Here is a 54636-nt window from a genome sequence, read left to right on the forward strand (position 1 = left end):
GGGACGCCGCGACTCCGTTGAGCTTCGATGTGCCGCTGCACGGCGCGCATGGCCATGCACGCGAGGCGACGCGCTGGCCGATGCCGGAACGCCTGCTGGCCGTCTCCGACCTTGAAGGCGAGTTCGAAGCGTTTACCCGCCTGCTGCGTGGCAATGGCGTCATCGACCCGCAACTGCACTGGCAGTGGGGCAGCGGCCACCTCGTGCTTGTCGGCGACATGGTCGACCGCGGCGACAACGTGGTGCCGTTGCTGTGGCTGGTCTATCGCCTCGAAGCGGAGGCGCGCGCTGCCGGTGGCGCCGTGCACTACCTGCTGGGGAACCACGAGCAGTACCTGCTGCAGGGCCGGCCGAAGTACCTGCACCCGAAATACCACGGCACGATCGAAGCCACCGGGCTGGACCACGGCGCGTTATGGTCGGCCGACTCCGAGCTCGGCCGCTGGCTGCGCACCCGGCCGGTCATGGTGCAGGTCGGCGACAACCTGTTCGTGCATGGCGGCATCGGCCCGCTCGCGCTCGACACCGGTTACTCGATCGAGGCCATCGATGCGCTGGCGGCACGCTACATGGATGTGAAACGCGGCGACACCGGTGCGCGCGATGCGGTGGTCCTGCTGCACAAGTCCGGCGGATTGCTCAAGTACCGCGGACTGGCGGTTGTCGGAAGCAAGCATCCGCGGGCCGACGCGGCCGATGTCCAGCGCGCGCTTACGCACTTCGGCGTGCATCGGATCGTGATCGGACACACCCCGACCGAGCATGTCGGCCAGGATTACGACGGGCGCGTCATCCGCACCGATGTGCATCATGCGGGCGGCACCAGCGAGGGCGTGCTGTTCGAATCGGGCAAGCCCTGGCGGGTCGACACCTCGGGCCGCCGCAGCCCCCTGGTGCAGGCGGTGACCCCGTCGCGTTAGTGCCGTCGCGGCAACGCATTTCCACGACGCCATTGAGCCCGGTCCGTTGTTCCGGGAACCGTGCGCGGGCCGCATTCCGGCCCGCGCACGGTGACCATCACGCCGTCAGCGCCTCGCCCGGTGCAGCCACCACATCGTCGTCGCAGACATCACGCCACAGGTGGTACATCGCGCCGAGCATGACCACGTACATGGCCAGCACGCCCAGCAGGTACAGCGGCACGCCGAGCACGATCGCCAGCCATGCCCCCGCGATCTTGGCCAGCACGCCGACCAGCATCGCCAGCAACAGCACGACCACGCCGACCACCACCATCGCCACCACCACGGCAATCGTGAAGACCAGCAGCGGCAGCAGGTTCTTGAAGGCACCGGCAAAGCCGTCGCCCAGTGCCGGCAGGATGCCGCGGTCGCGCAGCGCGATCTGGCACAGGCCGATCGCCTGCACGCCGTACATGACCACGCCGATGACCACCGCCAGCAACGTGGCGATGCCCAGCCCCTCGGGCAGCGCGGCCATCGGCGGCGGTGCGCCGGCCATCGATGCCTGCATCACCTGCGCGTACCAGCCGACCACGCCACTCGCAAACACCGCGAGCAGGCCCACCAGGAGCACGTTCTGGACGATCGCCAGCACCACCACCAGGCCGATCGTGCGCAACGAGGTGGCAAGGTCGCCGAAGCCCCCGAACACATCCAGCGCACGCGCCGGGGAATTGTTTTCCACCGCGTGGATCAGCCGCAGGAAGCCGACGATCAACATCGAGATCAACACCAGCATCACCAGCGTGAGCAACACCATGCTCACGGCCATGATGGTCATGCCCGGGCCGAGCATCGCAACCGCGGTGGCCTGGAGCAGGCCGGCGCCGAACGCCACCACCAGCACGGTGATCGCCAGCAATGCCGCACCACCGAAGACCGCCTTCGGATTGCTGCGGCCCAGGTTCACCGCATTCTTCAACCAGCCGAGGCCGGCCATGGGTCCTACCGCTCGTGTCGTCATTGCATTCCTCCCCAGGAAATCATTCCTTGAATACGCCGGCCGTCGACCGGCGCGCTTGATTACCGCACGATGATCCGTGCGGCTCCGCCCTCCCCGAGGGCCAATCCTCTCGGCCTCAGGCCTCGAATCCGTGCGCCGACGACGCAACCACCGGCGCGTCGCCGACAAGCTGCCGCCAGGCCAGGTAGACCGCGCCGGCCATCACCGGCAGCAGCATCGCCATCAGCAGCAGTTGCACCACGAACATCGACGCCTGCGCGCCGATCGCGAACGCCAGCAGCGCGCCCAGCAGCTGCAGCGCCAGGCTCAGCGCGAACGTCGCGATCAGCAGCAGCACTATCATCACCAGCAGCGCGCCGACATTGCGCAGGCAGGCGCGGAAGCTCAGCGCCATCGCCGCGAACGCGCCGCGGTCGGTGAACATCACTTCCGGGATCGCGACGAAGGTGAAGAAGCCGGTCACCACGCCGACCACGACCACGGCGAGCAGCCACAGCATCAGGCGCCCGGCCGGCAGCGACTCCACCAGCGCCGGGTCGGGATTGGTCTGCATCTGCAGCAACGCCTGGTTGAGGTGCTGCAGCTCGTCGGGACCGACGATCACCACCATCAACAACCCCATCAGCAGCAGCGCGGCGACCTGCGGCAGCAGCATCGCCAGCAGGCGCGGCAGCTTGCCGTCGCGCACGCCCTGGATGAGGTGGGCCGGCGTCGCGCTGCGGCCCTGGTCGACCTCGCGGGCCGCGTAGACGATGCCGCCGAACAGCAACGGCCCGGCGAGGGCCAGCAGCAGGCTCAGCCACAGCTGGCCGCTGGCGGTGGCCAGCGCCGACAGTCCGCCCCAGATCAACCCGAGCAGGCCCAGCGCCAGCGGCGCCTTGCGCAGCAGGGCGATGCCGCCGAGCAGCCATTCCGCGCCCGCGCCAAAGGGCACCTTGCGAATATCGTTCATTGCCCACCACCTTCGAGGAGAGGCCGCCGGTTGCGGGCGGCAATGCCGCAACTTAGCAAGCCGGCGGCGCCACGGTCATCTTTCAGCGCGCGTCGGCGCGTTCGCGCACGACGTGGACGAAGCGGCGCAGCACCCGTCGCGCCTCGGGCGCGGCGCCGACCGCGGCGAGCATCGCCTGCGGGTCCAGGCCCTCGCGCTGCAGCGCGACCTTGCGTGCCTGGATGTAGCCGCGCATGTGGGTCGCGCTGAATTCGGGATGGAACTGCACGCCCCAGGCGCTCTCGCCCCAGCGGAACGCCTGGCAGCCGTCACCGGCCGAACGCGCCAGGGCGACCGCGCCGTCGGGCATCCGCAACACCGACTGCAGGTGGGTCAGCTGGGCCGCGAACCGCGCCGGGATCGCCTCGAACAGCGCGTCGTGGGCCGCCGCCGGCAGCAATTCGACCTCGAGCGTGCCCATTTCGCGCCCGCGCGGGTTGTCGCCGACCTCGCCACCGAGCGCATGCGCCAGCAGCTGGTGGCCGTAGCAGATACCGAACAGCGGCAGCCCGGCGTGGGCGGCGTCGCGCAGCCACGCGGCGGTCGCCTCGCTCCAGTCGAGCCGGTCGGTCACCATCGCGCCGGAGCCGGTGACGATCGCGCCGGCAAATCCCTCGCGGCCCGGCAGCGGCTCACCACGTTCGACATCGACCACCACTGCGTCGTCGCGCGACAGCCCGGCGGCGACGCGGATCCAGTGGGCGAAGTCGCCATGGCGACGCATCGGCGCGACCGGCTTGCCGGTTTCGAGGATCAGGAAGGGGGCGTTCATCGGGTCTCGGGAAAAGGTTGCGGGCCGGCGCGGTCAGGCCGCACGGGCGGGGCCGGATGGCCGGCCGCCGTATACTAGCCCGCTTTGCACCACGGTCCCGAGACATGTCGCACGCCGGCGAATCCAACCGGGCTTCGGCCCCGACGTTCCAGCAGTTGATCCAGCGCCTGAACGCCTACTGGGCCGAGCAGGGTTGCGTGCTGATCCAGCCGCTCGATGTCGAGGTCGGCGCCGGCACCTTCCACCCGGCGACGTTCCTGCGTTCGCTCGGGCCGGAGCCGTGGAACGCCGCCTACGTGCAGCCCTGCCGCCGCCCGACCGACGGCCGCTATGGCGACAACCCCAACCGCCTGCAGCGCTACTACCAGTACCAGGTGGCGATGAAGCCGTCGCCGGACAACATCGTCGAGCTGTATTTCGATTCGCTCAAGGCACTCGGCGTCGATCCGCTGGTGCACGACCTGCGACTGGTCGAGGACAACTGGGAGTCGCCGACGCTGGGCGCCTGGGGGCTGGGCTGGGAGGTCTGGCTCAACGGCATGGAAGTGACCCAGTTCACCTACTTCCAGCAGGCCGGCGGCATGGAGTGCAAGCCCGTCCTCGGCGAGATCACCTACGGCCTGGAACGCCTGTGCATGTACCTGCAGGGCGTCGACAACGTGTTCGACCTGGTCTGGACCCATGGTCCGGACGGCAGCCCGGTGACCTACCGCGACGTCTACCACCAGAACGAGGTCGAGCAGAGCACCTACAACTTCGAGCACGCCGACGTGGCCGAGCTGTTCCACCGCTTCGATGCCTGCGAGGCCGAGGCCGCCAAGCTGGTCGAGCTGGGCCTGCCGCTGCCGGCCTACGAGCAGGTGATGAAGGCCAGCCACAGCTTCAACATGCTCGACGCCCGCCGCGCGATCAGCGTGACCGAGCGCCAGCGCTACATCCTGCGCGTGCGCAAGATTTCGCAGGCGGTGGCCGAGGCGTACTTCGCCCAGCGCGAGAAGCTCGGCTTCCCGGGACTGAAGCAACCGGCCGGCCAGGAGGCCGCGTGATGACCGACCACACCAACAACATGCAGCCGCTGCTGGTCGAGCTGGGCACCGAGGAGTTGCCGGTCAAGGCGCTGCCGAAGCTGGCGCAGGCGTTCTTCGACGGCGTCATCGACGGCTTGGCCAAGCGCGGCATCGCGTTCGACCGCGGCGAAGCAAAGCCGCTGTATTCGCCGCGCCGGCTGGCCGTGCTGCTGCCGGGCGTCGCCGCCGAGCAGTCCGAGCAGCGCTCCGAAGTGCTCGGGCCGTACCTCAACATCGCGCTCGATGCCGACGGCCAGCCGACCCGCGCACTACAGGGCTTCGCGAGCAAGGCCGAGGTCGAGTGGACCGCACTGGAAAAGACCACCGACGCCAAGGGCGAGCGCTTCGTGCACCGCTCGGTCAAGCGCGGCGAGAAGACCGCCGACCTGCTGGCCGCGGTCGTGACCGATGCGATCGCGGCGATGCCGATCCCCAAGCCGATGCGCTGGGGCGACCATGACTATGGCTTCGCCCGGCCGGTGCACTGGCTGGTGCTGCTGCTCGGCAGGAACGTGATCGACGCCGGCCTGCTCGGCGTGCGCAGCGACCGCATGAGCCGCGGCCACCGGTTCATGCACGACAAGCCGGTGTGGATCGGTGCGCCCGGCGACTACATCGAGTCGTTGCGTGGCGCAAAGGTACTGGTCGATCCCGACGAGCGCCGCGCGCGCATCGTCGCCGAGGTCGAGGCGGCCGCGGAATCCGTCGGCGGCAGTGCGCGGATCGACACCGGCATCCTCGAGGAGGTCAACGGCCTGGTCGAGTGGCCGGCCGCGGTCACCTGCGGCTTCGAACCGGAGTTCCTCGCGGTGCCATCGGAAGCTTTGATCGCGACGATGGAGACCCACCAGAAATTCTTCCCGGTACTCGATGCCAATGGTCGGCTCAGCGAGCACTTCGTCGGCATCGCCAACATCGAGTCGAAGGACATCGCCCAGGTAAGGCAAGGCTACGAGCGGGTGATCCGGCCGCGCTTCAGCGACGCCAAGTTCTTCTTCGTCGAGGACATGAAGCAGGGCCTGGCGTCGATGAATCAAGGACTGGCGACGGTCACCTACCAGAAGGCGCTGGGCAGCGTCGCCGACAAGGTTGCGCGGGTCGCCACCCTGGCCGAGGCGATCGCCGCGCAGGCCGGCGTCGAGCCGGAGCTCGCGCGCCGGGCCGCCGAGTTGTCGAAGGCGGATTTGCAGTCGCGGCTGGTCGGCGAGTTCCCGGAACTGCAGGGCATCGCCGGGCGCTACTACGCCGCGGTCGAGAACGAGCCGGTCGAGGTCGCCCACGCGATCGACGAGGCCTACATGCCGCGCTTCGGCGGCGATGCGATCGCGCCGTCGAAACTGGGCCAGGTGCTGGCGATCGCCGAGCGGCTGGATACGCTGGCCGGTGGGTTCGCGGCGGGATTGAAGCCCACCGGCAACAAGGACCCGTTCGCGCTGCGGCGCAATGCGCTGGGGTTGGCGCGGACGTTGATCGAGGCGGAGCTGGATGTCGCGCTTGACCCGATCCTCGCAGCGGCACGAGATGCCGTCGGCGCGGTGCAGGTCGGCAAGTCCGAGGCGGTTGCCGACATCGACGAGGTGCGCGAGTTTGTTTTCGATCGGCTGCGCGGTTACTACGCCGAACAAGGCGTTACGCCGCAGCAGTTCGAGGCGGTGTCGCAAGCGTGGTTGGCGATCGCGACGCACGTCGCTCCTACAGTCGCTTCGGCCGGTCCCGGCGTTTCCCAGCCTCCTGCAGGAGGGACGTCAGTCGCGATCGGAGCCGCCGGATCGCTGCACGACTTCGATCAGCGCATCAAGGCGATCGGCGAGTTCACCAAGCTGCCCGAAGCCGACGCCCTCGCCGCCGCCAACAAGCGCAGCCGCAACATCCTGCGCAAGGTCGAGGGTGAGCTGCCGACCGCGATCGATCCGGCGCTGTTCGCCGAGCCGGCCGAACGTGAGCTGGCCGCGGCGATCGACGCCGCGATCGAGGACACCGACCCGCTGCTCAAGCAACGCGACTACGTCGCCGTACTCGGCCGCCTCGCGCGGTTGCGGCCACAGGTCGATGCGTTCTTCGAGGCGGTGATGGTCAACGCCGACGACGACAGGGTCCGCAACAATCGCCTCGCGTTGTTGAAGCGGCTCAGCGACCGCCTCGGCAGCGTCGCCGCGATCGAGCACCTGTCGAGCTGAGGGCGCGACCTGCTCCCGCTAGCGGGAAATCATGCCGTTCCTTCTCCCGCAAGCGGGAGAAGGTGCCCGAAGGGCGGATGAGGGCACGCGACAGGGCAGCGGCGCACGAAGCTCCCATCCGCAGCGTTCGTCGCACACCAATGTCGCCTGCCCTGACCCCAACCCTCTCCCGCAAGCGGGAGAGGGAGCAAATGCAGGAACGTGGCGTTAATCGCTTATTGACGCACACCCGCTATCCTGCGCGCATGCGCTTCCCCCACCGCATTGCCGCCGTCGCGTCGTGCCTGATTGCCAGCAGCCTCGCGATGCCCGCGGTGCACGCGGCGCAGATCGGCGAGGTCCGCATCGTCGGTCTCGACGAGGCGATGACGCAGAACGTCCGCGCCGCCCTGACCCTGGTCGACGCACAGGGCAAGGACCTGTCCGGCCGCCGCCTCGCGTACCTGGTGCGCGAGGCCGACGACGAGACCCGCGAGGCGCTGCAGCCGTTCGGCTATTACTCGCCGACGATCGAGGTCGATCGCACGCGTGGCGAGGGCGCGACCACCGTCACCATCACCGTCGACCCGGGCGAGCCGGTCACCGTGCGCCGCTCGCATGTCGCGATCACCGGCGAGGGCAGCCGCGACCGCTACCTGCGCGAGGACCTCGGCGAGTTCGAGCCCGATGTCGGCGAGGTCTTCGACCACCAGTTGTACGAGGCCAGCAAGACCCGCATCAGCCGCCGGCTCGCCGTGCGCGGTTACTTCGACGCCGACTTCGCCAGCCGCCGAGTCGAGGTCACGCGCGCCGACAACGCCGCCGACATCGACCTGGTCTGGAGCAGCGGCCAGCGCTACGACATCGGCCCGGTTACGTTCGAGCAGACCCCGCAGGCGATCATCCGGCCGTCGCTGCTGCAGCGACTGCAGTACTGGGAGGACGGCAGCTACTACCACCAGGGCAAGCTCGACCGCCTGCGCGAATCGCTCGCCCGCCTCGACTACTTCGCCAGTATCGACATCCAGCCGCATCCCGAGGACGCGGTCGGCAACGACGTGCCGGTGACCGTCACCCTGACCCCGGCCAAGCGCAGCATCTACACCGCCGGCCTCGGCTACGGCACCGACAGTGGGCCCGGCGTGCGGCTCGGACTGGAGCGGCGCTACGTCAACGACCGCGGCCACAAGGCGCTGGCGCAACTCGACTACGCGCAGAAGCGCAAGACCCTGACCCTGCAGTACCGCATTCCCGCGTTCGCCTGGCTCGACGGCTGGTACACGATCAGCGCGCAGGCCGCCGACGAGCAGTCCGACTACGTCGACTCGCGCCGGATCGAGTTCGTCGGCAGCCGCAGCGGCGAGGTCAACGACCACCTGACCGTGGTCGCCTCGATCCATGCGCTGCGCGAACGCTGGGCCTACCTCGCCGACGACGACGGCGATCCGGAGACGCCGCGCGACTACCGCTACGCCACGTTCACCTACCCGTCGTTGCGCGCCGAGTACATCGACGCCGACAACCTGGTGTTCCCGCGCGACGGCCTGTCGGGCACGCTGCTGCTGCGCACTGGCGTCGAAGGTGCCGGTTCGGACGCGAGCTTCGCCCAGGTCCGCGCGACCAGCCACTGGTATCGCGGCATCGGCGAGCGCAACCGCCTGATCGTGCGCGGCGAGCTCGGCCATACCTACACCAATGCGCTGGTCGACATGCCGCCGAGCCTGCGCTTCTTCGCCGGCGGTGACGACAGCATCCGCGGCTACAGCTGGCGCGAGGTCGGGCCGCGGATCGAGGGCGTCGACGGCAAGCTCTACGCGGTCGGTGCCAAGAACGTCGCCACCGCCAGCGTCGAGTTCGAGCACTACTTCACCGACAGCTGGGGCGCGGCGGCGTTCGTCGATACCGGCAGCGCATTCAACGGCACCCCCGACTGGCGCACCGGCGTCGGTGCGGGCGTGCGCTGGCGCTCGCCGGTGGGGCCGGTGCGGCTCGACATCGGCCACGGCCTCGACGATCCGGACTCGTCGTTCCAGCTCTACCTCAGCGTCGGCGCGGACCTGTAGCGATGGCACCGACCCTCCGACAACTGCGCTTCCGCCGCCGGCACATCGACCCGGACCTGACGCCCGAGCAGCGCGAGGAGCGCATCAAGGAACTGCGCCGCAAGCGCGAGGCGCGATTGCGCGTGCTCGCCGTGCGGAGCGTGCTGCTGGCCGGCGCGCTGGTGCTGGCGGTGGTGCTGCTGGGCTACTGGCTGCTGACCACGATCGGCGGCCGCGACTTCCTGCTGGCGCAGATCGTCGCGCGGCTGCCGGCCGACGCCGAATTGAGCTGGTCGCGCGCCGAAGGCCCGGCGTCGGGCCCGCTGACCCTGCACGACGTCCGCTTCACCCTGCCGCGCCAGCGCGACCCGACCTGCGTGCCGACCGACACCGCGACCTGCGCGATGGGAACGATCGTATTCACCGCGCGCGAGGCGACGATCGACCCGGCGATCCGGCCGCTGCTCGGCCGCCGCCTGCGGCTCGACGCGTTGCAGCTGACCGGTGCGACGCTCGACCTGCCCGAATCCGACGCGCCGTTCGAGCTGCCGCGCTGGCCCGACGCGCTGCCGCAGATCGCGCCGCCGCTGGCGCTGCAGGCCGACGACGTGCGGATCGACGGCTTCCGCGTGTCCAGCGCCGGCGCGCCGCTGATCGACATCGCCCACCTGCGCGGCGGGCTCGTCGCCGACGAAGGCGAACTGCACATCGAACGCTTGCGGGTCGACAGCGACCGCGGCCGCTTCACCGTGCACGGCGACTACGCGCCCGGCGACAACTACCGCAGCGACCTGGTCGCGACTGCGGTGCTGCCCGCAATCGGTACACGCACGCCGCCGCGGCTCGGTTTCGTCGCCCGCGGCGACCTCGCGCGGATGGATGTCGCGCTGGCCGGCCACGCCCCGGGGCCCTTACAGGCAACGCTGGTACTGCGCGAGAACACCGAAGACAACGACCGTCCGCGGTGGCAGTTGCGCGCCCGTGCCGACGCACTCGACGTGGGGTTGCTCACCGACCCCACCGCCGCGCCAAGCGAGACGCCGCTCTCGCTGCAGTTTCAAGCCGATGGCGTTGGCGGCGAGGCGAACCTGAGCGGTGACGCACGGCAGGGCGATTTCACCGCAACGGTGCTGCCCTCGAAGGTGCACCTCGAAGAGCAGGTGTTGCGGTTCGATCCGCTGCATCTGCAGCTGTTCGACGGCCAGTTGCGCCTGCGCGGCCACGCCGATTTCAACGATCCCGGCAACGCCACGTTCCGCTTCGCCGCCAACGCCCACGACCTGCAATGGGGCGGCGCGACCGCGACGGGTGCCGCGCCCACTCCCGTCATCGAGGCCAATGGCGACTTCGGCCTCGCCGGCACCATGCAGGCCTGGGCGCTGGTCGGCCGCGCCACCCTCGCCCGCGACGGCCAGCAGGCCGACCTCAGCCTCGACGGCCGCGGCGATGCCGAGCGCATGCGGCTCGAGACCCTGCACGTGCAGATGCCGACCGGCACCCTCGACGCCACCGGCGCGGTCGCCTGGGCGCCGGCGCTGGGCTGGGATATCGACGCCCGCCTCGCCGGCTTCGATCCCGGCTACTTCGCCGCCGGCTGGGACGGCGCGGTCGATGGCGACATCACCAGCAGCGGCCAGACCCGTACCGACGGCGGCCTCGACATCAACGCCGATGTCACCGACCTTGGCGGCCGCCTGCGCGGACGCCCGCTCGACGGCAACGCCAACTTCGCCATGCACGGCGCCGCGCCATCGGGCGGCACCACGGTCTACGAGGGCGAGGTCGCGCTGAGCCTCGGCGGCAGCCGGATCGATGCCGAAGGCCGGATCGACGACCGGCTCGACATCAACGCACGCTTCGCGCCGCTGCAGCTGACCGACCTGCTGCCCGACGCCAGCGGCACGCTGCGCGGCACCTTGCGGCTGCAAGGCCCGCGCAGCGCGCCCGACATCGCCGCCGACCTCGATGGCAGCGCGATCCGCTACGGCGACTACTCGGCCGATTCGGTCGCGATCAACGGCGAGCTGCCGTGGTCGCGCGGCGATGGCGCGATGACGGTGGACGCCACCGGACTGGTCGCCGGCGTCGCGCTCGACCGGCTCGACATCGACGCGCGCGGCGCGATCGAAGCGCTGCGCCTCGATGCGCAGGCGCAGGGCGAGGTCGGCCGCCTCGATCTCGCCGGCAACGTCGCCCATCGCGGCAACCGCTGGAGCGGCACCATTGCCAGCCTGCAACTGGCGCCGCAGCGCGGTGCGGACTGGCAGTTGCAGCAGCCCGCCGCCTTCGGCTGGGCCGGCGGCAGCGCGACCCTCGACGATTTCTGTCTCGCCTCCAGCGCCGGCGGTTCGCTGTGCGCCGACGCCGACTGGCCGCGCCGCGGCGTCACCATCGACGGCCAGGGCTTGCCGCTGTCGCTCGCCAGCGCCTACCTGCCGGAGCAGGACGGCCGCGCGTGGCTGCTGCGCGGCGAGCTTTCGATCGACGCCCAACTGCGCCCGCAGGGCAACGGCTGGGTCGGGCAGGCACGCATCGCCTCGGCCAGCGGCGGGCTCAAGTTCAGCGAACGCGCGCGCCGCGAACTGCTGCGCTACGACGACCTGCTGCTGCAGGCGAACTTCCGCCCGCAGGGCATCGAGGCCACGCTCGCCACCGTGTTCAACGACGACGGCCGCATCGATGCACGCATCACCACCGGCTGGGATGCCTACGCGCCGCTGGCCGGCGAGCTCGCGTTCGATACCGACGAGCTGACCTGGATCGAACTGTTCTCGGCCGACATCGTCGAGCCGACCGGCCGCCTGTCCGGCCGCATCGCGCTCGGCGGCACCCGCGCCGCACCACGGCTCGGCGGACAGGCGCAACTGGCGGAGTTCGAGACCGGCATCCCGTCGCTGGCGATCGCCCTGCACGACGGCAACCTGCAGCTCAACGCCCTGCCCGACGGCAGCGCGCGGATCAGCGGCAGCGTGCGCTCGAGCTCGGCCGCCGGCAATCCCGACAGCGGCGTGCTGAACATCGACGGGACGCTCGGCTGGCAGGGCGATGACACCCCGCTGGTGCTCAACCTGCGCGGCACCGACGTGCTGGTGTCGGACACCCCCGACCTGCGCGCGATCGCCAGCCCCGACCTGCAGATCAGCTACCGCGCCGGCGAGCCGCTGCAGCTGACCGGCGAGGTCGTGGTGCCCGAGGCGCGGATCAACCTGGAGGGCCTCGACGGCGGCGTCTCGGCCTCGCCCGACGTGGTCGTGCTCGACCCGGTCGATCCCGACGCCGGCCCCGCCGCGCCACTGGCGATGGACCTGGCGATCGTGGTCGGCGACGACGTGCGCATGAACGGCTTCGGCCTCACCGGCAGCCTCGGCGGTCGCCTGCAGATCCGCGCCCGTCCCGGCCGCGAAATGATCGCCACTGGCAACCTCGACGTCGGCGGCGAGTACACCGCCTACGGCCAGGACCTGACCATTACCCGCGGCCGGCTGAGCTGGTCGGCCGACCCGATCGGCGATCCGATCATCAACCTGCGCGCCGAACGCGAGATCGGCGAGGTCACCGCCGGCGTCGATGTCAGCGGCCGCGCCAGCGCGCCACAGGCCGAGGTCTGGTCCAACCCGGCCAGCTCGCAATCGGAAGCCCTCGCGTACCTGACGCTTGGCCGCCCGCTGTCGAGCCTCAGCGGCAGCGAGCGCGGCCAGCTCAACGCCGCCAGCGCCGCGCTGACCGCCGGCGGCAGCCTGCTGGCCGGGCAGCTGGGCGCGAAGATCGGCCTCGATGATGCCGGCGTGATGCAGAGCCGCGCGCTCGGCGGCAGCGTGTTCGGGGTCGGCAAGCAGATCTCGCCGCGGCTGTATGTCGGCTACGGCGTGTCGCTGCTCGGCACCGGCTCGGTGCTGACGCTGAAGTACCTGCTCGACCACGGCTTCGACATCGAGATCGAATCGAGCTCGATCGAGAACCGCGGTTCGGTCAACTGGCGCAAGGAGAAGTAGCCTCCACCGCCAGCACGGAGCCTCAGTGCCCCGCCTTGCCCAGCAGGCTCGCCTCCATCAGGTCCAGTTCGCGCACCAGCTTCTGGTGCACCACGTCGTCGATCGCGAACGCGCGGCGCAGCTTGTACAGCTCGTCGCGCTCGGCATCCAGCGCGCCCAGCCGCAACCGGCGCTCGGCCTCGGCAACGCGCTGCATGTCCTCGGCGTTCTCGCCGCTGAGGTCGCCGTAGTCGAGGTGGCGCTGGTAGACGTCGCGCAGCACCATCGCCGCCTCCGCCCGCGCCGCAGTCGCCTTGGGGTCTTCCAGCGGCTCGGCCAGCAGCAGGTCGATCCTGCGCAGCGCCGCCTCCGACGCCGCCACCCGCGCGTTGGCCTCGGTGTCCTTGCGCTCCGGCTCCGGCAGCACGTCGGTCAACCCCCGCGTCAGCAACGGCAGGCCGACGCTGGCGATCGTCAGCGACAGCAGGATCACCCCCATCGCCAGGAAGATCGCCACGTCGCGCGCCGGGAACGCGCTGCCGTCGGGCATCAGCAGCGGCAGGGTCAGGATGCCGGCCAGGGTGATCGCGCCGCGCACGCCGGCGGTGGCGATGATCGCCAGCAGCCGGGTCTGCGGCATCGCGGTGTCCTCGCCGCGCCAGGCCGCGCGGAACACGGTCAGGCGGATCGCGATCCAGACCCAGGCAAAACGCATCAGGCCCAGTCCGAGGGTGATCACCACCACGTAGCCGAGCAAATGCCAGACATCGTTGCCGCTGCCGGTGGCCTCGGCGGCCTCCGGCAGGCGCCGCAGCATGCGTGGCAACTGTTCGCCGAGCAGCACGAAGATGATGCCGTTGAGCGCGGTCTGCACCGTGTCCCAGACCGCGCCGCGCTGCATCCGGGTCGAGGCCAGCGGCCGGCCCGACAGTTCGCCGTAATGCATCGCGATGCCGGCCACCGCCGCGGCGAGGATGCCGGAGACGTGCACGTGCTCGGCCGCCAGGTAGGCCGCGAACGGAATCAGCAGGCTGACCAGGATCTGGATTCCCGGGTCCTCGCCGGAACGGCGCACCAGCAGCCGGTTGAGCCGGCCGATCACGAAGGTCACCGCGACGCCAACCACCAGACCGCCACCCGCGACCAGCAGGAAGCTCACCGATGCGTTGGCCGGCGAGAACGTACCGGTCAGCGCCGCGGTCACCGCGAAGCTGAAACACACCAGGCCGGTGGCGTCGTTGAGCAGCGACTCGCCCTCGAGGATGTGCATCAGGCGCGATGGCAGCGGCGAGTTGGCGGTCACCGCGCTCACCGCCACCGGATCGGTCGGCGACAGTATCGCGGCCAGCGCGAATGCCACCGCCAGCGGCACCGCCGGCACCAGCCACCAGATGAACCAGCCCATCCCGATCACGGTCAGCACCACCAGCCCGATCGCCAGCGCCAGAATCGGCTTCCAGTCGCGGAAGAACGCGCCCTTGGGAATGCGCCAGCCATCGAGGAACAGCAGCGGCGGGATGAACAGCAGCAGGAACAGGTGCGGCTCGAAGTCGACGTCGAAACCCAGCGTCGCCAGCCCCGCGCCTATCGCGATCTGCAGCAACGGCAGCGGCACCTTGAACGGCAGCAGGCGCGCGATGAAACCGCTGACGACCACCGCCAGCAGGAAGACCAGGACCATCGTGACTACAGGCATGCGGATTCCACAGGAACAGCGGGGGATACCGCCTATTTTGCCTCGTCACCCTACCCGCGTGGTCCACCCATCGCCGGCAGGATCACGCCGTTGACGTAGGACGCGCACACCTTCGATGCCAGGAACACATAGGCCGGCGACATTTCCTCGGGTTGCGCCGGGCGGCCCATGTCGCTGTCCTTGCCGAAGTCGGCGATCTTTTTCGCGGGGCGGTCGGCCGGGTTCAGCGGCGTCCACACCGGCCCGGGCGCGACCGCGTTGACCCGGATGCCGCGGTCGAGCAGGTGGCTCGCAAGCGACTTGGTGAAGGCGTGGATCGCGCCCTTGGTCGCCGAATAGTCGAGCAGTTGCGCGCTGCCGAACAGCGCCACTTCCGAGCCGGTGTTGACGATGCTGCTGCCCGGCTTCATGTGCGGGATCGCCGCGCGCGCCAGCTTGAAGTAGCCGCCGATGTTGGTCTGCAGCGTCTCTTCCCACTGCGCGTCGGTGATGTCCTCGATGCGCTCGGCGTGCTGCTGGAAGGCGGCGTTGTTGACCAGCACGTCGAGCCGGCCGAACGCCTTAAGCGCCTCCCTGACCGCCTTCTCGCAGAACGCGGTCTTTTTGACGTCACCGGCGATCACGATGCAGCGGCGACCTTCCTCCTCGACCGCGGCGCGGGTGACCTCCGCGTCGTCCGGCTCGGCCAGGTGCAGCACCGCGACGTCGCAGCCCTCGCGCGCGAACAGCACCGCGACCGCGCGGCCGATGCCGGAGTCGGCGCCGGTCACGATCGCGGCCATGCCTTCGAGCTTGCCGCTGCCCTGGTAGTCGGGGGCGAGGTAGCGCGGCTGCAGTTCCAGGTCGTGCTCGTAGCCGGGCTTTTTCAGGTGCTGCGCCGGCAGCGGGTTTTTCGGTTGCTTGCGCGGACCGGTCTGTACCGGCTTCTTCTTCGCGGCCTTGGACTTGCCGGGCTTTGCGTCGATCTTCTTCTGGATCGAGCGCTGGCGGGCAACGGTGTCGCCGGCACGCTTGCCGGTCTTGCTTGCGCTCTTGCGGGTGGCCATGGCGGTCGCTCGTGTGGACTGCGCCCAGCACAGCAGGCCGGCCGTTGCCCGGACGTGACCACGAAGGCAACGCGGTGTGAGTGCGCGGGCCAGCCCCGGTCCGCCGGATCGGGACCATACTCGGCGGGAACCTCCCGCGCGCTGGCGCATCCGACGGGTATGGAGGGCACCGATGAGCCGATCACCGATCAACACCGTCGTCGATTACGCGTCGCTGGACGACGTGGCACTGGCGGGGCGGGCACAGGCCGGCGAGCGCGAGGCGTTCCGCCACATCATGCAGCGTTGCAACCAGCGCCTGTTCCGGATCGCGCGCGGCGTGACCGGTGACGACGCCGAGGCCGAGGACGTGGTGCAGGCGGCCTACGCGCGTGCGTTCGAAAAACTGCACGGCTTCCGCGGCGACGCCAGCCTGGCAACCTGGATGACCCGGATCGTGCTCAACGAAGCCTACGGACGGCTGCGCCAGCGGCGGCCGACGGTGCCGGTGGAGGCGATCGAGATGGCGCAACTCGATGGTGGCCGGGTGGTTCCGTTTCCCTCCCGCTATGGCAACGAGGACCCCGCCGCCGGTGCGGCGCGGGCGCAGATCCGCGGGTTGATCGAGCACGCGGTCGATGCACTGCCCGAGGATTTCCGGGTGGTGTTCATGATGCGCGAGATCGAGCAGTGCAGCGTCGAGGAAACCGCGCGCACGCTGGAACTCAAGCCCGAGACGGTCAAGACCCGCCTGCACCGCGCGCGGCGGTTGTTGCGCAGTGCCCTGCAGGACAGCGTCGCGGCCAGCCTTGGCGATGCGTTCCCGTTCCTCGGCGCGCGCTGCGAACGCATGACCGAGGCGGTGCTGGCACGGCTGGACCGCGCGCGCTGAGCTGGCGCGCCCGCGCTCTCCATCCAAGCCGCTACATCCATCCACAACCAAGAGGGGTTCGACATGCTTGTCACTTATGCGGTCATCATTTTCGCCATCACCGCGCTCGGCGGACTGTTCCTGGCCAGTTACGTGCTGCGCGGCAGGCTGGCGCCCTGGGCGGTGTCGATCCTGCATGCGTTGCTCGGTGCGGCCGGCCTGGTGGTGCTGCTGCTGGCGGTATTGCAGGGCGGCGCCGGTCGCGTGACCGCGGCGCTCGGGCTGCTGGTGGTCGCGGCGCTGGGCGGCTTCTACCTGGCTTCGCTGCACCTGCGCGGCACGGTCGCGCCGAAGGGCGTGGTGTTCCTGCATGCCGGGCTGGCGGTGGTCGGGTTCCTGACCCTGCTCACCGTCATCGTGATGTAGCCGGCGGCCCGCGATGAAGCATCCGTTGCACCCGGCACTCGTGCATTTCCCGATCGCCTGCTGGTCGCTGGCGACGCTGGCCGACATCGCCAGTCCGTGGCTGGGGCAGCCGGCGTGGTGGCTGGCCGGCGTGCTGATGGCGATCGGCACGCTGGCCGCGGTGGCGGCGATGGGCGCTGGGTTGTTCGAGCTGGTGAAGATAGGCGAGGCGGATCCGGCGCTGCGGGTCGCGCGCTGGCACATGCTGGCGGCGATGGCGGCGTGGCTGGCCTACGCGGCGAGCCTGCTGTTGCGGCTGGACCTGCCGCTGGACGCGACCCCGCTGGCGGCGCCGGGGGTACTGGAGATCGGCCTGAGCGTGGTCGGTTTCGGTTGCCTGGCGGTCGCCGGCACGCTCGGCGGGACGCTGGTCTACGGGCATGGCGTTGGCGTGCGACGCGAGCCGGGTCGCTAGCCGTGCTGGCCATGCGGGCGTCCGGCTATTCGATGTTTTCCGGATCACGCAGCACCACGCCCTGCAGCCTCGGCTCGCCATCGACGACGTCGGTCCATGCGACGCGGACGGTACCGTCGGCGAGCGCCAGTTGCGGGAAGCCGGTGCCGCGGCCGCGGCCCTGCAGGCGGGCGAGCTCGATGCGCTGCAACTGGCGCGACAGGTCCGGCGCGTAGCGGGCCAGTTGCAGCGTCTGGCCGGCCTCGTCCTCGCGGGTCCACAGCACCCACGCCGCGTCGGTACCGATGGCGACATCGACACGGCCCTGCACCGCCGCGCCGACATCGACTTCGACCGGCGTTGCGAAGTGGTCGCCGGCGTCGAGCGAGCGCGCGATCTTCAGCGTCGGCATGTCGTTGGCGGCGGTATACCAGCCGACCAGCACGGTGTCGTCGCGGGCGTCGGCCGCGGGGCCGTTGACCGGGCAGGCCGGCATCGTCCAGTGGTCGGCGTGGACGGGGGTCGGGTCGCCCCAGCGGTTGCCGTCGAAACGGGTCACCACGATGTCACGGAGCTCGGCGTCGGTGCGGTCGCGGTAGACAACCAGCGGGCCGCGCGCGGTCATCGTGACGTCGGTCTGGCAGCAGTCGCAGGTCGCGGCGTCGAGCATGCTTTCGCCGCTGCGCGCGAGCTTGGCGTCAAAGCGCGCGGCGCGCAGGGTCATGCGGCCGCCGCCGTGGCCGGCGTGCGCGTCGTGGCCGCCGTGACCTTTCGCGGCGGCGGTTTCGCGGCCGTCGAGCCAAGCGATGCCGAGGCTGTCGACGGACGCCGGCCACAGCGACACGAAACCGTGCTCGGTCGGGGTGCCGTCGTCATTGACCCGCAACGGTTCGGACCAACTGGCGCCGTGGTCGTCCGAGCGCACCAGCACCACATCGTAGGCGTAGGGCGCCTCGGCCGACTGTTGCAGCCAGTGCGCCCACAACGCGCCGTCGGCGGTGGCGGCGAGGTGCGGGGTGTCGGCCCAGTTGACGAACCAGTCGTCACCGCGCGCGATGGTTTGCGCGGCGCTCCATTGGCCGTCGGCGAAACGCGAAAAGCGCAGGGCATGGCCGTCGGCGTCGGGGTTGATCCACGACAGCAGCAGGCCGTCGGCGGTGGCGACGAGGTCGGGCTGCGCGGCGCCGGGCGGGCTGGGCAGCGCCCAGGGCTCGGCGACGAATGTGGGGGTTGTCGCCGAGGTGGCCGATGTCGGTGGCGTTGCGTCGGTATTGCCGTCAGCGACGGGCGCCGCATCCGGTTGGCAGGCGGCGAGTGCGGCGGCGAGTGCGGCGGTCAGGGTCAGGGCGGGTAAGAGGCGCATGCAGATAGCGTAACGCCGGCTGGCGAGTGGCGTTCGAGCGCTCATGTCACTCGCATCCGATGTTGGAGCGACGTAAGTCGCGATTTCACCGGTGTTGCAGGAGCCGTGGCATCCGCTGTTGCGGAGCTTGCCGAAGGCGTGGCTTCGAGTGGGTCCTGCCGCGAGCCGGTCCGCCAGACTGCGGCTGCGTCGAGGAATTCGCGACTTACGTCGCTCCTACGGTCAATACAGACGCCGTTCGATCGCGCGATCGGATGGCGCTGCAGCGGGCCACCGTCATACCGGCGTGGTCCGGTGTCGGTTTACGCAACCCGGCTGCGGCGCTGGCGGGTCAGGTGGACCAGCAGCAGCGAGATCGCCGCCGGGGTCATGCCGGGGATGCGCTGGGCCTGTCCGATGGTCTGCGGGCGGACCTGGGCGAGTTTGCCGGCGAGTTCCAGCGACAGGCCATGGACGGGGCCGTAGTCGAAGTCGGCCGGGATCGCGGTGGTCTCGTGGCGTTGCTGGCGGGCGATCTCCTCAAACTGGCGGTCGAGGTAGCCGGCGTACTTGACCCCGATCTCGACCTGCTCGGCGACCGCCAGGTCGGCGACCGCGGGGCCGAGCGACGGCACCGCGAGCAATCGGGCGTAGTCGATTTCCGGCCGCTTCAGCAGGTCGCGGGCACTGCCTTCGCGGCTGGGCTCGATGCCCAGGTGCGTGGCGATCTCCCGGCCGAGGGTGTTGTTCGGCGAAACCCGGAGCGCGCCGAGCCGCGTGTTCTCGGCCTCGATCGCCTCGCGCTTGGCCTCGAACGCGGCAAAGCGCGCGTCGTCGACCAGCCCGAGTTCGCGCCCGACCGCGGTCAGCCTCAGGTCGGCGTTGTCCTCGCGCAGCTGCAGGCGGTACTCGGCGCGCGAGGTGAACATGCGGTATGGCTCGGTGGTGCCGTGGGTGATCAGATCGTCGACCAGCACGCCGAGGTAGGCCTGGTCGCGGCGCGGGCTCCAGCCATCGGCACCGGCCACCTGGCGCGCGGCGTTGAGGCCGGCCAGCAGGCCCTGCGCGGCGGCCTCCTCGTAGCCGGTGGTGCCGTTGATCTGGCCGGCGAAGAACAGGCCGTCGACCGCCTTGGTCTCCAGCGTGGCCTTGAGTCCGCGCGGGTCGAAGAAGTCGTACTCGATCGCGTAGCCGGCGCGGGTGATGTGGGCCTGTTCGAAGCCGCGGATGCTGCGCACCAGTTCCAGCTGCACGTCGAACGGCAGCGAGGTCGAGATGCCGTTCGGGTAGATCTCGGCGACGCCGAGGCCCTCGGGCTCGACGAAGATCTGGTGGCTGGCCTTCTCGGCGAACCGCACCACCTTGTCCTCGATCGACGGGCAGTAGCGCGGGCCGATGCCCTCGATCTGGCCGGTGTACAGCGGGCTGCGGTCGAGCGCGGCGCGGATGATCTCGTGGGTGCGCTCGCAGGTGTCGGTGATCCAGCACGAGACCTGCCGCGGGTGGTCGGCATGCGAGCCCATGAAGGAAAACACCGGGCGCGGGTCATCACCCGGCTGCTCGCGCATCACGCTGTAGTCGAGCGAGCGGCCGTCGATCCGCGGCGGGGTGCCGGTCTTGAGCCGGTCGACCACGAACGGGCCGTCGCGCAGCTTTGCCGCCAGCGTCTGCGCCGGCGGGTCGCCCGCACGACCGGCGGCGTAGGTGGTCTGGCCGACGTGGACCTTGCCGGCGAGGAAGGTGCCCGCGGTCAGCACCACCGCCGGCGCGTGGAAGCGCAGGCCGGTCTGGGTGGTGACGCCGCCAACCTTGCCGTCGTCGAAATCGATGTCGTCGACCGCGGCCTGGAACACGGTCAGCCCCGGCTGGTTCTCGACCGCCCGGCGCACGAACGCGCGGTACAGGTTGCGGTCGGCCTGGCAGCGGGTCGCGCGCACCGCCGGGCCCTTGCTCGCGTTCAAACGCCGCCACTGGATGCCGGCGGCGTCGGCGGCGTGCGCCATGACCCCGCCGAGGGCGTCGATTTCCTTGACCAGGTGACCCTTGCCGATCCCGCCGATCGCCGGGTTGCAGCTCATCGCACCGATGGTCTCGATGTTGTGGGTCAGCAGCAGGGTGCGGGCACCCGCGCGCGCGGCCGCCAGCGCGGCCTCGGTACCGGCGTGGCCGCCGCCGACCACGATCACGTCGTATTGGTAGAAATTCGGGGTCATTTCAGCAGCCCATTGCAGGCGGGAATTCTACGCCGATCAGGCACTTGCGGTTGGCGGGAGGACTGGGCTTGGCCAGCGCCTCCACTGGATGCGTGAAGACGGCGTCAACGTTGGCATGCTTCATGCGTTACTTCCCATGCACCCGGCAGGGCAGGCGCCAAGCGCCGGTCGGTATTGGAACAGGGGCCGACCAAGCGCCTGCCGGGGAAGCACAGGGACCGAATGTCGGGGGACATTCGGTCCCTTTTTTTGCGCCTCGGCCGCGCCGCAAGGGCCTCGCCGGTCACATTCCGCGCGAGACGCCCGTCGGGGCGCCTGCGGAAATCCCCGGTCCAGCGCCTGATCCAGGGCCCGACGGCAGCGGCCAAGCCCCCTTCCCGGATACGCGAAAGCCCCGCTTGGCGGGGCTTTCGGTGTGGGCGTCGGCATCCGACGGGGACGGAACAGGGGGGATCCGGGATTCCTCGTCGGACACCGACATTGAAGCGGCAACCCGATTACGTCGCAATGCGACGCTTTCTGTCAATACCCGCGACTCGTCGTCAGACGAACGGCAGGTACCGGGGGATCACCGTTCTTCGGTTTCGACGCGGCGGACTGCACCGGACCGGGCGCGCTGCATGACCCGCTCCATCCGCGAACCACCACCATCGTTGCTGCGCGCCCGCACCGGCGTTGCGGGACGACGCACCGGAGCTGAGCGCACCGGCGTGGCCGGCCGCACCGGCACCGACATCGGTTTGCGCTGGACCACCGGCGAACGCTCGATCCGCTCACGCTTCAGGCGCTCGTAATCCCGCCACGGCGCCTTCTGGTCGTGGTCGCGGTCCTCATGGTGGCCGTTGTCGCCATCCGGACGCGGCCGGATCACCACGGGCGGCCGGTAGTAGCCGTACGGATAGCCGTGGCGGTAACCGCCGTAGTAGTACGGGTAGCCGCGACGGTAGTAGTAGCTGTTGCCGTAGTAGCCATCGTAATAGCCGCCCGGCGCGCCGTGATACCGGTAGTCGACGCCCGGCTGTCCGTAGTAGTAGTCGCCACGGTCCTGGCGGTAGCTGTAGCCGCCGGTCATGCAGCCGCCCAGCATGGCCACCGCGATCGCGGGCAGAATCAGTTTTCGGATCATCGTCATGTTGGGAACCCCCCGGGTCATGCGGTCATCGTCGGGCCGAGGCATTGAACTCGCGCTTAATTTGCAGTATTGCACGGCCCCGCAGCTGACCGGTTCAGGTAGCCCTCGCGATTCCGGGCACGCCGGTTCCGCCCGTCCGCAAGGGCCACCGCTGCGCTACGCTGCAACGATGTCCGCAGCCAACATCGCCTCCCCGCCGTTTCGCGCCTCCGCCGACACGGTCGGTTTCGACGACGTACTGGGCGCCGCCGCGCGGATCGCGCCGCATGCCCATGCGACCCCGGTGCTGCGTTCGCGGACGCTGGACGCACTGGCCGGCTGCGAGTTGCACTTCAAGGCCGAGCACCTGCAGCGCAGCGGCGCGTTCAAGTTCCGCGGCGCCTGCAACGCGGTCTGGTCGCTGGACGACGCGCAGGCCGCCCGCGGGGTGGTCACCCATTCCTCCGGCAACCACGGCGGCGCGCTGGCGCTGGCCGCGCGCACCCGCCGGATCGGCTGCCACGTGGTGGTACCCGAAGGCGCGGTCGCGGCCAAGCTGGCGGCCATCGCCGCCTACGGTGCGACCCTGCACCGCTGCGAACCGACGATCGATGCGCGCGAGGCGATGTGCGAGCAGGTCCGCCAAGCCACCGGCGCCGAGCTGGTCCACCCCTATACCGACCCGCGCGTGATCGCCGGCCAGGCCACCGCGGTGCTGGAGTTGCTGTCGGGGCCGGCCGTGTTCGACGCGGTGGTGGTTCCGGTGGGCGGGGGCGGACTCGCCAGCGGCAGCGCGATCACCCTCGCCGCCTGCGCCCCCGGCACCCGGCTGTGGCTGGCCGAACCGGCCGGCGCGGCCGAGACCGCGGCGTCGCTGCAGCGTGGCGAGCGGGTCACACGGTTCGTCCCCGATACGATCTGCGACGGCCTGCGCGGCACCCTCGGGGCGCCCAATTTCGAGCTGCTGCGCCGCCACGCAGCGAGCGTACTGGTGGTCGACGACGACGCCACCCTGCACGCGATGCGGCTGCTCTGGCGCCACTGCAAGCAACTGGTCGAACCGTCCTCGGCGATCGCGCTGGCGGTGGTGCTGGCCAACCCGGAGCACTTCGCCGGGCAACGCGTGGGCATCGTGCTGTCGGGCGGCAATGTCGACCTGGATGGCCTGCCGGCGCTGCTGGCGGGCTGACAGAAGCGCCTGTCCGCCTGGAGCGACTGTAGGAGCGACGTAAGTCGCGATTTCCTCGAGCTCACCCGACGCCTCGACTGTTGGCCTCGACGACGCCTGCCGGAGGCTCCGGGCAGCCGTTCCGCAACCACCCCGGTATCGCGTCGGCCGGATCGGTGCGTTCGCGACTTACGTCGCTCCTACACAAGGCGCGTGGCCGCGGCGGAGCAACGGGCGCGGAGATGCGGGACGCGGACCGGGCTGGCGTGGGACGTCGGACTGGACGCGACCTGGGTGCTACCGCACGGCCGGACCCGTAACGCCCGCCTCGACCAACCGCTGCAAACCTTCGCCCAGCAACAGCCGGGTCACCCCGGCACGTTCGGACATCGGCCGTTCGTGCAACACGTCGAGCAGCATCGCGACCGAATCGCAGCGCGCGGCGTGGTCGTTGCCGTCGAGGCCGGCGATGAAGCCGTCATTCAGCAGCGCGGCACGCACGCCGGCGGCCTTCAGCACCTGCCGTGCGGCGGTGACATCGTGGGCCTGCGGCGGATTCTGCATCGCGGCGACAAACACGCCGGCAACCGCATTGGCGAAGCGCTCCTGGCTGGCCTGGCCGAGCCGCGAGGCGATCGCGTTGAGCCCGGCCAGGCTGCGGTCGGACGCGGGGTCGAACAGCCGGCACAGCACCTGCGCGTCGGCCGGGTCGCGGCTGCTCGCATGCATTGCCTGGAACAGCCGATCGATCGCCGGGTCGGGTGCGCGCGCCAGCAGCTCGGTGCCGTCGGCGACCAGCACCGCGGGGTCGAAACCCCACTGCTCGATCGTCGCGCCGGGCGTCGCCGGCGTGGCTTGCGGCGGTGCAGATTGCGACGCCCCTTGCGGCCCGGCCGTCGCCGCGGCTGCGGCCGGCAGCCATCCGGCGAGCAGGATCACGGTAAGCGCGGTCGTCGCAATCGGCCGGGATGCGAACTGGATCGACATGGACATGGGCGACTCGGAACGCGGGAATCCACGCCGAATCTAGTCGTCAACGGCTGAACGTCGTGTCTGCAACGCCAGCCGTCGGGTGGCTCAGACGCCGCGTTCGCTGCGCAGGTCCTGGGTCGCGCGGTGGTCGCCAGCGGCCGCGCGCGCAGCGATCCAGCTGAAAATGACGATGCCGACGACCACCACCGCCGCACCCCACAGCGCCGGGCCACGCGGCCAGCGCTCGCCGAGCCAGAGCACTCCGAGCAGGGTCGCGAACAGGATTTCGGCGGCCTGCATCGCCTCGGCCGCGGCCAGTGCGGTGGGGTCGTTGCGGACCATCCCGGTGGCCTGGAAGAACAGCACCGTGGCGATGATCCCGGCGCCCAGCGCGACCCCGCCGGCGAGCCAGACCTGGTCCATCGACGGCGCGCCACCATCGATCCCGGCAAACAGCGCCAGCACCAGCCACAGCGGCTGGCTGGCGAGGGTCAGACCGAACACGCGCTGGGTCGCATTGAGTTCCGGCCCTTCACCCGGGTGGCGTTCGAGGTGCAGCAGCAGGCCGCGGTTGCCGAGCGGGTAGGCCACCGCGGCAACCGCGACACAGGCGAGTGCGAACCAGCCGGCGCGGTCGAGGTCGCCGCCACCGACGCCGAGCTGCATCAACAGCACCCCGGCGACCACCAGCAAGCCAGCCGCCAACGCGGGCAGCGGGATCCGTGCGCGCGCATCGTCGTAGAGCAGCGGTGCGCACAGCATGCCGGCGACGACGGTCAGCTGGAACGTACCGGCGACCAGCCACGACGGTCCGCTCGACGCCGCGAAGCTCAGGCACGCGTAGAACAGACCGAAGCCGACCGCGCTCCAGCCCAGCCACGGCCACGGGTGCGCGCGGATCGCCCGCCACACCGGTGCCACTCCGCCCTGCCAGTGCATCAGCGGCAGCATCAGCGGCAGCGTGATCAGGTAACGCAACGCGGCGGTCCAGGCCCAGTGCCCGCCACCGGTCGCGGCCGCGCGGTTGAGCACGTATGCGCAGGTGAAGAACAGCGCCGCGGCCAATGCGATGGCGACCGCGAGCAGGGTCCGGTTCCGGTGGCTCGCGTGTGGGATGTGGTCGGGCATGCCTGCGAATCTACGCGTTGCTAGCGCGAACGCACGCGGATGCTGGTCGCCGGTACTTGGACCTCGTCGACGCCGCCGACCCGGATCGGCGCGCCCGGCGGCGGGCCCCAGGCATGGGCGTAGATCACTTCCCAGGTGGCCGGCAACTGCGCGTCGGAACGCATCGTCTCGTAGGCCTGCGCGGCCCGGGCGAAGCGCGCGCGGCCGGTGAGGCTGCGGCGGCGGGTAGCCATCGCGTTGGTCGCGCCGATCGCGCGCAGCTCGCGCATCAGGTGGGCGAGGTCGGGATGGCCGAGGTGGAACTCGTCGCGATCGAGCACCGGGTCCGTGAATCCGGACGCGACCAGCGCGTCGCCGAACTGCGCGATCGCCGGGAACAGGCTGACGTGCGGCGCCTCGTCGGCGGCGGCGAAGGCCTCGCGAAGCTCCCACAGCGTGGCCGGGCCGAAGGTCGAGACCAGCAGCAGGCCGCCGGGCTTGAGCACGCGCCGGAAGCCGGCGAATACCGCCGGCAGGTCCTCGACCCACTGCAGGCACAGGTTGGAATACAGCACGTCGACGCTGGCGTCGCGCAGCGGCAGCGCGCGGGCATCGGCGCAGACCGGCACGGGACGGCGCGCGAACGGGTTGAGCCGGCTCGCCAGGCTGGCGCCGGCGGCATTGCGGCGGGTCTCGGCCAGCATGCCGGGGGCGAGATCGAGCGCCAGCACCTGCGCTTTCGGCCAACGCTTCTGCATCAGCACGCTGGCGTGGCCGGGACCGCAGCCGAGGTCGACCACCACCTCGGGCGGCGCGCGTCCGTGGGCGGGATCGTCGAGGTAGTCGAGCGACTCCATCAGCCGCGCGCCGACCTCGCGTTGCAACGCCGCGGCGGAGTCGTAACCGCTCGCCGCGCGCGAGAACGAACGACGGACCTGGCGGTGGTCGAACAGTTCGCTCATTGGATCTTCGCCCCCTCTCCCGCTTGCGGGAGAGGGCTGGGGTGAGGGCATGCGACGCGCATGAACGCATCGATCTCGGCCACCACCGTCTCGGTCGCGCCGAGGAACGGGGCGTGGCCGGCGCCGTCGATCACCACGCTGCGCGCATCCGGTGCGAGCGCGGCGGCGGCCGGCATCGCGCCGGCAGGGACCAGCCGGTCGCGGCGGCCCGACAGCCACAGGCTCGGGACCTGCAGGCCCGGCAGTTCGCCACGCAGGTCGAGCGCATCGAGCAGTCGCAAGCCCTCCTGCAACGCGCGCGGCGCCGGCTCGCCACGTTCGAACGCCTGCGCCCGCAGCTTGCGCAGCTCGTCCTGGGCGCTGTTGGAGCCCAGCGCCTCCAGCGCGAGGAAACCTTCCAGCGTGCCGCGGAAATCGCGCTGCAACGCTTCGCCGAAATCGCGGAACAGGGTCGTGTTGACGCCGTGCGGCCAGCCGCCGGCATCGTCGCGGACGAACCGCGGCGACGACGCGACCATGATCAACCCGCGCACGCGATCGGGATGATCCAGCGCCGCACGCAGCGCGAACTGCCCGCCCAGCGACCAGCCCAGCCACACCGCATCGGGAACACGCTCGACCAGTTGCGCCGCCAGCGGCGCGGGTTGCAGTTCGCTGTCGTCATCGCGCGCATGGCCGTGCCCGGGCAGGTCGACGACATGCACGGTGTAGCGCCCGGCCAGCCGTTCGACCAGCGGCGCGAACAGGCCGCCATGCATCGCCCAGCCGTGGACGAGTGCCAGCGCCGGCCCCTGGCCGTGCGTTTCGATGAACATGCGGACAGACCTTTCTATGCGAGCCGGCCGTGCCGGCTCATGCCGGCGTCCCGGCGTTGATCCGCGCCATCCGCACCTCGGCCTCGGCACGCTCGCGCGCGACCTGCAGCATGTTGACCAGCCCGTCGATGTCGGCCGGCGTATGCAGCGCGGACAGCGTGATCCGCAGCCGGGCGCGGCCTTCGGGCACGGTCGGCGGGCGGATCGCGGCGACCCAGAGGCCACGCGATTCGAGGGTCGCGGCCATCGACAGCGCGCGCTCGTCGTCGCCGACCAGCAGCGGCTGGATCGGCGTGTCCGACGGCATCAGCACCAGCCCGGCGGCCTTGGCGCGGTGGCGGAAATGCCCGACCAGCTCGGTGAGCTTCTCGCGACGCCAGTGTTCGGTCCGCGCCAGCTTGACCGCGGCCAGGCTGGCGGCGGCCTGCGCCGGTGGCAGCGCGGTGGTGTAGATGTACGGACGCGCGGTCTCGGCCAGGTGCCCGATCAGTTCCTCGTCGCCCAGCACCGCGGCGCCGTAACCGCCAAGCGCCTTGCCAAGCGTCGCCAGTTGCAATGGCGCCTCGCGCACGCCGAGGTTCGCGGCCGCCACGCAGCCGCGGCCGTCGGGCCCGACCACGCCGACGCCGTGGGCGTCATCGACGTACAGCAGCGCCTTCTGCACCCGCGCCACCACCGCCAGCTCGCGCAACGGGGCGAGGTCGCCGTCCATGCTGAACACGCCGTCGGTGGCGAGCATCGCCAGTCCCGCGGGCATGCTGCGCAGTTGCCGGATCGCGCCTTCCGGGTCGTTGTGCGGGTAGCGTCGCAGGCGGCAGCCGGCCAGCCGCGCGGCGTCGATCAGGCTGGCGTGGTTGAGCCGGTCCTGGACGCAGATGTCCTCGTCGCCGAGCAGGGCCTGGATCACCGCGAGGTTGGCCAGGAAGCCGCTGCCGAACAGCAGCGCGCGCGGCGTGCCGAGCCAGTCCGCCAGCTCCTTCTCGAGCGCGTCGTGCAACGCGTGGTGGCCGCAGACCAGGTGCGAACCGAGTCCGCCGGCGCCCTCGCGCGAGGCGGCATCCTGCAGCGCGCCGACGACGGCGAAGTGCTGCGACAGACCGAGGTAGTCGTTGCCGCAGAAATTCAGCAGGCGCCGGCCGTCGACCTCGCAATGGGCGCCTTCGCGGTGCTCGACCACGCGGCGCACGCGACGCCGCGAGGCGGCCTCGCGCAACCCGCGAGCGGTCTGGATCCGCTCACGCCAGGACGGGCGGGCCACGATCAGGCCACGCGGGCGGCGCGATCGGCATCCGTGCCGGTGGCGACGCGGCGTTCGCCGCAGCCGGATTCGGGATGATTCGATTCAATGATGTCGGCGTGCACGGTGCTTCCCCCCTGGGTGTGCGCGGTGTCGACGACCTGCATCGGACGCAGGCCCAACCTTGCGAACAATGCCAGATCGCGCTCGGTGTCGGGGTTGCCGGTGGTCAACAATTTCTCGCCGTAGAAGATCGAATTGGCGCCGCCGAGGAAGCACAGCGCCTGCAGTTCATCCGACATCTCCTGGCGGCCGGCCGACAGCCGCACCATCGAGCGCGGCATCAGCAGGCGGGCCACGGCGATCGTGCGGACGAACTCGAACGGGTCCAGCTCGGCCAGGTCGGCGTCATCGGCCAGCGGCGTGCCCTCGACCTTGACCAGCCGGTTGATCGGTACCGAGTCGGGGTGCGCCGGCAGGTTGGCCAGGGTCTGCAGCAGGCCGGCGCGTTGCTCGCGGGTCTCGCCCATGCCGACGATGCCGCCGCTGCAGGTCTTCATGCCGACGTCGCGGACGTGCTCGAGGGTGTCGAGGCGGTCCTGGAACTCGCGGGTGTGGATGATCTCGTTGTAGAACTCGGGCGCGGTGTCGAGGTTGTGGTTGTAGTAGTCCAGCCCGGCCTCACGCAGCGACTTGGCCTGGTCGCCCGACAACATGCCGAGGGTCGCGCAGGTCTCCAGCCCGAGCGCCTTGACCCCGGCGATCATCGCCGCCACCTTCGGGATGTCGCGGTCGGCCGGCGAGCGCCACGCCGCGCCCATGCAGAAGCGCGATGCGCCGGCGGCCTTGGCCTGGCGCGCCTTCTCCAACACCGCCTCGGTGCCCATCAGCTTCTGCGCCTCGACCCCGGTATGGTAGCGCTGCGCCTGCGGGCAGTAGCTGCAGTCCTCCGGGCAGCCGCCGGTCTTGACCGACAGCAGGGTGCTGACCTGGACCTCGGCCGGATCGAAATGCTCGCGATGCACGCTGGCCGCGCGGTGCAGCAGCTCCGGGAACGGCAGGTCGAACAGGGCGCGGACCTCGGCCCGGGACCAGTCGTGGCGGAGCGTGGTGGTCGAGGCGGGTGTTTGGCTGACGGCAGGCATGGGACTTTTCCGACGGACACGGGCGGGCGAGAGCGGCAGTCTGGAAAGCATGGCCGAGACTGTCAACCAAACCGGAGTCGCACTGGTTGACGGCGACGCGACCGGCGAGGTCCCGGGCCATGGCCTCTCAGGGGGCGGCGAAAAAGGGCTTGGCCCACCGGGCCCGGCGCTGGCCCGCTGGCTGTGGCCACCGCGCTGTCTGGTCTGCCGCAGTCGCGGCGCCGGCGGGATGGATCTGTGCCAGGCCTGTACCGACGCGTTGCCGTGGCTCGGCGCGGCCTGCATTCGGTGCGCGATACCGTTGCAGGGTGCGACGCCCGGTCTGGCCGCGGTTTGCGGCGCCTGTCTGCAACACCCGCCGCCACTGGCCGAAACCCACGCCGCCTGCCTCTATGGGCCACCGCTGGACCGGTTGCTGCCGCGCTTCAAGTTCCATCACGACCTCGCCGCCGGGTACCTGCTGGCAAAGTTGATGGCCCGCGCGCTGCGTCCGGTGACGGTGGCCTGGCCGCAGCCGGCGGCGCTTCTGCCGGTCCCGCTGCACCCACGACGGCTGCGTCAGCGCGGCTACGACCAGGCGCTTGAACTTGCCCGCCCGCTGGCGCGCAATCTCGGCCTCCCGTTGCTGGGCGACTTGTTGCACCGGGTCCGCGACACCGCCCCGCAATCGCGGCTGGAGGCGGTGCAGCGCCAACGCAACCTCAAAGATGCGTTCCGCATCGCCGGTACAACCGCCCTGCCCGTACACGTGGTCCTGGTCGACGACGTCATGACCACCGGCGCGACCTTGCACGCCGCAGCCGATGGACTGCGGCGCGCCGGGGTGGCACGGGTCGATGCGTGGGTCTGCGCGCGAGTACCCTGACAGCGGCTCGCGCCCCCGGATGCAACCCGGATTCCCGCGAGGTCCGTGGGCCCGTCGCCGCTGGTTACGATAGTGCCAGCCCGGCGACGCGCTTTCGTATCCGCCGGAACCACGTGGAATATCCATGCCGGCCCAGCCAGACACCGAGATCCTCAACCTGATCAACGCCATTGAGCGCCGCACAACCGTGCGGATGCAGCGCTCGCTGCGCTCGGCAGGACTCGATCTGGCCGCCATGGAGGCGCGCACCCTGCGCTTCGTTGCCCGCCATCCGCGCTGCACTCAGAACGACATCGTCCGCGCGAGCGGCCGCGACAAGGCGCAGATCGCCCGCATCATCAAGACCCTGCGCGAACGTGGTTTCGTCGACCGCCCCAGCGGGGCCAGCGCCGGCCAGCGACAGCAGCCACTGACCCTGACCGCCACGGGTGCCGCCGTTCATACGCAGGCGGAATCGCTGCGAACCGGCACGGCCCGCGCTCTGGTCGCGGATCTGGACGCCGCCGAGCGCGCGCAACTGGAATCCCTGCTCCGGCGGCTGTCGCCACTGGACCCGCCCGAGCAGGACTGATGCTCCATCCGGCATTGGTTGATAGTGTCAACTAATGTCAGAATGGTTGATATTGTCATCCCGACCCGCCAAACCACCGCGCGCGCCTGCCGAGAAACACGCCTTATGACGAACCCCGCCACCCACGACGGCGCTGCAGCCTCCCGCGTCGATGCCGAGTCGCCGCTTCAGCAGCTGCGACGCCAACTGCACAGGCGCGACCCGGCTGTGCTCATCGACGGCGGCTGGCGTCCCTGCGTCAGCGCCGACACGATCACCGTCGACGACCCCGCCACCGGGCAGGTGATCGCCACCGTCGCGGCTGGCGCCGATGCCGACATCGATCTCGCCGTGGCGGCCGCGCGGCGGGCGTTTCGCGACGGCCCATGGCCACGGCTGCCGGGCTGGCGACGTGCGGCGCTGCTGCACGCGCTGGCCGACGCCATCGAGGCCCGCGCTGGGACATTCGCGTTGCTGGAATCGCTCGACGCCGGTCACGCCATCGGCTCGGTTCGCAATGGCGACTTGCCGCTTGGCCTGCGCGCGCTGCGCGACACCGCCGGCTGGGCCACCAAGCTGGCCGGCGAGGTGCCGATGCGTCCGGCCGGGCAGCCGGGCATGGACTATTTCCTGCGCGAACCGATTGGCGTCGCCGGCCTGATCACGCCCTGGAATGCACCGTTCCTGATGGTGCTGCAAAAGCTCGCGACGGCACTGGCCGCCAGCTGCACCGTGGTGGTCAAACCGGCCGAACTGGCGCCGCTGTCGGCGTTGTGGCTCGGCGACCTGTGCCGGCAGGTCGGCATCCCCGATGGCGTAGTGAACATCGTCACCGGCCGCGGCGCCGATGCCGGCCGCGCGCTCGCCGAGCACCCCGACGTCAATATCGTCAGCTTCACCGGCTCCACCGCCGTGGGCCGGTCGATCATGGCCGCCGCCGCGCACAGCAACCTCAAGCGGGTGGTGCTGGAGCTGGGCGGCAAGTCGCCGGTGATGGTGTTCGCCGATGCAGACCTGGACCGGTCGGCGAAGGCGATCGTCGACGAAATCGCGTTCAAATGCGGCCAGTACTGCGCGGCCGGATCGCGAGTGTTCGTGCAACGTTCGGTCTGCGACGCGCTGCTGGTGCGCATGCACGCGGCGATGGACGGTATCCGCATCGGACCGGGCGTCGAGGAGACCACCACGATGGGACCGATGATCTCGGCCGGACAACGCCAGCGCGCCGCCGACATCATCGGCCACAGCCTCGCCGCCGGTGCCCGCGTGCTGCGCGGCGGGCAGGCGCGCGCGGGCAGCGGCTACTTCTTCGAGCCGACGATCCTCACCGATGTCGGCGCGGACATGCGCATCTCACGGGAAGAAATCTTCGCACCCGTGCTGAACGTGACGGCGTTTGACGACGACGCCTCGCCGGAAGCGGTCGCCGCACTGGCCAACGACTCGCGCTACGGGCTGTCGGCCAAGGTCTGGGCTCGTGACATCGGCACCGTACATGCGATGGTCGGCCTGCTGGAGAGCGGGCAGGTGATCGTCAACGGCGGCGGTAGCGGCGCCGTGACCTTGCCATTTGGCGGGGTAAAGCAGTCCGGCTACGGCCGTGAGAACGGCCAAGTCGGCGTCGAGCACTTCACCGAAATCAAGGCCGTTCGGCTGGGGTGCTGACAGCCCGCCGTGGCGGCAACGCCATGCGCTATCGCAGCGCGGAATCGGCGGCGATGCCGGCGAACACCGCCAGCCCGACCCAGTGGTTGTGCAGGAACGCGCGGAAGCACGGCCCGCGCTCGCGCTTGCGGGCGATCCAGAACTCCCAGCCGACCAGCGCCAGCGCCACGCCCCAGCCGGCCCAGTAGTACCCACCGAGCCCAGCCCGCTGGCCGACCAGCGCCAGCGCGGTGAAGGCCAACGCATACAGCAGTCCCTGCGCCACCAGATCCATCTCGCCGAACAGGATCGCGGTCGAACGCGCGCCGACCTTGAGGTCGTCCTCGCGGTCGACCATCGCGTACCAGGTGTCGTACGCGGTCGCCCACAGGATGTTGGCGATGTACAGCAGCCAGGCCAGCGCCGGCACCTCGCCGGTGACCGCGGCGAAGCCCATCGGGATGCCCCAGCCGAACGCCATCCCGAGGTAGACCTGCGGCAGGTAGGTGTAGCGCTTCAGGTAGGGGTAGCTGGCCGCGAGCAGGACGCCGATGAAGCTCATCCACACGGTCAGCCGGTTCATGGTCAGTACCAGCGCGAACGCCGCCAGCATCAGCACCGCGAACACCGCCAGCGCCTCGCGGCCGCGCACCGCGCCGGTCGCCAGCGGGCGGCCTTTGGTGCGCTCGACGTGCGGGTCGAGCCAGCGGTCGGCGTAGTCGTTGATCACGCAGCCTGCCGAGCGGGTCAGCCAGACCCCGGCGCTGAACACGAACAGCGTCCACAGCGGCGGCACGCCCTCCGCCGCGAGCCACAGCCCCCACCAGGTCGGCCACAGCAGCAGCAGCCAGCCGATCGGGCGGTCGCCGCGCACGAGTTGCCAGTACAGCGCCAGCCGGGCCTTCCACGCCGGCGTGCCGGGCGACTCGAAACGTTCGTAGCTCATGGGCAAAGTCTAAAGGACGCCCGCGATCGCAACGCGGACTGCATCGGCGCCGCATTTGCCGCTAGAATGCCCACCCGCGCGGCGCAATGCCGCACGCGAAGCAACCGGGCGCCTGTAGCTCAGCCGGATAGAGTAGTGGCTTCCGAAGCCATTGGTCGGGGGTTCGAATCCCTCCAGGCGCGCCATCTTCCGTGCAGTGCGATAAACTGCGCGGCGGGTTGCCGGCAGGAGCCCTGCATCAGCCGCCGCACCCGGTGCGGTCATTGTCGAACGCATTGCGCGTCGCCCGCGACGCGCGCAACAGGTGGATCGTGCGCAATTACGACCTCGAGTTCCTGAAGAAATTCTCCATGGTGATCGGCTTCCTGACGGTGGTGACCGTCGGCCTGATCATGGTTGCCTATTTCGTCAACGCATCGCTTGAGCGCGACGTGCCCGAAGCGGTCGCCAAGCGCACCCAGGCCCGCATCGCGCCGGTCGGCGCGGTCTACGCCGGCAGCACCGGCGCGGCCAGGCAGGCGGCGGCGACCGCGGCAGCCGCGGCGGCGGCAGCGGCGGAAGTGGCCTACGGCGGCACCCTCGACGGCTCGGTGATCTTCAACAACCTGTGCACCGGCTGCCACACCTCCGGCGCCGGCGGCGCGCCGACGATGGACGCCGCGCACTGGGCTGCCCGCATTCCCCAGGGTGTCGACGTGCTGCACAAGCATGCGATCGAGGGCTACACCGGCAGCACCGGCGTGATGCCTCCGAAGGGCGGCAACCCGGCGTTGACCGACGAGCAGGTCATCGCCACCGTCGACTGGATGCTCGACAACCTGAACTAGGTTCGTGACATCGGACGACCCGCCAACGCCGCCTCCGGGCGGCGTTGTCGTTCGTGCCCGGTATCATGGCCGCATGAGCGCAGACCCGAGCTTCCCCCGCGACGAGGCCTTTCTGGAAGGCAAGCCCGTAGCCGTCACCCTGGCCGGCCCGGCCGGCGCTATCGAGGCGATTGTCGAAGGCCCCGAGCCCGACGCGCCACGCCGCCCGCTGGTGGCGGTGATCTGCCACCCGCTGCCGACCGAAGGCGGCACCATGCACAACAAGGTGGTGACGATGACCGCGCGCGCGCTGCACCAGTCCGGTGCCAGCACCGTGCGCTTCAACTTCCGCGGTGTCGGCGCGTCCGACGGCAGCTTCGACGATGGCAATGGCGAGGCCGACGACCTGCGCGCCGTGGTCGACTGGGTCCGCCGGCAACGACCCGATGCGAAGGTCTGGCTGGCCGGCTTCAGCTTCGGCTCCTACGTCGCCTACAAGGTCGCCGCCGAACTCAAGCCGGGGATGCTGGTGATGATCGCGCCGCCGGCCGGGCGCGGTTACGGATTCGATGAAGTCACTCCCTTCGACGGCCCCTGGCTGGTGATCCAGGGCGAGGCCGACGAGGTGGTCGACCCGCAGAAGGTCTACGCGTGGGTCGACGGCCTCGCACAGCCACCGGAGCTGGTGCGCATCCCCGACACCAGCCACTTCTTCCACCGTCGCCTGATGGACCTGCGCGGCGCGGTCAAGAACGGTGTGCGCCCGTACCTGCCGGAGGCGAGCGATTCCGGCGACCGCAAAGATGCCTGAGTCGGCGGCGCTGCCGAGCGCGCGCTACGCCGGCGGGGTCGCGCGCGGCGACTGGAACGACGATGCCGCGCAGCATCCCGCGCTGGCCGAGCTCGACCGGCTGCACGCCGCCCTGCTCGACCCGCCGCGCCCGGGCTGGCTCGACCGGCTGCGCGACCGCCCGGTGCCGGCGCCGGACGGCCTGTACCTGTGGGGCGGGGTCGGCCGCGGCAAGACGTTCCTGATCGACCTGTTCTACGACGGCCTGCCCGTCAGGGACGTAGCGGCCACCGGCCGCACTGACAGCCCTTCTCCCGCGCGCGGGAGAAGGTGGCCCGCAGGGCCGGATGAGGGCAGGGGAAAACGCCGCACCCACTTCCACCGCTTCATGCGCGAGGTGCACGCGCAACTGCGCGCGCACAAGGGCGAGGCCGATCCGCTGCGCACCATCGCGCGGCAGTGGGGCCGCGAGCTGCAGGTCCTGGTGCTCGACGAGTTCTTCGTCACCGACATCGGCGACGCGATGCTGCTGGGCCGGTTGCTGGAGCGGCTGTTCCATGAAGGCGTTGTGCTGGTGACGACGTCCAACATCGAGCCGCAGGGTCTGTTCAAGGACGGCCTGCAACGCGAGCGGTTCCTGCCGGCGATCGCGCTGATCGAGCGCCATTGCCGCGTGCTGTACCTCGACAGCGTGCACGACTATCGCCTGCGCGCGCTGACCCGGTCGCCGGTCTATCGCGCGCCGCTGGACGAAGGCAGCGACGCCTGGCTCCGGTCGCGCTGGGACGAGTTGACCGCCGGCGTGCCGCGCGAGGATGGCCCGCTGCGGATCGAGGGCCGCGAGATCCCGGTGCGCGGCCTCGCCGAGGGCCACGCGTGGTTCGACTTCGCCGCGTTGTGCGAGGGCCCGCGCGCGGCCAGCGACTACATCGAGATCGCGACCGAATGCCACACCGTGCTGGTCGGCGGGATCCCGCGCTTCGATGGCCAGAACGACGACCCCGCGCGGCGCTTCGTGCACCTGGTCGACGAGCTCTACGACCGCCACGTCAACCTCGTCTGCACCGCCGCCGCCGCGCCGCCGGGGCTGTATACCGGCGAGCGCCTGACCGGCGCGTTCGAGCGCACCGCCTCGCGCCTGATCGAGATGCGCTCGGCCGAATACCTGGCTCTGGAGCACCGCGGCTAGCCGGTCACCGGTCGCGCCGGCGACGGGCTGCCGACACGCGCCGTCCACACCGCCGCACCGATAGTCGAGGCCCCGTCCACGGTGGCCATCCATGACCCAGCAGGCGGAATCCCGGCCGGCACGACCCGGCTCATTGCAGCTCGATGAACACCTGCATTTCCAGCACATGCTGCAGGTGTTGCGGCGGATCGGGACGCTCGTGCTCTCGATCATCCTGCTGGCCGCGCTGGCCGGACTGTTCGGTGGCAACGGTCCATTCGCCCGGATCCAGTCCGACGCCGGCGCGCTGGAAGCGGACCATCCCCGTTTCGCCCGCTACCAGATGCCGACCCGCCTCGCGTTCGTGGTCGACCGCGCGGCCGTGCGCGGCGATACGTTCGAACTCTCGATCGAGGGCGACTACGCGCGCGAGTTCAGCTTCGAACAGATCCATCCGCAGCCCGAAGAAGTCGTGATCGCCGACGACCGCATCCGCTACACGTTCAACGCCGGCCCCGGCGAGCGCCAGCTCGTGGTGATCCAGGGCCAGCCCGAAACCATGGGCTGGCTGGCCGGCGCGGTGTCGGTGCCCGGCCAGCCGCCGCTGCGGATCGACAGCTTCATCTATCCTTGAGACTTGCAGGAGCACACGATGGAAACCGTGCTGCGCGCGATCGCGATCTACCTGTTCCTGCTGCTGGTGTTCCGCATCAGCGGCAAGCGCACGCTGTCCCAGATGCACCCGTTCGACATGGTGCTGCTGCTGATCATCGGCGACTCGGTATCGCAGGGGCTGATGGGCGATGACTTCTCGATCACCACCGCGTTGCTGCTGGTCACCACGCTGGTGCTGATGGAGCTGCTGATGGCCTTCATCAAGCAGAAGTCGAAGGTGGCCGACCGCTGGCTCGACGACGTGCCGATGATCGTGGTCGAGGACGGCAAGCCACTGCCCGACCGCATGAAACGGGCCCGGGTCGACGCCAGCGAGGTGCTCGAGGCCGCGCGCATCCTGCACGGGCTGGAGAACATGCAGCAGGTGAAATACGCGGTGCTGGAACGCGACGGGTCGATCTCGGTGATTCCGAAGAAGGACTGATCCTCAACGCGCGGGCAGCGGATCCGCCCACACGCTGTTCGGATCGCCCTCGCGCGCGCGCCGCGCGCTGGCCCGCGCCAGCGCAACGAAGCCGGCCGCCAGCGCGATCGCCATCGCGTCGACCGTGACCAGCACCCAGTGCCCCGCGACGGCCGCCTTCCACAACCACCAGCCGCTGGCGATGCCGTGCGCGAGCGGAATCGCCAGCGTCACCAGCGCGGCGAGCCACAGCAGTTCGCGGACGGCCCGCGACGGCGCCCGTAGCGCTGCCCACAACGCGCACAGCCCCCACGCGCCGAAGCACGCCCAGCGCTCGGCGCTGGCGGAATCCAGCCCCAGCATCGGTGCAAGTTGCGTCGCCACGAAACTCGCCGAGATCGCCACGCACACGCCGATGCAGACCCCGACCGTTGCCCGCGCCATGACCCGCGACGACCGCCCCTGTTCGATCGCGCGCCGCTTGCGCCGCGACTCGATCCACAACAGGTTGCCGGAATAGAACAGGAACGCGCCGGCCAGTCCGAGCAGGAAGTACAGCCACTGCACCACGTGGTTGCCGAACTCGCCGAAGTGCAGCGCGTAGGTCGCCTGCAGCGTCGCGTGGTTGGCGTCGCGCGCGCCCTGCAACTGCACCGCGAGCACCTCGCCGCTGACCGCATCGAACGCGACCGACCCCAGCGCGCCCAGCGCACGCGAGGTCTCGCCGGTGATCTCGACCACCGCGTTGGCGTCGCCGCCGTGCTGCAGCTTCAGGTAGGCCGGCTCGAAATCCTCGATGCCGTGCTCGCGCGCGATCGCCACCGAGCGCTCGTGCCATTGCGCCAGCGGCTGCATCGCTGCCGGTTCGCCGGACGCGGCGACCACCGGCGCGGTGTCCATCGCCGCCGGCACCGCGGCCATCAGCTTGCCGTCGTAGACCAGCGGATTGAGCAGCGGGATCAGCACGAACGCCAGGCACAGCACCGCGCCGGTGACCGCGAACATCACGTGCGCCGGCAGGCTCAGCACGCCGATGACGTTGTGCGCGTCCTGCCAGAAGCGCTTGAGGTTGCGCCCCGGGCGCAGCGCGAACAGGTCCTTGGCCAGCTTCGGCAGGTGGATCACCACGCCGGTCACCAGCGCCAGCCCGTACAGCAGGCTGACCACGCCCATCAGCCAGGTGCCGACCATCGGGATGCCGAGCGAGTAGTGCAGCAGATTGACCAGTTCGGCGAGGCTCGAAGTGGGCGGCACCGGGCTGCCCTGCAGGGTGTCGAGGGTGGAGAACTGCCAGACGCCTTGCGTGTCGAGCCACCACGCGGAGGCCTGCGCCGACTCGGCGCCGGGAAAGCCGAGGCCAAGGTGGGTGCGCGCGCCTTCGTGGCGCGCCAGCATCTCGTCGAGCAGGCGCTGGGCGTCGGCGATCGATTCGGGCTGCGCGTCGACCGCGCTCGACTGCCACACCGGCAGTTCGTGGTGGAACATCGTGATCGCGCCGGCATAGAACGCGACGAACAGCGCGAAGCCGGCGACCAGCCCCACCCAGCTGTGGACCGCGGTGTAGACCCGCAAGGTTTCGGCACGCAGCTTCATCGAATCGTCCTCATGCGACCCATCCGGTCGCCTGCAGCAGCCACAATGCGCCGAGCGTGACGACGGCCGAACCGCCGATCCAGGCCCACGCACGCAGGCCGCTGCCAAAACGGAAAGCGGCGGCGGCGATACCGATCCACAGCGGGAAGAGCGCCACCATCCCCGGCACCAGAGTCGCCTGCCACGGCCCCGGCCACAGCCGCCCGACCAAGCCGACCAGCGCCGCGGCGAGGACGAAACCCGCCAGCGCGCCGGCGGTCGCGCGGCCCCACATCAGTCGTTCTCCAGAGGCGCGTGCGGCATCGCCGCGGGATGTAACCGGCGCGTATCCACCGCCGGTCGTGCGTGGGTCCACCACGCCAGGTACGGCAACGCCAGCGCCGACAGCATCCACGTCGCCAACATCGCGCACAGCCCGGCGCCGACGCCGGACAGCGCGGCCCATACGAGCAGCGACAGCAATGCCAGCGCGCCAGCGGCGATCCGCAAGCCGCCGCGGCGCACGGCCACTCTCCACCCGCAATTGGGCGATGCCAGGTACAGCGCCAGTGCCGACGCTACCGCCGTGACCGTCGCCAGCAGACCCAGTGCGAGATCCATCAGTCGGCCCCGTCCACCATCACCAGCGGTAACGCACGGTCGCGGTGACGGTGCGCGGGTGGCCGTAGTAGCACCACATCGCGCTGTTGCAGACCGCCACGTATTCCTTGTCCATCAGGTTGCTGGCGTTGAGCTGCAGGCGCCAGCGGTCGAAGTCGTAATGCACCGCGGCGTCGAACAGGGTGTACGACGGCGTCTTCCACTCGTTGTAGATGTCGCCGTAGACCGAGCCGGTGTGGCGCACGCCGCCGCCGAAGCCGAGCCCCGACAGCGCGCCGTAGGCGATCGTGTAGTCGAGGCCGAGTGAGGCCTGCTGCTCCGGCACCAGCGCGACGCGCTTGCCGAGCGCGGCGGCATCGGTGGTCTGCGTGACTTCGGTGTCCATCCAGGTCGCCGCGCCGTACACGCCGAGGGTCGGGGTCAGGTTCCAGCGGCCTTCCAGCTCGACGCCGCGCACCCGGGTCTCGCCCTGCTGCACCGAGAACAGCACGTGGTCGGGATCGACACTGAGGGTGTTCTGCTGGCGGATGTCGTACACCGCCAGCGTCGCCAGCCCGCGGCCGCTGCGCGGCAGGTACTTGATGCCGGCCTCGACCTGCTCGCCGGTGGTCGGCACGAACGCGTTGCCATCGAAGTCGACGCCGACCGTCGGCTGGAACGATTCCGACCATGCCACGTACGGCGCGAAGCCCGAATCGAACACGTAGTTGACACCGACGCGGCCCGAGAACGCGTCGTCCGATTGCCGGCTGCGCGTCACCGGGTCGGCGATCAGGTTGTCGGCGCGCGTGCGCACCTCGTCCTGGCGGCCGGCGACGGTGACCACCCAGCGGTCGAGCCGGATCTGGTCCTGCAAATAGACGCCGGTCTGCTCCTGCACCTTGTCCTCGTGGAAGGTGTAGTCGGGCACGATCACCTCGGCGCCGTAGACCGGGTTGAACACGTCGATCGGGTCGATGCCGAACGCGAACGCCGAGGCGTAGTCGCTCTGCAGGCGGCGGTAGTCGACGCCGGCCAACACGGTGTGCTGCCACGCGCCGGTGTCGAAGTCGAAGGTCACGTTGTTGTCGACGCCGAACGACTTGGAGTGTTCTTCCAGCGGGAACAGATAGCGGTTGAGCGTGCGCCCGTCCTCCTGCAGTCCCAGCGTGCCGACGCCGGCATCGTGGTCGACGTCGGTCTCGCCGTAGCGCAGGTTCTGGCGGAAGGTCAGGCCGTTGGAGAAGGCGTGCTCGAACTCGTAGCCGGCCGACTTGCTGGTGCGCAGGTAGTCGTTCCAGCCCGGCTCGCCGGTGAACACGCTCGGCGAAATCTTGCCGTGCGGGCTAGGCAGCAGCGTGCCTTCGGCCGGCAGGAAGCCGCTGCCGTTGGCGGTGTCGGATTTCTGCCAGCGCGCGAGCAGGGTCAGCGAGGTCGCGTCGCTGGGCTTCCATGCCAGCGCCGGGGCGAAGTAGTAACGGTCGTCCTCGACGGTATCGACCAGGTTGTCGCTGTTGCGCGCCAGACCGGTGAGCCGGTACGACCACGTGCCGGCATCGTCCAGCGGACCGCCGAAATCGAATGCCGCCTGGCGCAGGTCGAAGTTGCCGAGCTGCACCTCGACCTCGCGCAGCGGCACGTCGGTCGGGCGCTTGCTGACCAGGTTGACCAGCCCGCCCGGCGGCATCGCGCCGTAGGACACCGACGACGGCCCCTTCAGCACGTCCATGCGCTCCAAGCCGTACGGCTCGATGCGGGTGGCGCCGGTCCAGACGCCGTCGGTCAGCGCCAGCCCGTCCATGTAGCGCGCCGGGCTGAAGCCGCGCACCAGCAGCCAGTCGCTGCGGGTGTCCTGGCCGTAGCCTCCGCCCTGGGTGCCGGCGAGGTACCACATCGCCTCGTCGATGCCGTGCAGGCCGCGGTCGGCGAACTGCTGCGCGCCGACCACCGACACCGACTGCGGCGCCTCGGTGATCAGGGTGTCGGTCTTGGTGACGGTCTGGCTGCGCTTGATGATCCGCGCCTGCACCTGGACGGTGTCGAGGGTGGTGGCATCGGGGTCGGTATCGGCGGGTGCAGCGACCTGGGCGGCAGCCGGCAGCGCGGCCAGCAACGCCAGGGCGAGCAGGCTGGCCCGCGGGAACGGGAATCGGGCAACGGCGAAACGGGACATGGGGAACCTTGTCGTGGATGAGGTTCGCGCGTCCGTTGCGCAGGCGACGCCGGCATGGGCTCGGCGGGCTCTAAATGGAAATCATTCTCATTCTAGGGGTTCACCCCGATCCACGGCAATGCGCTGGCCGTGGAAGATGGAAGGGGCAAGGGTTGGCGGGCCAATACCGGCGTATTCCGCTCCGGCCCGTTTCAGGCTCCGCTCCGCTTGCGGCGTCGTATGACCCCACCTGTAGGAGCGACGTAAGTCGCGAACGCCTCGCCGTTTCCAATCGCGGTAGACGCTGGCCGCTTCGAAGTCTCCCGCAGCCTGCTTCGACCTTCATCCACGCAAGCGGATCTCAACACCTCGGATCCGGCAGTGCGTTCGCGACTTACGTCGCTCCTACAACCGCGTGCGCCTCGCGTTAGGATCGGCGTTCCGTTTCCGGGGAACCACGCCATGCGCCAGCTGCTCCTGTCCATCGCACTTGCCAGCCTGCTGGCGCCGACCGCCGCCGCACAGACACCCGCCTCCCCGACCGCTTCGCCGGCAAGCGACGCGTCATCGCCGTCGCAGCGGCCCGAAGTCGGCGCGGCCGCGACGCGCCTGCAGGACGAGGTGGTCGAGCTGCGCCGCTGGTTCCACCAGCACCCGGAACTGTCCAACCGCGAGGAGCAGACCGCGGCCAAGGTCGCCGAGCACCTGCGCGCGCTCGGGCTGGAACCGCGCACCGGCATCGCCCACCACGGCGTCACCGCGATCATCGAAGGCGGCAAGCCCGGCCCGAAGATCGCCCTGCGCGCCGACATGGATGCGCTGCCGGTCACCGAGCAGACCGGCCTGCCGTTCGCGTCGAAGGTCACCACCAGCTTCAACGGCCAGCAGACCGGCGTCATGCACGCCTGCGGCCACGACGCCCACACCGCCACCCTGCTCGGCGTCGCCGATGCGCTGGTGGCGATGCGCGACGAACTCCCGGGCCAGGTGATGCTGGTGTTCCAGCCGTCCGAGGAAGGCGCCCCGGCCGGCGAGGAAGGCGGCGCGTCGTTCATGCTCGAGGAAGGCCTGTTCGCCGACTTCAAGCCCGAGGCGATGTTCGGCCTGCACGTGTTCTCGTCGTTGCCGGCCGGCACGATTGGTGTCCGCGGCGGGCCGCTGATGGCGGCGTCGGACAAGTTCACGATCACCGTCAACGGCCGCCAGACCCACGGTTCGGCGCCGTGGGGCGGGATCGATCCGATCGTCGCCGCGGCCGACATCATCGGCAGCGCGCAGACCGTGGTCAGCCGCAACACCAACATCGCGAAGTTGCCTGCGGTGGTGAGCTTCGGCTCGGTGCACGGCGGCATCCGCTACAACATCATCCCCGACTCGGTCGAACTGGTCGGCACCATCCGCACCTTCGACGAAGGCATGCGCTCGAAGATCCACGGCGAGCTCGACAACATCGCCCGGCACGTCGCGGCCGCGCACGGCGCCACGGTCGAGACCGACATCCCGGTCGGCACCGGCAACCCGGTCACGGTCAACGATCCGGACCTCACCGCGAAGATGCTGCCGAGCCTGCGCGCGGTCGCCGGCAGCGAACACGTAATCGAACCGCCGCTGCAGATGGGCGCCGAGGACTTCGCCTATTACGCGAAGGAAGTGCCGTCGATGTTCTTCTTCGTCGGCGCCACCGCGCCCGGGATCGACCCGGCGACCGCGCCGAGCAACCACTCGCCAAAGTTCATGCTCGACGAGTCGTCGCTCGACCTCGGCCTGCGCGCGCTGCTGCAGGTGTCGCTGGATTACCTGCACGGCACGCCCGACGCCTGAAGGAAGCCCAATGGGCCGAGGCTTTCCTGTAGGAGCGACGTAAGTCGCGATCGCCTTGCCATGGCCGGACGCGATAGACGTTGTCCGCACCGGGGTCTGCCGCAGCGACTTCGGCCCAGTTCCACGCAAGCGGAACTCCACACCCCGGACCGGGCAGTGCGTTCGCGACTTACGTCGCTCCTACAGGGGTGGGTGATCGGCCGTCTGGTGGGGCGGCCGACTCCGGATCGCGGCTGAAGCCGCACCCGCAAGCGGGCATGCCCGATGCGAAAAGGCGCGAAGCGGATGGGTTGCTCAGCCCAGCTCTCCGACGGAATGCGGATCGATCGAGTACGGATGCCACTCGGCCAGGTGCCCCGGTTGCGCCCACACGCGCTTCAGCCATTCGCGGAAATGCGGATACGGCTGCAGCGACAGCCCGGCATCCCCGGCGCGGCTGGCGTAGGCAAACACCGCGATGTCGGCGATCGTGTACGCGTCTCCGGCAACGAACGCCCGCGTCGCCAGTTCCGCATCGAGTATCCCCAGGGCCTTCAGCGCGGCATCGCGACGCGCGTTGACCATCTCGTTGCTGCGCCGCGCCAGCTTGCCGGTCATCGTCCAGTGACGCAGCGTGCCGATCTGGCTTTCGACCCGCTCCTGCTCGAAGCACAGCCACTGCTGCACCCTGGCCCGCGCGAACGGCTCGTCCGGCAGGTACGCCGTGCCGTCCGCGAGGAAGCCGAGGATCGCGTTGGATTCGGCCAGCACCCGGCCGTCATCGAGCCGGATCGCGGGCACGGTGCCGGTCGGGCTGATTGCGCGGTACTCCGGCCCGCGTCCTTCGCCTTCGAAGATGCTGACGATTTGGGTGCGGTACGGGCGTTGCAGGTGGGCGAGCAGCTGGCGCACCTTCCAGCCGTTCTGCGAGGGGAGGTAGTCGAACAGGGTCAGCATGGCGGGGGCCTCTTGGCGGCCGGTCAGTCTCGGGGGAGCCATCGTTTCCCGATATCCGTTTCTTGCGCCCGCTGTCCGCCGCCAGCCGTTGTAGGAGCGACGTAAGTCGCGATCTCCTCGCCGTAACCGGCTGCGACAGGCGTTGTCCGCTTCGAGGGTTCAGGCAGCAGCTTTGGCCGGGGTCCACGCAGGCGGACTTCCGTGCCCAGGACCCGGCAGTGCATTCGCGACTTACGTCGCTCCTACAAAAGCGGCGGGGCCCCTCCGTTGCCGCCGTCGCGCGCGATAATGCTTCGATGAATGCCAACGACCCCACCGCCGCCCTGCCGCTGGGCCGCAGCGTCGACTACCCGCGCGAGTACGACGCCGCGCTGCTGTTCCCGATCGCGCGCGCGCTCGGCCGCGCCGAGGTCGGGCTGGCCGGTGACGCGCTGCCGTTCACCGGCCACGACCGCTGGCATTGCTACGAGCTCGGCTGGCTCGACGGCCGCGGCAAGCCGCACGTGGCAACCGCGACCCTGGCGGTGCCGGGCGATTCGCCGAACCTGGTCGAGTCCAAGTCGCTCAAGCTCTACCTCAACTCGTTCAATGCGACCCGCTTCGAGCACGCCGATGCCGTGCTTGAGCGCATCGCCGCCGACCTGTCGCGCGCCGCCGGCGCATCGGTGTCGGTCGCGTTCGGGCTGCCGCCGATCGACGATAGCGACGAGCATGCCAGCTCGATCGACGACCTCGACGTCGCCATCGACCACTACGGCCCGCCACGCGCGGAGTTCCTGCGCGCCGACGCCGGCGACATCGTCGAGGAAACCCTGTCCAGCGGGCTGCTGAAATCCAACTGTCCGGTCACCGGGCAACCCGACTGGGCGCGGGTGGTGATCGCCTACCGCGGCCCGCGCATCGACCGGGAAGGCCTGCTGCGCTACCTGGTCTCGTTCCGCGACCACTGCGAGTTCCACGAGCAGTGCGTCGAACGTATCTTCAGCGACCTGCTCTCGCTCGCCAATCCGCAACGCCTGTCGGTCGAGGCGCGCTACACCCGCCGCGGCGGGCTCGACATCAATCCGGTGCGGGTGCTGCCCGGGATGCCGCTGCCGCCCCCCGGACGCGACCAGCGCCAGTAGCACGACGGTCCCCGCCACGCCGCCCGTTTCATTCACGGCGGCGCGATGCGGTCTTAACAATCCGGCTGGCATCGTGACTCCGCCCATACCGGCAGGAGGCCTCGAAGCCATGACCACCCCCGACAAGAAAGCCGACTTCTCCGGCGTCAGCAGCAGTGTCGACACCACCGCCAAGAAAGAGCGCGACAAGGCCGACTTCTCCGGTGTCAGCGCCAGCGTCGACACCACCGCCGAGAAGGTCGGCGGCGGCGAGCAGACCTACACGGTCGAGCGCGGCGACACCCTTTCGCAGATCGCCAAGCAGTTCTACGGCAAGGCCAGCGAGTGGAACACCATCTTCCAGGCCAATCGCGACCAGCTCGACGATCCCGACCTGATCCAGCCCGGCCAGGTGCTCAAGATCCCCGGCGCCGACACCCCATCCACCGACGGCACCCGCTGAGTCGCGCCCGCCATTTCCGGCACGCCATCCCAGGAGACCCATCCCATGACTGCCAACAAACTCCACTACGCCGTCGCCGCCGCCCTGCTGGCCTCGCTCGCCCTGGCCGGCTGCAAGAAGGACGCCGAACCCGTCGCCACCACGCCGACGCCGGTCGAGCCCGCGCCGCTGCCACCGGCCGAGCCGATGCCGACGCAGCCGCAGACCGCGCTCAACGTCAGCGCCATCACCCTCGGCACCGAAGCCGGCGCCGACAAGAAGATCGCCAGCCCGATGACCACCTTCGCGCCGGACGACGACATCGTGGTCTCGATCGACACCAACGGCGCCGCCAGCAACGCCGAGATCGCCGCCAAGCTGGTCTACGAGGACGGCCAGACCGCCGGCGAGCAGAAGCAGTCGGTGACCACCACCGGCATGGAAACCACCAACGTGACCTTCACCAACGCCAACCCGTGGCCGACCGGCAACTACACGGTGGAAGTGTGGGTCAACGGCACCCAGGCCCAGACCACGACCTTCAACGTGCGCTGAGCCGACGCTCTCTCCCCCACCCCCGGGTGGGCAAACTGGGCGCGACTCCGGTCGCGCCCGTTTTTTTGCGACTACCATGGCGGCCCGACCCGCCAGCGCTTCCGCCATGACCAGCCCCAACGTGCCCACCTACCTCGACGACGACCAGATCGAGCGCCTCGCCGACCTGCTGGAACAGCGCGCGGTGCCGTTCAAGGGCTTCAACCTGGAAGCGCTGGACGGCTACCTGTCGGCGCTCGCCGTGTCCCCGGAAACCCTCCCGATGACCGAATGGGAGCCGGCGGTCTGGGGCACCCCGCCGCGCTGGAGCGACGCCGACGAGCGCGCCGCGGTCGAGAAGTTGCTGCTCGGCCACCAGAACATGGCCGCCGCCCGCGTGCGCCACGGTGGCGACGATCTGCCCGACCACCTCGCCCCGCTGTTGTGGCTGCCCGAGGACCCCGACCTGCAGGGTGACGATGCCGAACAGGAAGACGAACTCGACGTCGGCCGCGACTGGGCACTGGGCTTCTTCACCGCCGTCGGCCTGCGCGAGGCCGCGTGGGACCGGTGGCTCGACGACAACGAATGGATCGACGAAGTGTTCGGCCTGCTCGACCGCCTCGCCAGCGGCGAAGTGCTGGGCGACGACCCGTCCGCCCCCGCGACCCCGATCGGCTACCGCGAGCGACTGGAGATCGTCGCCGGCCTGCCCGACATGCTGGCCGACCTGCACCACCACCGCATCGACGCCCTGACCCCGCGCGAACCGATCCGCCGCGAAGCCACCCCCGACCGCAACGCCCCCTGCCCGTGCGGCAGCGGCAAGAAGTACAAGAAGTGCTGCGGCGCATAAGCAGTATCAGCGCCGAAGTCCGAGATCTCCCCGCGCCTTGGACTCGGCGTTATGTAGGAGCGACGTGAGTCGCGAACACCTCGGCATTGCAACCGCGGTGACGACCCATGGGTTCAGAGCGTCGCGACTCACGTCGCTCCTACAGACACCCGGATTCCATCGCGTACAAACATCCGGGTGCCATCGGATACAACCACCCGGCCCCCATCGCGGCGATCACAACAACCGCGTACCCAACGGCACCGCCCTGTCCGGCACGCACAGCGCGACATCCCCGTTCGCATCGTGGAATCCCGTCACCAGGCACTCCGACATCAACGGCCCGATCTGCTTGCGCGGGAAATTCACCACCCCCACCACCAGCCGCCCGACCAGCTCCTCCGGCGTATAGAGCGCGGTGACCTGCGCACTCGACTTGCGCACCCCGACCTCCGCACCGAAATCCACCTGCAACACATACGCCGGCTTGCGCGCCGCCGCGAACACCTCCGCACCGACAATGCGCCCGACGCGCAGCTCGACCTTGAGAAAGTCATCAAAGGTGATGGTGTCCATCGCAGATTCCCCGTTCATGCGGCGGCGCGCCCTCTCCACGTCCACGCGGTGGCGCCTTGCCGAAAGTCAGAATGCTGCCACGCACACCGCAACGGCGACACCACCCCCATCCACCACCCGCGCCCCCCTGTAGGAGCGACGTAAGTCGCGAACTCCACACCCCCACCAACAATCCCCCAACTCCCTCGCCCCAAACTCGCAACAACACCCCTCCCGCGCCGCCCACTCAACGCGGCAACAACCCAACCACCCGCATCCCCACCCACACCGCCGCGATCCCCAGCACCACGCTCGACCCCGCATACAACGCCGCGACCCCGAACTCCCCACGCCGCAGCAGCTGCGTCGCCTCCAGCCCGAACGCCGAGAACGTGGTGAACCCACCCAGCACGCCGGTGAACAACAGCAACCGCGTCCCCGGCCCGAACACCTCGTAACGCGCCGCCGCGCCGGCCAGCAACCCCATCACCAGGCAGCCGAACACGTTGACCGCGAACGTGCTGTACGGAAACCGCTGCTGCGCCGCGACGTGCAGCACCAGCCCGCCCAGCTTGTAGCGCGCGACCGAACCGATGAAGCCGCCGATGCCGACCAGCAGGATGTCCTTCATCGCGGGCAGGCTCCCGGCGTCATCGCCCCGCCTCGATGATGAGCGCGGCCGCCACCAGCCCGATGCCGAGCACCGAGGCCAGCCGCCCACCGGCATCGACCGGCAGCGGTTCGCCCGCCGCGTTGCGCGGCCGCCCGAGATCGTTGCGGTACGTGCCGTAGGCGATCGCGAGGAAGCCGACGCCCTTCAGCAGGTCGTCGGTCGCCCGGCCGTAGAAGAAGAAATCGCCCAGCGTGACCACACCGAGGATGCCCGCCACCCACAGGAAGATCTTCGCGGCCATGCCCAGCGATGCGTTTTCCGAATGCATGTCGTCGCCCATCATCGCAGGATCTTCTCCATCGCCTTCCCCCTGGCCAGCTCATCGACCAGCTTGTCCAGGTACCTGATGTTCCGCATGAGCGGGTCTTCCACGTCCTCGACGCGTACGCCGCACACCGTGCCCTTGATCAGCGCGACGTTTGGATTGAGTGCGGGTGCCTGGGCGAAGAACGTCTCGAAATCGTTCTCCTCCTCGATCTGGTCCTCCAGGCCCGCACGGGTGTAGCCGGTCAGCCAGCAGATGATGCTGTCCACCTCGTCCCGCGTGCGCCCCTTGCGCTCCGCCTTCTGGACGTACATGGGATAGACCTTGGAGAACCCGGTCGTGAAGATGCGATGCTTCATGATGATCCGCCGTGGGCGCTTTGCCCGCGTTATATCAAAGGAGGCCCAGCATGGACCGATTCACCGGCGGCTGCCTGTGCGGCGACGTCCGCATCGTGGCATCGGGACGCCCGGACCGGGTCGGCGTTTGCCATTGCCTCGACTGCCGCAAGCATCACGGCGCGCTGTTCCACGCGTCCGCGATATTCGCCAGCGATGCGGTAACCGTCGAGGGCGAACCACACGACTACGCGGGACGGCACTTCTGCCCCCGCTGCGGTTCGTCGGTTTTCGGTCGCAGCGGGGACGAAGTCGAAGTGAACCTGGGATCGCTGGATGCCCCGGATCAACTGATGCCGACCTACGAACTCTGGACCGTCCGCCGCGAGTCCTGGTTGCCGGCGTTTCCGCTCAGGGAGCGATACGAGCGTGACCGTCAGGAGCCGGCTTGAGTTGGGCTGATGTACGACCGCACCTGCGCCCCGACGGACCAGTCAACGCGCGGCAACTTCCCTGAAGATCTTCCGCATCTCGGTGAACTCCTCGTCCGTCGCCAGTGCAACGTGGCTTGCGTCCGGGGAGAGCCGGATTTCCACCTTGGGCAGCAACGCGGCGAGTGCCTGGATGCTTTCGACCGGCGCGTTCTCGTCGTCCTCGCCGTGATGGATGAAGACCTCGGGCGTCGAGCCGTAGTCCGCGCCATCCCATCGACCCAGCAACACCTGGAAGTCCGCCCAGGCACCGTGCGAAAGATCCGCGGGCAGGCCCCACGACTCAAGTTGTTGCATCGCGGTGTCGTAGTCGTTGTCACCGAACAGCGACAACAGTTGCAGTGTCTGCGGCGACGAAACGGTCGAGACGAAGGTTTCCGGTGTTCCCATCGAGGCGAGCAGGTAGCAGGCCCGCACCTTGCCGGGATGGTTGCTCGCCAGGTGCAGTGCAAACGGACCGCCGCCGCTGCCGCCCATGACATCGAGCGCTTCCAGTCCGTTGCTGTCGAGGTACGAGATGACCTGCGCGGAGCAGTGATCGAACGATGGAACGCACTGGTTGTCGTCGTACCACGGCCGGGTGGGACAGATCAGGCGGATGCCGAGCTCGCTCGCGAGTTCCGAGAACTCCGCTCCAGACTCGCCCTTCTGGGGCGTCCCCATGAAAAACAGCAGCGGAACTCCCGAGGGATTACCAAACTCGTGGAAGCGCATGGAGATTCCTTCTCAGCGTTGACGGTCAGGCCTGATAGTCCCGTATGCGCGAGCGCCTGTCAGCCGCCCGGTTCAACCCGTGCAAGGACGAACGCCACGCGCTCCTGCACCGGCACCCGGGGAATGACGCAGGTCCGATACCCGGCATCGATATACGCCGATACGGTCGACTGGTAGGACCGGGCCGCGCGTTCGAAGCTCGCGCGGCGCTCATCGTCGCGCACGTAGATCTCCGGCCACGGCTCCGCGACGAATACCGTGCCGGCATAACGGCATCGCGTTGCAGCCGCCACGAGATCCGGCGCCGCGTCGGTGCCGAGGAACCGCAGCCACTCGGTGACTGCGCGATCGAAGAACACCGGCGCCGCCAGCGACGAGGCCGCTTCATGGTCCCGGATGCTGCGGGCCAGGACCGCTTCCATGAAAGCCGCGCGATCGGTCCACGGCAGGATGCCGCTGCCGCACGCCTGCTGCTCGCGCATGACCGCCAGGCCTGCTTCCGGGACAGTGGCGTATCCGAGCTCGCCCAGCGCCGCCACCAGCGTCGACTTGCCGGCCCCGGAGGCGCCTGTAATCACATGGTGCCGGCGTCCCGTCACGCCCACGCTGGCGTCTGGTGATGCAGGACCAGTTGCCATCGATCGCCGCTATGCACATAGGTGGAACTGCATTGCGCCGCGTACGCGGTGTCGGCCGAACCGCGATCGGCGCGCACCGCATAGGCCAACACCGCGGTGACGTCGCCGGCCAGCACCTGGTGCCGATGCTCGAACGCGACGTGCTGCCAGCGCGCGGCCGACCGGATCGATGCGATCGCGGCGTCGCGGTCGAGCACCCCGGTCGGCGCCGGCAGCACCATCAACGCCTCCGGCGCGAGCGTGCGTTCGTAGAAGTCGGCGCCGCCGCGCCAGAAGCCCTCTTCGAGGGACCACAGGGTGTCGGGTTTCATGGCGCCTCCCGTGTCGTGCCAGCGCGCGCCCCACGCCGGACCCGCGACGCCAGCGCGCACCCCAGGCCCGCCGCCGCAACGCCCCAGAGACCGGACACCGGGATGGCGACCGGCGCCCACATCCGCGCCTCCGGCCCCGCCGGGAACACCAGCGAAGTGAACGCGACGACCGCCGGAACCACCAGCGCACCGGCCACGATGCTGGCGAACACGCCGTGCCCGCGGTAACGCAGGCCGGCGGCTGCCAGCAATGCGCCGGCGATGCTTGCGATGAGAGCCATGGGTGGACACCTTGGCGTCGGCGCCGAGCGCGCCCGATGTGCGCAGGGTAGCAATATCGAAACAGGCGACCTCCCCCGATTTTCGGCGCGGCCGGCGCATGCTGCCGGGCAGGATATTCAGTTGAGCTTTCCGCAGTTGCAGGAGGCGAGGCGGATCGGCATCAACTCAACTCCTCAAGTGCACCGCGAGCGGACGTTACGGCTGCCCTGACATCACGCGCTCGATCCAGTCGCTGTAGTGGCTCAGACGGACGTTGCAGAAGGTGTGGCCGTACTGTCCGGGCCGCGCGGTCCTTACGTCGCCCGGGAGGAACTTCCAGGACGCCAGGCCGGCCAATCGCCATTGGCCATCCACCTCGATGAGTGCGGGGCCGCCGCTGTCGCCATTGCCGGTCGAACCCTCAAGCGGAAGCGCCGCCGGCGGTGCGTCGAACACGTAGCAGAACCAGCGGTCGTGGGCGCTGGTGACCGTGTTGAACGCGCGGCGAAGCTCCGTGCGATTGGGACCCTTGGGGTCGTGCCCGGTGGCGCCCGTCCCCGTGGCCCCCTTGCCGATGATCTTGATGACCCGGTTGGCCTCGTCGCCGCCCGTGTGGATCGCGATCGGGGCGATATCGGTCACCGGCTGCGCCAGCCTGACCAGCGCGATGTCGTCGGCCGAGGCGAGCCACACCAGTACCAGCACGGCTTCGCCGGTGGTCATGGCCTGGTGGATCAGCTTGTCAGGCGGCGTCTTGTAGCCCGGATGCACCACCACGCGCTCGACGTCCCGCGGCGTGCCGCCGATGACCACCTGTTTGATTTCGTGCGGGACGGTGTGGGCGGCGGTAATCACCCACTGCGGCGCGACGAGAACGCCATGCGCCTCGCCGGGCATGTCGACGAGCGCGGGAAACTCGGGAGCCGGGATCCGGTATTCGGAGTCGTCGACGTCATGCCGGATGACGACGGCGCTGGTGGTGGAGGACGCTACGAGAAAAAGCGTGAGCAGCAGAGGTCGAATCATGCGGTGGTTCCTTGCGGCGGTTGGCCAAATGGCGAGTTATCGGATTCCGCTTCGGCGCTGGTCCCCTGAAGAACACGAACCTTCGCGCATTCAGGGATAGTCAAACAACCGGGCATCCACACTCTCTTGTTATGCTGCGTTCGGTCTTAAGGCGATATGGAGATTGCCGTGTCAAGGATGTGGATCGTGCTGGGCGACGTTACCAGCAGCGGCGGACGGGTGGTCACCGCCTCGCAGTTCACCGATATCGACGGGAAGGGCGTTGCCCGACGCAACGACAAGGCGACCTGCCCTCAACACAAGGGTGTGTTCGCGATCATCGGTGGCTATGACCCCACCACCATAATCGACGATGCCGAAGTAACCTTGCACGGAGCAGCGCTCGAGTGCGGTTGCCAGGTGTTGGCCACACAGCAGCTTCGTGTGTTGAACGTCAGTGCACCCGGCCCCGCCGCAACGCCCGCTTCCATGAGCGTCGGTAGTGCTCAAGCTGCGTTTGCGCAGCAGGAATTCACGCCATACAGCGGTATGGAGCTTCGGGCGAGCCCGATGGATGTATCAGACGCTGCGGCAGCCGGTAGCGAAGCCGCGGAGGACACCGAACCTGACGATTGCGCCACAAGGTTCAGCAAGGTGTCCCGTATCGTTCTGCTTAATGAAGGCGGCTTTGTCGACGACCCCGATGACGCCGGCGGAGCGACGAACATGGGCATTGCGTGGGGCACGTGGCAAAGCTATGCAAAGACGGATCTTGGTGTCGACCCGACGCTTGAAAATCTGAAGCGGCTCACAGCTGACCAGGCAGAGACGATCTACCGCAAACGCTACTGGGAACCTCGCGGTTTCTGCAAGATCGACAATCCTCGCGTGGCACTGATGGTCTACGACTGGACCATCACCTCGGGCAAGGCGATACGCGAGGTACAGGAAGTCCTTTCGGAGCAGTTCGGGAAGGACATCCCCGCCGACAACGTGATGGGTCAGAAAACTATCGACGCCATCAACGAAGTGCCGGACCAAGAGGTGCTGCTCACCGCAATTGCCAGCGCCCGCAAGGACTACTACCGGTCCCTGACCTTCAACCGGGACGGTAGCCACAACAGCAATCAGAAATTCCTGAAGGGCTGGCTTGCCCGCGTCGACCGTTGCCTGGGAGTGGATCAATGAAGTGTTTGAACACCGTCGCGATCGCTGTCACCTGCATCGCCCTGAGCGCTTGCGCGGCAACCAGAGCCGATCCGGGGCCATCCGACCTTGCCGGCAGCTGGGAGGAGGAAACGCTACGCCCCGGCAGCCAGATGCCCTACTCGGTGCTCACGGTCGAGCTTCGCGTATCCGGCCGGAAGATCGCGGGCTCGTACTGTTTCGTTACCCGCTTCGGGAAGAAGATCGACTGCGATCCCGACAGTGGCGACAATCTCGGCGGCGTCGTCAATCCGGACGGATCGGCAACCATTTCGTTCGATTCAACCTTTGGCGCGGAGGGTGGCAAGGCCGTTCTGACCTCCCGTGGCGACGAGATGGAATGGACGACCGTCGAGCCACCGACCGGCGGCGATTTCTACGGCCCCGAGTCGGCGCTACTGCAACGGGTCGGTCACTAAACCGGCATACGCGTTCGGACCAGCAACTGACTGTCAGCCACTGGCAGCACACGGCTGCGCCACGCTTTGGCGGCAGCCACTTCGGTTGGGTACGCGCGATATGTGCAGCGCAACCGGCTGGCCATCGGTGATCGTGGTCGGATCGCACCCGTCCACGATCGGAAACGTCCCACTCCTGTTTGGACAACACTCCGTTGCGTCACGGTACGGCGAGTGAGCGCATGCGTCAGCGTACGGGGGGTTGTTCCACATTTCCGCACTAGTCATTGCCAACGGTTTTTTGCCCCACCTCCCCCAAAACGCGACAATCACCGGCTCCCAGTTCGCAAGCGAGCCGCCCCCATGTCCGACACCCCCCAGTCCCAGCCCCCGGTGATCATCTACACCCTCACCGACGAAGCCCCGTTCCTGGCCACGCAGTCGCTGCTGCCGATCGTCGAGGCCTTCGTCGAGAGCGCCGGTATCGCGGT

General features: G+C 69.5%; 56 protein-coding genes and 1 tRNA gene (2 of these 57 running past the window's edge). 27 read left to right on the forward strand and 30 right to left on the reverse strand.

Annotated features, from left to right (window positions below):
- Positions 1 to 920: the 3' portion of a metallophosphoesterase gene (locus ACT9AS_RS00480; RefSeq protein WP_445098152.1), read on the forward strand. 307 nt of this gene lie to the left of the window's left edge; 920 of the gene's 1227 nt are visible here — the last part of the coding sequence; the start codon falls outside the window, past its left edge; the stop codon is at positions 918 to 920.
- 97 nt (positions 921 to 1017) lie between these two features.
- Here ACT9AS_RS00480 and ACT9AS_RS00485 read toward each other — a convergent pair whose 3' ends face one another.
- The 3 genes from ACT9AS_RS00485 to ACT9AS_RS00495 all read right to left on the reverse strand — a co-directional run bounded on the left by ACT9AS_RS00485 (position 1018) and on the right by ACT9AS_RS00495 (position 3689).
- A complete protein-coding gene (locus ACT9AS_RS00485) occupies positions 1018 to 1926 on the reverse strand; it encodes a hypothetical protein (RefSeq protein WP_445098153.1) in 909 nt (302 codons plus the stop codon).
- 115 nt (positions 1927 to 2041) lie between these two features.
- Positions 2042 to 2878: a BPSS1780 family membrane protein gene (locus ACT9AS_RS00490; RefSeq protein ID WP_445098154.1), complete on the reverse strand. Its 837-nt coding sequence runs from the start codon at positions 2876 to 2878 to the stop codon at positions 2042 to 2044.
- Positions 2879 to 2960: 82 nt separating this feature from the next.
- Positions 2961 to 3689 (reverse strand): glutamine amidotransferase, encoded by a 729-nt coding sequence (locus tag ACT9AS_RS00495; protein ID WP_445098155.1) that lies wholly within the window; start codon positions 3687 to 3689, stop codon positions 2961 to 2963.
- Between the two features lie 104 nt (positions 3690 to 3793).
- On the opposite strand from ACT9AS_RS00495, the gene glyQ reads away from it, so the two are divergent.
- The 4 genes from glyQ to ACT9AS_RS00515 all read left to right on the forward strand — a co-directional run bounded on the left by glyQ (position 3794) and on the right by ACT9AS_RS00515 (position 12946).
- A complete protein-coding gene (gene glyQ / locus ACT9AS_RS00500) occupies positions 3794 to 4735 on the forward strand; it encodes a glycine--tRNA ligase subunit alpha (RefSeq protein WP_445098156.1) in 942 nt (313 codons plus the stop codon).
- Entirely contained in the window at positions 4735 to 6933 is a 2199-nt protein-coding gene (gene glyS, locus ACT9AS_RS00505; RefSeq protein ID WP_445098157.1) for a glycine--tRNA ligase subunit beta, read from the forward strand. The genes glyQ and glyS overlap by 1 nt, the downstream gene beginning before the upstream one ends.
- Before the next feature lie 245 nt (positions 6934 to 7178).
- Entirely contained in the window at positions 7179 to 8975 is a 1797-nt protein-coding gene (locus tag ACT9AS_RS00510; protein WP_445098158.1) for a BamA/TamA family outer membrane protein, read from the forward strand.
- 2 nt (positions 8976 to 8977) lie between these two features.
- Positions 8978 to 12946 carry a translocation/assembly module TamB domain-containing protein gene (locus ACT9AS_RS00515; RefSeq protein ID WP_445098159.1) on the forward strand — a complete coding sequence of 1323 codons (3969 nt, stop codon included), beginning with the start codon at positions 8978 to 8980 and terminating at the stop codon, positions 12944 to 12946.
- A 22-nt stretch (positions 12947 to 12968) separates the two neighbouring features.
- Here ACT9AS_RS00515 and ACT9AS_RS00520 read toward each other — a convergent pair whose 3' ends face one another.
- A complete protein-coding gene (locus ACT9AS_RS00520; RefSeq protein WP_445098160.1) occupies positions 12969 to 14621 on the reverse strand; it encodes a Na+/H+ antiporter in 1653 nt (550 codons plus the stop codon).
- A gap of 50 nt (positions 14622 to 14671) precedes the next feature.
- Complete coding sequence (locus tag ACT9AS_RS00525; RefSeq protein ID WP_445098161.1) at positions 14672 to 15667, reverse strand: SDR family oxidoreductase; 996 nt, start codon at positions 15665 to 15667, stop codon at positions 14672 to 14674.
- A 172-nt stretch (positions 15668 to 15839) separates the two neighbouring features.
- On the opposite strand from ACT9AS_RS00525, the gene ACT9AS_RS00530 reads away from it, so the two are divergent.
- From ACT9AS_RS00530 to ACT9AS_RS00540, 3 genes are all read left to right on the forward strand, one after another.
- The gene (locus ACT9AS_RS00530) at positions 15840 to 16538 is read left to right on the forward strand and encodes an RNA polymerase sigma factor (RefSeq protein WP_445098162.1); all 699 of its coding nucleotides are present in this window, start codon (positions 15840 to 15842) and stop codon (positions 16536 to 16538) included.
- Between the two features lie 63 nt (positions 16539 to 16601).
- Positions 16602 to 16943 (forward strand): hypothetical protein, encoded by a 342-nt coding sequence (locus tag ACT9AS_RS00535; RefSeq protein ID WP_445098163.1) that lies wholly within the window; start codon positions 16602 to 16604, stop codon positions 16941 to 16943.
- A gap of 13 nt (positions 16944 to 16956) precedes the next feature.
- Positions 16957 to 17397 carry a DUF2231 domain-containing protein gene (locus tag ACT9AS_RS00540; RefSeq protein ID WP_445098164.1) on the forward strand — a complete coding sequence of 147 codons (441 nt, stop codon included), beginning with the start codon at positions 16957 to 16959 and terminating at the stop codon, positions 17395 to 17397.
- Between the two features lie 25 nt (positions 17398 to 17422).
- Here ACT9AS_RS00540 and ACT9AS_RS00545 read toward each other — a convergent pair whose 3' ends face one another.
- The 4 genes from ACT9AS_RS00545 to ACT9AS_RS00560 all read right to left on the reverse strand — a co-directional run bounded on the left by ACT9AS_RS00545 (position 17423) and on the right by ACT9AS_RS00560 (position 22057).
- Positions 17423 to 18739, reverse strand: coding sequence for an exo-alpha-sialidase (locus tag ACT9AS_RS00545; RefSeq protein ID WP_445098165.1), 1317 nt, complete (start codon positions 18737 to 18739; stop codon positions 17423 to 17425).
- Positions 18740 to 19041: 302 nt separating this feature from the next.
- Positions 19042 to 20931, reverse strand: a complete 1890-nt coding sequence (gene mnmG, locus ACT9AS_RS00550) for a tRNA uridine-5-carboxymethylaminomethyl(34) synthesis enzyme MnmG (RefSeq protein WP_445098166.1) — start codon at positions 20929 to 20931, stop codon at positions 19042 to 19044.
- Between the two features lies 1 nt (position 20932).
- Entirely contained in the window at positions 20933 to 21055 is a 123-nt protein-coding gene (locus ACT9AS_RS00555) for a hypothetical protein (RefSeq protein ID WP_445098167.1), read from the reverse strand.
- Between the two features lie 444 nt (positions 21056 to 21499).
- A complete protein-coding gene (locus ACT9AS_RS00560) occupies positions 21500 to 22057 on the reverse strand; it encodes a hypothetical protein (protein WP_445098168.1) in 558 nt (185 codons plus the stop codon).
- A 175-nt stretch (positions 22058 to 22232) separates the two neighbouring features.
- Here ACT9AS_RS00560 and ACT9AS_RS00565 point away from each other — a divergent pair, with 175 nt between their 5' ends.
- Positions 22233 to 23231, forward strand: coding sequence for a pyridoxal-phosphate dependent enzyme (locus ACT9AS_RS00565; protein ID WP_445098169.1), 999 nt, complete (start codon positions 22233 to 22235; stop codon positions 23229 to 23231).
- Positions 23232 to 23507: 276 nt separating this feature from the next.
- On the opposite strand, the gene ACT9AS_RS00570 is transcribed toward ACT9AS_RS00565, so the two are convergent.
- The 6 genes from ACT9AS_RS00570 to bioB all read right to left on the reverse strand — a co-directional run bounded on the left by ACT9AS_RS00570 (position 23508) and on the right by bioB (position 29448).
- A complete protein-coding gene (locus tag ACT9AS_RS00570; RefSeq protein WP_445098170.1) occupies positions 23508 to 24197 on the reverse strand; it encodes a hypothetical protein in 690 nt (229 codons plus the stop codon).
- A gap of 90 nt (positions 24198 to 24287) precedes the next feature.
- Positions 24288 to 25310, reverse strand: coding sequence for a multidrug resistance efflux transporter family protein (locus ACT9AS_RS00575; protein WP_445098171.1), 1023 nt, complete (start codon positions 25308 to 25310; stop codon positions 24288 to 24290).
- 20 nt (positions 25311 to 25330) lie between these two features.
- Positions 25331 to 26251 carry a malonyl-ACP O-methyltransferase BioC gene (bioC, locus tag ACT9AS_RS00580; protein WP_445098172.1) on the reverse strand — a complete coding sequence of 307 codons (921 nt, stop codon included), beginning with the start codon at positions 26249 to 26251 and terminating at the stop codon, positions 25331 to 25333.
- Positions 26248 to 27066, reverse strand: coding sequence for a pimeloyl-ACP methyl ester esterase BioH (bioH, locus tag ACT9AS_RS00585; RefSeq protein WP_445098173.1), 819 nt, complete (start codon positions 27064 to 27066; stop codon positions 26248 to 26250). Before bioH ends, bioC begins: the two co-directional genes overlap by 4 nt.
- A gap of 37 nt (positions 27067 to 27103) precedes the next feature.
- Positions 27104 to 28324, reverse strand: a complete 1221-nt coding sequence (bioF, locus tag ACT9AS_RS00590; RefSeq protein WP_445098174.1) for an 8-amino-7-oxononanoate synthase — start codon at positions 28322 to 28324, stop codon at positions 27104 to 27106.
- A 2-nt stretch (positions 28325 to 28326) separates the two neighbouring features.
- On the reverse strand, positions 28327 to 29448 hold the full coding sequence (bioB, locus tag ACT9AS_RS00595) for a biotin synthase BioB (protein ID WP_445098175.1): 1122 nt from the start codon (positions 29446 to 29448) through the stop codon (positions 28327 to 28329).
- 169 nt (positions 29449 to 29617) lie between these two features.
- Between bioB and ACT9AS_RS00600 the strand changes: the two genes are divergently transcribed.
- The 3 genes from ACT9AS_RS00600 (at position 29618) to ACT9AS_RS00610 (ending at position 32528) form a co-directional block, all read left to right on the forward strand.
- A complete protein-coding gene (locus ACT9AS_RS00600; RefSeq protein WP_445099004.1) occupies positions 29618 to 30313 on the forward strand; it encodes a double zinc ribbon domain-containing protein in 696 nt (231 codons plus the stop codon).
- A gap of 124 nt (positions 30314 to 30437) precedes the next feature.
- Entirely contained in the window at positions 30438 to 30884 is a 447-nt protein-coding gene (locus ACT9AS_RS00605) for a MarR family transcriptional regulator (RefSeq protein ID WP_445098176.1), read from the forward strand.
- A 105-nt stretch (positions 30885 to 30989) separates the two neighbouring features.
- Complete coding sequence (locus ACT9AS_RS00610) at positions 30990 to 32528, forward strand: aldehyde dehydrogenase family protein (RefSeq protein WP_445098177.1); 1539 nt, start codon at positions 30990 to 30992, stop codon at positions 32526 to 32528.
- Positions 32529 to 32556: 28 nt separating this feature from the next.
- On the opposite strand, the gene ubiA is transcribed toward ACT9AS_RS00610, so the two are convergent.
- Positions 32557 to 33453: a 4-hydroxybenzoate octaprenyltransferase gene (gene ubiA / locus ACT9AS_RS00615; protein ID WP_445098178.1), complete on the reverse strand. Its 897-nt coding sequence runs from the start codon at positions 33451 to 33453 to the stop codon at positions 32557 to 32559.
- Between the two features lie 108 nt (positions 33454 to 33561).
- Here ubiA and ACT9AS_RS00620 point away from each other — a divergent pair.
- From ACT9AS_RS00620 to ACT9AS_RS00645, 6 genes are all read left to right on the forward strand, one after another.
- Positions 33562 to 33638 (forward strand) — tRNA-Arg (locus tag ACT9AS_RS00620).
- A 126-nt stretch (positions 33639 to 33764) separates the two neighbouring features.
- A complete protein-coding gene (locus ACT9AS_RS00625; protein ID WP_445099005.1) occupies positions 33765 to 34280 on the forward strand; it encodes a c-type cytochrome in 516 nt (171 codons plus the stop codon).
- Positions 34281 to 34353: 73 nt separating this feature from the next.
- Positions 34354 to 35070, forward strand: coding sequence for an alpha/beta fold hydrolase (locus ACT9AS_RS00630; RefSeq protein WP_445098179.1), 717 nt, complete (start codon positions 34354 to 34356; stop codon positions 35068 to 35070).
- Positions 35063 to 36238 (forward strand): cell division protein ZapE, encoded by a 1176-nt coding sequence (gene zapE / locus ACT9AS_RS00635; RefSeq protein ID WP_445098180.1) that lies wholly within the window; start codon positions 35063 to 35065, stop codon positions 36236 to 36238. Before ACT9AS_RS00630 ends, zapE begins: the two co-directional genes overlap by 8 nt.
- A 91-nt stretch (positions 36239 to 36329) precedes the next feature.
- On the forward strand, positions 36330 to 36851 hold the full coding sequence (locus ACT9AS_RS00640; protein WP_445098181.1) for a hypothetical protein: 522 nt from the start codon (positions 36330 to 36332) through the stop codon (positions 36849 to 36851).
- A gap of 18 nt (positions 36852 to 36869) precedes the next feature.
- On the forward strand, positions 36870 to 37316 hold the full coding sequence (locus ACT9AS_RS00645) for a YetF domain-containing protein (RefSeq protein ID WP_445098182.1): 447 nt from the start codon (positions 36870 to 36872) through the stop codon (positions 37314 to 37316).
- Positions 37317 to 37319: 3 nt separating this feature from the next.
- Here ACT9AS_RS00645 and ACT9AS_RS00650 read toward each other — a convergent pair whose 3' ends face one another.
- Genes ACT9AS_RS00650 through ACT9AS_RS00665 form a run of 4 tightly spaced genes read right to left on the reverse strand, consistent with a single transcriptional unit; the run spans position 37320 to position 41640 of the window.
- A complete protein-coding gene (locus ACT9AS_RS00650) occupies positions 37320 to 38888 on the reverse strand; it encodes a PepSY domain-containing protein (protein WP_445098183.1) in 1569 nt (522 codons plus the stop codon).
- Between the two features lie 10 nt (positions 38889 to 38898).
- Positions 38899 to 39162 (reverse strand): hypothetical protein, encoded by a 264-nt coding sequence (locus ACT9AS_RS00655; protein ID WP_445098184.1) that lies wholly within the window; start codon positions 39160 to 39162, stop codon positions 38899 to 38901.
- Positions 39162 to 39488, reverse strand: a complete 327-nt coding sequence (locus tag ACT9AS_RS00660; protein ID WP_445098185.1) for a hypothetical protein — start codon at positions 39486 to 39488, stop codon at positions 39162 to 39164. Before ACT9AS_RS00660 ends, ACT9AS_RS00655 begins: the two co-directional genes overlap by 1 nt.
- A gap of 19 nt (positions 39489 to 39507) precedes the next feature.
- On the reverse strand, positions 39508 to 41640 hold the full coding sequence (locus tag ACT9AS_RS00665) for a TonB-dependent siderophore receptor (RefSeq protein WP_445098186.1): 2133 nt from the start codon (positions 41638 to 41640) through the stop codon (positions 39508 to 39510).
- A 441-nt stretch (positions 41641 to 42081) separates the two neighbouring features.
- Here ACT9AS_RS00665 and ACT9AS_RS00670 point away from each other — a divergent pair, with 441 nt between their 5' ends.
- Positions 42082 to 43440 (forward strand): amidohydrolase, encoded by a 1359-nt coding sequence (locus ACT9AS_RS00670; protein ID WP_445098187.1) that lies wholly within the window; start codon positions 42082 to 42084, stop codon positions 43438 to 43440.
- Between the two features lie 294 nt (positions 43441 to 43734).
- Here the strand turns inward: ACT9AS_RS00670 and ACT9AS_RS00675 are convergent, their stop codons facing one another.
- Complete coding sequence (locus tag ACT9AS_RS00675) at positions 43735 to 44418, reverse strand: glutathione binding-like protein (RefSeq protein ID WP_445098188.1); 684 nt, start codon at positions 44416 to 44418, stop codon at positions 43735 to 43737.
- A gap of 254 nt (positions 44419 to 44672) precedes the next feature.
- Here ACT9AS_RS00675 and queF point away from each other — a divergent pair, with 254 nt between their 5' ends.
- From queF to ACT9AS_RS00695, 4 genes are all read left to right on the forward strand, one after another.
- A complete protein-coding gene (gene queF, locus ACT9AS_RS00680; RefSeq protein ID WP_445098189.1) occupies positions 44673 to 45500 on the forward strand; it encodes an NADPH-dependent 7-cyano-7-deazaguanine reductase QueF in 828 nt (275 codons plus the stop codon).
- Between the two features lie 109 nt (positions 45501 to 45609).
- Complete coding sequence (locus ACT9AS_RS00685) at positions 45610 to 45942, forward strand: LysM peptidoglycan-binding domain-containing protein (protein WP_445098190.1); 333 nt, start codon at positions 45610 to 45612, stop codon at positions 45940 to 45942.
- Positions 45943 to 45987: 45 nt separating this feature from the next.
- Positions 45988 to 46476, forward strand: coding sequence for a hypothetical protein (locus ACT9AS_RS00690; RefSeq protein ID WP_445098191.1), 489 nt, complete (start codon positions 45988 to 45990; stop codon positions 46474 to 46476).
- A gap of 106 nt (positions 46477 to 46582) precedes the next feature.
- The gene (locus tag ACT9AS_RS00695; RefSeq protein ID WP_445098192.1) at positions 46583 to 47311 is read left to right on the forward strand and encodes a UPF0149 family protein; all 729 of its coding nucleotides are present in this window, start codon (positions 46583 to 46585) and stop codon (positions 47309 to 47311) included.
- Between the two features lie 216 nt (positions 47312 to 47527).
- Here ACT9AS_RS00695 and ACT9AS_RS00700 read toward each other — a convergent pair whose 3' ends face one another.
- The 4 genes from ACT9AS_RS00700 to ACT9AS_RS00715 form a co-directional block, all read right to left on the reverse strand.
- Complete coding sequence (locus ACT9AS_RS00700) at positions 47528 to 47866, reverse strand: tRNA-binding protein (protein WP_445098193.1); 339 nt, start codon at positions 47864 to 47866, stop codon at positions 47528 to 47530.
- Between the two features lie 226 nt (positions 47867 to 48092).
- Positions 48093 to 48476, reverse strand: a complete 384-nt coding sequence (gene crcB, locus ACT9AS_RS00705) for a fluoride efflux transporter CrcB (protein ID WP_445098194.1) — start codon at positions 48474 to 48476, stop codon at positions 48093 to 48095.
- 19 nt (positions 48477 to 48495) lie between these two features.
- Positions 48496 to 48801 carry a hypothetical protein gene (locus ACT9AS_RS00710; protein WP_445098195.1) on the reverse strand — a complete coding sequence of 102 codons (306 nt, stop codon included), beginning with the start codon at positions 48799 to 48801 and terminating at the stop codon, positions 48496 to 48498.
- A complete protein-coding gene (locus ACT9AS_RS00715; protein WP_445098196.1) occupies positions 48798 to 49142 on the reverse strand; it encodes a DUF2200 family protein in 345 nt (114 codons plus the stop codon). Before ACT9AS_RS00715 ends, ACT9AS_RS00710 begins: the two co-directional genes overlap by 4 nt.
- Before the next feature lie 50 nt (positions 49143 to 49192).
- On the opposite strand from ACT9AS_RS00715, the gene ACT9AS_RS00720 reads away from it, so the two are divergent.
- A complete protein-coding gene (locus ACT9AS_RS00720; protein ID WP_445098197.1) occupies positions 49193 to 49573 on the forward strand; it encodes a GFA family protein in 381 nt (126 codons plus the stop codon).
- 42 nt (positions 49574 to 49615) lie between these two features.
- On the opposite strand, the gene ACT9AS_RS00725 is transcribed toward ACT9AS_RS00720, so the two are convergent.
- The 5 genes from ACT9AS_RS00725 to ACT9AS_RS00745 all read right to left on the reverse strand — a co-directional run bounded on the left by ACT9AS_RS00725 (position 49616) and on the right by ACT9AS_RS00745 (position 52562).
- Positions 49616 to 50275 (reverse strand): alpha/beta fold hydrolase, encoded by a 660-nt coding sequence (locus tag ACT9AS_RS00725; protein WP_445098198.1) that lies wholly within the window; start codon positions 50273 to 50275, stop codon positions 49616 to 49618.
- 110 nt (positions 50276 to 50385) lie between these two features.
- On the reverse strand, positions 50386 to 50931 hold the full coding sequence (locus tag ACT9AS_RS00730; RefSeq protein WP_445098199.1) for an AAA family ATPase: 546 nt from the start codon (positions 50929 to 50931) through the stop codon (positions 50386 to 50388).
- Positions 50922 to 51275, reverse strand: a complete 354-nt coding sequence (locus ACT9AS_RS00735; protein ID WP_445098200.1) for a DUF4440 domain-containing protein — start codon at positions 51273 to 51275, stop codon at positions 50922 to 50924. The genes ACT9AS_RS00730 and ACT9AS_RS00735 overlap by 10 nt, the downstream gene beginning before the upstream one ends.
- Positions 51272 to 51556: a hypothetical protein gene (locus tag ACT9AS_RS00740; protein ID WP_445098201.1), complete on the reverse strand. Its 285-nt coding sequence runs from the start codon at positions 51554 to 51556 to the stop codon at positions 51272 to 51274. The genes ACT9AS_RS00735 and ACT9AS_RS00740 overlap by 4 nt, the downstream gene beginning before the upstream one ends.
- Positions 51557 to 51752: 196 nt before the next feature.
- Positions 51753 to 52562 carry a trypsin-like serine protease gene (locus tag ACT9AS_RS00745; RefSeq protein ID WP_445098202.1) on the reverse strand — a complete coding sequence of 270 codons (810 nt, stop codon included), beginning with the start codon at positions 52560 to 52562 and terminating at the stop codon, positions 51753 to 51755.
- Positions 52563 to 52748: 186 nt separating this feature from the next.
- On the opposite strand from ACT9AS_RS00745, the gene ACT9AS_RS00750 reads away from it, so the two are divergent.
- The 3 genes from ACT9AS_RS00750 to ACT9AS_RS00760 form a co-directional block, all read left to right on the forward strand.
- Positions 52749 to 53729, forward strand: coding sequence for a glycosyl hydrolase 108 family protein (locus ACT9AS_RS00750; RefSeq protein WP_445098203.1), 981 nt, complete (start codon positions 52749 to 52751; stop codon positions 53727 to 53729).
- A complete protein-coding gene (locus ACT9AS_RS00755) occupies positions 53726 to 54166 on the forward strand; it encodes a hypothetical protein (protein WP_445098204.1) in 441 nt (146 codons plus the stop codon). Before ACT9AS_RS00750 ends, ACT9AS_RS00755 begins: the two co-directional genes overlap by 4 nt.
- Before the next feature lie 342 nt (positions 54167 to 54508).
- Positions 54509 to 54636, forward strand: the start of a protein-coding gene (locus ACT9AS_RS00760) for an NADP-dependent isocitrate dehydrogenase (RefSeq protein ID WP_445098205.1). Its footprint extends 2113 nt past the window's final position; the window shows 128 of its 2241 coding nt (coding positions 1-128); its start codon is at positions 54509 to 54511; its stop codon lies off the right edge, out of view.

Source organism: Lysobacter sp. F60174L2 (assembly GCF_052547135.1).

What these genes read in the sequence shown, in the direction of transcription:
- ACT9AS_RS00695 (WP_445098192.1), top strand. Translation starts at nt 46,583, where the DNA reads ATGACCAGCCCCAACGTGCCCACCTACCTCGACGACGACCAGATCGAG.
- ACT9AS_RS00560 (WP_445098168.1), bottom strand. Translation starts at nt 22,057, where the DNA reads ATGATCCGAAAACTGATTCTGCCCGCGATCGCGGTGGCCATGCTGGGC.
- ACT9AS_RS00530 (WP_445098162.1), top strand. Translation starts at nt 15,840, where the DNA reads ATGAGCCGATCACCGATCAACACCGTCGTCGATTACGCGTCGCTGGAC.
- ACT9AS_RS00710 (WP_445098195.1), bottom strand. Translation starts at nt 48,801, where the DNA reads ATGATGGGCGACGACATGCATTCGGAAAACGCATCGCTGGGCATGGCC.
- mnmG (WP_445098166.1), bottom strand. Translation starts at nt 20,931, where the DNA reads ATGACCCCGAATTTCTACCAATACGACGTGATCGTGGTCGGCGGCGGC.
- ACT9AS_RS00535 (WP_445098163.1), top strand. Translation starts at nt 16,602, where the DNA reads ATGCTTGTCACTTATGCGGTCATCATTTTCGCCATCACCGCGCTCGGC.
- ACT9AS_RS00700 (WP_445098193.1), bottom strand. Translation starts at nt 47,866, where the DNA reads ATGGACACCATCACCTTTGATGACTTTCTCAAGGTCGAGCTGCGCGTC.
- ACT9AS_RS00555 (WP_445098167.1), bottom strand. Translation starts at nt 21,055, where the DNA reads ATGAAGCATGCCAACGTTGACGCCGTCTTCACGCATCCAGTGGAGGCG.
- ACT9AS_RS00565 (WP_445098169.1), top strand. Translation starts at nt 22,233, where the DNA reads ATGTCCGCAGCCAACATCGCCTCCCCGCCGTTTCGCGCCTCCGCCGAC.
- glyS (WP_445098157.1), top strand. Translation starts at nt 4,735, where the DNA reads ATGACCGACCACACCAACAACATGCAGCCGCTGCTGGTCGAGCTGGGC.
- crcB (WP_445098194.1), bottom strand. Translation starts at nt 48,476, where the DNA reads ATGAAGGACATCCTGCTGGTCGGCATCGGCGGCTTCATCGGTTCGGTC.
- ACT9AS_RS00745 (WP_445098202.1), bottom strand. Translation starts at nt 52,562, where the DNA reads ATGATTCGACCTCTGCTGCTCACGCTTTTTCTCGTAGCGTCCTCCACC.
- zapE (WP_445098180.1), top strand. Translation starts at nt 35,063, where the DNA reads ATGCCTGAGTCGGCGGCGCTGCCGAGCGCGCGCTACGCCGGCGGGGTC.
- ACT9AS_RS00605 (WP_445098176.1), top strand. Translation starts at nt 30,438, where the DNA reads ATGCCGGCCCAGCCAGACACCGAGATCCTCAACCTGATCAACGCCATT.
- ACT9AS_RS00570 (WP_445098170.1), bottom strand. Translation starts at nt 24,197, where the DNA reads ATGTCGATCCAGTTCGCATCCCGGCCGATTGCGACGACCGCGCTTACC.
- ubiA (WP_445098178.1), bottom strand. Translation starts at nt 33,453, where the DNA reads ATGAGCTACGAACGTTTCGAGTCGCCCGGCACGCCGGCGTGGAAGGCC.
- ACT9AS_RS00525 (WP_445098161.1), bottom strand. Translation starts at nt 15,667, where the DNA reads ATGGCCACCCGCAAGAGCGCAAGCAAGACCGGCAAGCGTGCCGGCGAC.
- ACT9AS_RS00720 (WP_445098197.1), top strand. Translation starts at nt 49,193, where the DNA reads ATGGACCGATTCACCGGCGGCTGCCTGTGCGGCGACGTCCGCATCGTG.
- bioB (WP_445098175.1), bottom strand. Translation starts at nt 29,448, where the DNA reads ATGCCTGCCGTCAGCCAAACACCCGCCTCGACCACCACGCTCCGCCAC.
- ACT9AS_RS00645 (WP_445098182.1), top strand. Translation starts at nt 36,870, where the DNA reads ATGGAAACCGTGCTGCGCGCGATCGCGATCTACCTGTTCCTGCTGCTG.
- ACT9AS_RS00510 (WP_445098158.1), top strand. Translation starts at nt 7,179, where the DNA reads ATGCGCTTCCCCCACCGCATTGCCGCCGTCGCGTCGTGCCTGATTGCC.
- ACT9AS_RS00540 (WP_445098164.1), top strand. Translation starts at nt 16,957, where the DNA reads ATGAAGCATCCGTTGCACCCGGCACTCGTGCATTTCCCGATCGCCTGC.
- ACT9AS_RS00490 (WP_445098154.1), bottom strand. Translation starts at nt 2,878, where the DNA reads ATGAACGATATTCGCAAGGTGCCCTTTGGCGCGGGCGCGGAATGGCTG.
- ACT9AS_RS00515 (WP_445098159.1), top strand. Translation starts at nt 8,978, where the DNA reads ATGGCACCGACCCTCCGACAACTGCGCTTCCGCCGCCGGCACATCGAC.
- ACT9AS_RS00485 (WP_445098153.1), bottom strand. Translation starts at nt 1,926, where the DNA reads ATGACGACACGAGCGGTAGGACCCATGGCCGGCCTCGGCTGGTTGAAG.
- ACT9AS_RS00575 (WP_445098171.1), bottom strand. Translation starts at nt 25,310, where the DNA reads ATGCCCGACCACATCCCACACGCGAGCCACCGGAACCGGACCCTGCTC.
- ACT9AS_RS00520 (WP_445098160.1), bottom strand. Translation starts at nt 14,621, where the DNA reads ATGCCTGTAGTCACGATGGTCCTGGTCTTCCTGCTGGCGGTGGTCGTC.
- ACT9AS_RS00715 (WP_445098196.1), bottom strand. Translation starts at nt 49,142, where the DNA reads ATGAAGCATCGCATCTTCACGACCGGGTTCTCCAAGGTCTATCCCATG.
- ACT9AS_RS00685 (WP_445098190.1), top strand. Translation starts at nt 45,610, where the DNA reads ATGACCACCCCCGACAAGAAAGCCGACTTCTCCGGCGTCAGCAGCAGT.
- ACT9AS_RS00640 (WP_445098181.1), top strand. Translation starts at nt 36,330, where the DNA reads ATGACCCAGCAGGCGGAATCCCGGCCGGCACGACCCGGCTCATTGCAG.
- glyQ (WP_445098156.1), top strand. Translation starts at nt 3,794, where the DNA reads ATGTCGCACGCCGGCGAATCCAACCGGGCTTCGGCCCCGACGTTCCAG.
- bioH (WP_445098173.1), bottom strand. Translation starts at nt 27,066, where the DNA reads ATGTTCATCGAAACGCACGGCCAGGGGCCGGCGCTGGCACTCGTCCAC.
- ACT9AS_RS00545 (WP_445098165.1), bottom strand. Translation starts at nt 18,739, where the DNA reads ATGCGCCTCTTACCCGCCCTGACCCTGACCGCCGCACTCGCCGCCGCA.
- ACT9AS_RS00675 (WP_445098188.1), bottom strand. Translation starts at nt 44,418, where the DNA reads ATGGCTCCCCCGAGACTGACCGGCCGCCAAGAGGCCCCCGCCATGCTG.
- ACT9AS_RS00740 (WP_445098201.1), bottom strand. Translation starts at nt 51,556, where the DNA reads ATGGCTCTCATCGCAAGCATCGCCGGCGCATTGCTGGCAGCCGCCGGC.
- ACT9AS_RS00690 (WP_445098191.1), top strand. Translation starts at nt 45,988, where the DNA reads ATGACTGCCAACAAACTCCACTACGCCGTCGCCGCCGCCCTGCTGGCC.
- ACT9AS_RS00660 (WP_445098185.1), bottom strand. Translation starts at nt 39,488, where the DNA reads ATGGATCTCGCACTGGGTCTGCTGGCGACGGTCACGGCGGTAGCGTCG.
- ACT9AS_RS00495 (WP_445098155.1), bottom strand. Translation starts at nt 3,689, where the DNA reads ATGAACGCCCCCTTCCTGATCCTCGAAACCGGCAAGCCGGTCGCGCCG.
- ACT9AS_RS00610 (WP_445098177.1), top strand. Translation starts at nt 30,990, where the DNA reads ATGACGAACCCCGCCACCCACGACGGCGCTGCAGCCTCCCGCGTCGAT.
- ACT9AS_RS00735 (WP_445098200.1), bottom strand. Translation starts at nt 51,275, where the DNA reads ATGAAACCCGACACCCTGTGGTCCCTCGAAGAGGGCTTCTGGCGCGGC.
- ACT9AS_RS00665 (WP_445098186.1), bottom strand. Translation starts at nt 41,640, where the DNA reads ATGTCCCGTTTCGCCGTTGCCCGATTCCCGTTCCCGCGGGCCAGCCTG.
- ACT9AS_RS00670 (WP_445098187.1), top strand. Translation starts at nt 42,082, where the DNA reads ATGCGCCAGCTGCTCCTGTCCATCGCACTTGCCAGCCTGCTGGCGCCG.
- ACT9AS_RS00755 (WP_445098204.1), top strand. Translation starts at nt 53,726, where the DNA reads ATGAAGTGTTTGAACACCGTCGCGATCGCTGTCACCTGCATCGCCCTG.
- queF (WP_445098189.1), top strand. Translation starts at nt 44,673, where the DNA reads ATGAATGCCAACGACCCCACCGCCGCCCTGCCGCTGGGCCGCAGCGTC.
- bioC (WP_445098172.1), bottom strand. Translation starts at nt 26,251, where the DNA reads ATGAGCGAACTGTTCGACCACCGCCAGGTCCGTCGTTCGTTCTCGCGC.
- ACT9AS_RS00655 (WP_445098184.1), bottom strand. Translation starts at nt 39,162, where the DNA reads ATGTGGGGCCGCGCGACCGCCGGCGCGCTGGCGGGTTTCGTCCTCGCC.
- ACT9AS_RS00725 (WP_445098198.1), bottom strand. Translation starts at nt 50,275, where the DNA reads ATGGGGACGCCCCAGAAGGGCGAGTCTGGAGCGGAGTTCTCGGAACTC.
- ACT9AS_RS00630 (WP_445098179.1), top strand. Translation starts at nt 34,354, where the DNA reads ATGAGCGCAGACCCGAGCTTCCCCCGCGACGAGGCCTTTCTGGAAGGC.
- ACT9AS_RS00650 (WP_445098183.1), bottom strand. Translation starts at nt 38,888, where the DNA reads ATGAAGCTGCGTGCCGAAACCTTGCGGGTCTACACCGCGGTCCACAGC.